At 63.9% G+C, this 57,196-nt stretch carries 52 protein-coding genes (2 of these 52 cut by a window edge); 9 read left to right on the forward strand and 43 right to left on the reverse strand.

The window, feature by feature from the left end:
* The 13 genes from OU800_RS17840 to bacA all read right to left on the reverse strand — a co-directional run.
* Positions 1–674, reverse strand: partial view of a GMC family oxidoreductase gene (locus OU800_RS17840; RefSeq protein WP_268178672.1) — the 5' end (the start) only. 943 nt of this gene lie to the left of the window's left edge; 674 of the gene's 1,617 nt are visible here — the first part of the coding sequence; its start codon is at positions 672–674; its stop codon lies beyond the left edge, outside the window.
* A 93-nt stretch (positions 675–767) separates the two neighbouring features.
* Positions 768–1,502 (reverse strand): tellurite resistance TerB family protein, encoded by a 735-nt coding sequence (locus tag OU800_RS17845; RefSeq protein WP_268178673.1) that lies wholly within the window; start codon positions 1,500–1,502, stop codon positions 768–770.
* A 100-nt stretch (positions 1,503–1,602) separates the two neighbouring features.
* Complete coding sequence (gene recJ, locus OU800_RS17850) at positions 1,603–3,312, reverse strand: single-stranded-DNA-specific exonuclease RecJ (RefSeq protein ID WP_268178674.1); 1,710 nt, start codon at positions 3,310–3,312, stop codon at positions 1,603–1,605.
* Between the two features lie 164 nt (positions 3,313–3,476).
* Complete coding sequence (locus tag OU800_RS17855; RefSeq protein ID WP_268178675.1) at positions 3,477–4,016, reverse strand: YaeQ family protein; 540 nt, start codon at positions 4,014–4,016, stop codon at positions 3,477–3,479.
* 63 nt (positions 4,017–4,079) lie between these two features.
* Positions 4,080–5,519, reverse strand: a complete 1,440-nt coding sequence (gtfA, locus tag OU800_RS17860; RefSeq protein ID WP_268178677.1) for a sucrose phosphorylase — start codon at positions 5,517–5,519, stop codon at positions 4,080–4,082.
* An 85-nt stretch (positions 5,520–5,604) separates the two neighbouring features.
* Entirely contained in the window at positions 5,605–6,771 is a 1,167-nt protein-coding gene (locus tag OU800_RS17865; RefSeq protein ID WP_268178678.1) for a GGDEF domain-containing protein, read from the reverse strand.
* 153 nt (positions 6,772–6,924) lie between these two features.
* On the reverse strand, positions 6,925–7,614 hold the full coding sequence (locus OU800_RS17870; RefSeq protein ID WP_268178680.1) for a phospholipase D-like domain-containing protein: 690 nt from the start codon (positions 7,612–7,614) through the stop codon (positions 6,925–6,927).
* Between the two features lie 12 nt (positions 7,615–7,626).
* Entirely contained in the window at positions 7,627–8,181 is a 555-nt protein-coding gene (locus OU800_RS17875; RefSeq protein ID WP_268178682.1) for a rhomboid family intramembrane serine protease, read from the reverse strand.
* Complete coding sequence (locus OU800_RS17880) at positions 8,178–13,418, reverse strand: DNA repair ATPase (RefSeq protein ID WP_268178683.1); 5,241 nt, start codon at positions 13,416–13,418, stop codon at positions 8,178–8,180. Before OU800_RS17880 ends, OU800_RS17875 begins: the two co-directional genes overlap by 4 nt.
* A 210-nt stretch (positions 13,419–13,628) precedes the next feature.
* Complete coding sequence (locus OU800_RS17885) at positions 13,629–15,674, reverse strand: flotillin family protein (RefSeq protein ID WP_268178685.1); 2,046 nt, start codon at positions 15,672–15,674, stop codon at positions 13,629–13,631.
* Positions 15,675–15,757: 83 nt separating this feature from the next.
* Complete coding sequence (locus OU800_RS17890) at positions 15,758–16,399, reverse strand: OB-fold-containig protein (RefSeq protein ID WP_268178687.1); 642 nt, start codon at positions 16,397–16,399, stop codon at positions 15,758–15,760.
* A gap of 60 nt (positions 16,400–16,459) precedes the next feature.
* Complete coding sequence (locus OU800_RS17895) at positions 16,460–17,155, reverse strand: PspA/IM30 family protein (protein ID WP_268178689.1); 696 nt, start codon at positions 17,153–17,155, stop codon at positions 16,460–16,462.
* A 13-nt stretch (positions 17,156–17,168) separates the two neighbouring features.
* Complete coding sequence (gene bacA, locus OU800_RS17900; RefSeq protein WP_268178690.1) at positions 17,169–17,789, reverse strand: biofilm formation regulator BacA; 621 nt, start codon at positions 17,787–17,789, stop codon at positions 17,169–17,171.
* 283 nt (positions 17,790–18,072) lie between these two features.
* Here bacA and OU800_RS17905 point away from each other — a divergent pair, with 283 nt between their 5' ends.
* A complete protein-coding gene (locus tag OU800_RS17905; RefSeq protein WP_268178691.1) occupies positions 18,073–18,324 on the forward strand; it encodes a hypothetical protein in 252 nt (83 codons plus the stop codon).
* 56 nt (positions 18,325–18,380) lie between these two features.
* Here OU800_RS17905 and thrC read toward each other — a convergent pair whose 3' ends face one another.
* The 4 genes from thrC to xerD all read right to left on the reverse strand — a co-directional run bounded on the left by thrC (position 18,381) and on the right by xerD (position 23,064).
* The gene (thrC, locus tag OU800_RS17910) at positions 18,381–19,790 is read right to left on the reverse strand and encodes a threonine synthase (RefSeq protein WP_268178692.1); all 1,410 of its coding nucleotides are present in this window, start codon (positions 19,788–19,790) and stop codon (positions 18,381–18,383) included.
* 100 nt (positions 19,791–19,890) lie between these two features.
* Positions 19,891–21,195, reverse strand: coding sequence for a homoserine dehydrogenase (locus OU800_RS17915; protein ID WP_268178693.1), 1,305 nt, complete (start codon positions 21,193–21,195; stop codon positions 19,891–19,893).
* A 101-nt stretch (positions 21,196–21,296) separates the two neighbouring features.
* Positions 21,297–22,025 carry a disulfide isomerase DsbC N-terminal domain-containing protein gene (locus tag OU800_RS17920; RefSeq protein WP_268178694.1) on the reverse strand — a complete coding sequence of 243 codons (729 nt, stop codon included), beginning with the start codon at positions 22,023–22,025 and terminating at the stop codon, positions 21,297–21,299.
* 142 nt (positions 22,026–22,167) lie between these two features.
* Positions 22,168–23,064: a site-specific tyrosine recombinase XerD gene (gene xerD, locus OU800_RS17925; RefSeq protein WP_268178695.1), complete on the reverse strand. Its 897-nt coding sequence runs from the start codon at positions 23,062–23,064 to the stop codon at positions 22,168–22,170.
* Between the two features lie 63 nt (positions 23,065–23,127).
* Between xerD and OU800_RS17930 the strand changes: the two genes are divergently transcribed.
* Both OU800_RS17930 and OU800_RS17935 read left to right on the forward strand, forming a co-directional pair.
* Positions 23,128–24,972 (forward strand): cation:proton antiporter, encoded by a 1,845-nt coding sequence (locus OU800_RS17930; RefSeq protein WP_268178696.1) that lies wholly within the window; start codon positions 23,128–23,130, stop codon positions 24,970–24,972.
* Between the two features lie 91 nt (positions 24,973–25,063).
* Positions 25,064–25,744, forward strand: coding sequence for a hypothetical protein (locus tag OU800_RS17935; RefSeq protein WP_268178697.1), 681 nt, complete (start codon positions 25,064–25,066; stop codon positions 25,742–25,744).
* A 66-nt stretch (positions 25,745–25,810) separates the two neighbouring features.
* On the opposite strand, the gene rplS is transcribed toward OU800_RS17935, so the two are convergent.
* From rplS to ffh, 5 genes are all read right to left on the reverse strand, one after another.
* Positions 25,811–26,161, reverse strand: coding sequence for a 50S ribosomal protein L19 (gene rplS, locus OU800_RS17940; protein ID WP_003246155.1), 351 nt, complete (start codon positions 26,159–26,161; stop codon positions 25,811–25,813).
* 42 nt (positions 26,162–26,203) lie between these two features.
* Complete coding sequence (gene trmD, locus OU800_RS17945; protein WP_268178699.1) at positions 26,204–26,947, reverse strand: tRNA (guanosine(37)-N1)-methyltransferase TrmD; 744 nt, start codon at positions 26,945–26,947, stop codon at positions 26,204–26,206.
* 5 nt (positions 26,948–26,952) lie between these two features.
* Positions 26,953–27,489 (reverse strand): ribosome maturation factor RimM, encoded by a 537-nt coding sequence (gene rimM, locus OU800_RS17950; RefSeq protein WP_268178700.1) that lies wholly within the window; start codon positions 27,487–27,489, stop codon positions 26,953–26,955.
* Positions 27,490–27,497: 8 nt separating this feature from the next.
* Positions 27,498–27,749, reverse strand: a complete 252-nt coding sequence (gene rpsP, locus OU800_RS17955) for a 30S ribosomal protein S16 (RefSeq protein ID WP_009403592.1) — start codon at positions 27,747–27,749, stop codon at positions 27,498–27,500.
* A gap of 451 nt (positions 27,750–28,200) precedes the next feature.
* Positions 28,201–29,580, reverse strand: coding sequence for a signal recognition particle protein (gene ffh, locus OU800_RS17960; protein ID WP_268178702.1), 1,380 nt, complete (start codon positions 29,578–29,580; stop codon positions 28,201–28,203).
* A 159-nt stretch (positions 29,581–29,739) separates the two neighbouring features.
* Between ffh and OU800_RS17965 the strand changes: the two genes are divergently transcribed.
* Together OU800_RS17965 and OU800_RS17970 are read left to right on the forward strand one after the other, a co-directional pair.
* Positions 29,740–30,540 carry a cytochrome C assembly family protein gene (locus OU800_RS17965; RefSeq protein WP_268178704.1) on the forward strand — a complete coding sequence of 267 codons (801 nt, stop codon included), beginning with the start codon at positions 29,740–29,742 and terminating at the stop codon, positions 30,538–30,540.
* Positions 30,541–30,550: 10 nt separating this feature from the next.
* A complete protein-coding gene (locus tag OU800_RS17970) occupies positions 30,551–31,837 on the forward strand; it encodes an HlyC/CorC family transporter (protein ID WP_268178705.1) in 1,287 nt (428 codons plus the stop codon).
* Here the strand turns inward: OU800_RS17970 and OU800_RS17975 are convergent.
* The 5 genes from OU800_RS17975 to OU800_RS17995 are packed head-to-tail and all read right to left on the reverse strand — an operon-like array spanning position 31,809 to position 35,072.
* The gene (locus OU800_RS17975; protein ID WP_268178706.1) at positions 31,809–32,543 is read right to left on the reverse strand and encodes an SGNH/GDSL hydrolase family protein; all 735 of its coding nucleotides are present in this window, start codon (positions 32,541–32,543) and stop codon (positions 31,809–31,811) included. The genes OU800_RS17970 and OU800_RS17975 overlap by 29 nt on opposite strands.
* Positions 32,540–33,721 carry a formate-dependent phosphoribosylglycinamide formyltransferase gene (purT, locus tag OU800_RS17980; protein WP_268178707.1) on the reverse strand — a complete coding sequence of 394 codons (1,182 nt, stop codon included), beginning with the start codon at positions 33,719–33,721 and terminating at the stop codon, positions 32,540–32,542. The genes OU800_RS17975 and purT overlap by 4 nt, the downstream gene beginning before the upstream one ends.
* Before the next feature lie 21 nt (positions 33,722–33,742).
* Positions 33,743–33,937 (reverse strand): DUF1289 domain-containing protein, encoded by a 195-nt coding sequence (locus OU800_RS17985; RefSeq protein ID WP_268178708.1) that lies wholly within the window; start codon positions 33,935–33,937, stop codon positions 33,743–33,745.
* Positions 33,930–34,454 (reverse strand): gamma carbonic anhydrase family protein, encoded by a 525-nt coding sequence (locus OU800_RS17990; RefSeq protein WP_268178709.1) that lies wholly within the window; start codon positions 34,452–34,454, stop codon positions 33,930–33,932. The genes OU800_RS17985 and OU800_RS17990 overlap by 8 nt, the downstream gene beginning before the upstream one ends.
* Before the next feature lie 12 nt (positions 34,455–34,466).
* Positions 34,467–35,072 (reverse strand): CoA pyrophosphatase, encoded by a 606-nt coding sequence (locus OU800_RS17995; protein WP_268184368.1) that lies wholly within the window; start codon positions 35,070–35,072, stop codon positions 34,467–34,469.
* 148 nt (positions 35,073–35,220) lie between these two features.
* Between OU800_RS17995 and OU800_RS18000 the strand changes: the two genes are divergently transcribed.
* Positions 35,221–35,775 carry an NUDIX hydrolase gene (locus tag OU800_RS18000; protein ID WP_268178710.1) on the forward strand — a complete coding sequence of 185 codons (555 nt, stop codon included), beginning with the start codon at positions 35,221–35,223 and terminating at the stop codon, positions 35,773–35,775.
* An 18-nt stretch (positions 35,776–35,793) separates the two neighbouring features.
* Positions 35,794–36,297 (forward strand): L,D-transpeptidase family protein, encoded by a 504-nt coding sequence (locus OU800_RS18005; protein ID WP_268178711.1) that lies wholly within the window; start codon positions 35,794–35,796, stop codon positions 36,295–36,297.
* A 60-nt stretch (positions 36,298–36,357) separates the two neighbouring features.
* Here OU800_RS18005 and OU800_RS18010 read toward each other — a convergent pair whose 3' ends face one another.
* The 3 genes from OU800_RS18010 to purL form a co-directional block, all read right to left on the reverse strand.
* Positions 36,358–36,675: a Nif3-like dinuclear metal center hexameric protein gene (locus tag OU800_RS18010; protein ID WP_268178712.1), complete on the reverse strand. Its 318-nt coding sequence runs from the start codon at positions 36,673–36,675 to the stop codon at positions 36,358–36,360.
* Between the two features lie 141 nt (positions 36,676–36,816).
* Positions 36,817–37,131, reverse strand: a complete 315-nt coding sequence (locus OU800_RS18015; RefSeq protein WP_330221393.1) for a CDGSH iron-sulfur domain-containing protein — start codon at positions 37,129–37,131, stop codon at positions 36,817–36,819.
* 151 nt (positions 37,132–37,282) lie between these two features.
* Positions 37,283–41,179 (reverse strand): phosphoribosylformylglycinamidine synthase, encoded by a 3,897-nt coding sequence (purL, locus tag OU800_RS18020; protein ID WP_268178714.1) that lies wholly within the window; start codon positions 41,177–41,179, stop codon positions 37,283–37,285.
* A 168-nt stretch (positions 41,180–41,347) separates the two neighbouring features.
* On the opposite strand from purL, the gene mltF reads away from it, so the two are divergent.
* Complete coding sequence (gene mltF, locus OU800_RS18025; protein ID WP_268178715.1) at positions 41,348–42,814, forward strand: membrane-bound lytic murein transglycosylase MltF; 1,467 nt, start codon at positions 41,348–41,350, stop codon at positions 42,812–42,814.
* A gap of 3 nt (positions 42,815–42,817) precedes the next feature.
* Here the strand turns inward: mltF and OU800_RS18030 are convergent, their stop codons facing one another.
* The 8 genes from OU800_RS18030 to zwf form a co-directional block, all read right to left on the reverse strand.
* Positions 42,818–43,285: a hypothetical protein gene (locus tag OU800_RS18030; RefSeq protein ID WP_268178716.1), complete on the reverse strand. Its 468-nt coding sequence runs from the start codon at positions 43,283–43,285 to the stop codon at positions 42,818–42,820.
* 23 nt (positions 43,286–43,308) lie between these two features.
* Positions 43,309–43,785, reverse strand: a complete 477-nt coding sequence (gene tadA, locus OU800_RS18035; RefSeq protein WP_268178717.1) for a tRNA adenosine(34) deaminase TadA — start codon at positions 43,783–43,785, stop codon at positions 43,309–43,311.
* Between the two features lie 87 nt (positions 43,786–43,872).
* A complete protein-coding gene (locus OU800_RS18040; RefSeq protein WP_268178718.1) occupies positions 43,873–45,129 on the reverse strand; it encodes an aromatic amino acid transport family protein in 1,257 nt (418 codons plus the stop codon).
* 224 nt (positions 45,130–45,353) lie between these two features.
* A complete protein-coding gene (locus OU800_RS18045) occupies positions 45,354–46,727 on the reverse strand; it encodes a multicopper oxidase family protein (RefSeq protein ID WP_268178719.1) in 1,374 nt (457 codons plus the stop codon).
* 124 nt (positions 46,728–46,851) lie between these two features.
* Positions 46,852–47,673: a shikimate 5-dehydrogenase gene (locus tag OU800_RS18050; protein ID WP_268178720.1), complete on the reverse strand. Its 822-nt coding sequence runs from the start codon at positions 47,671–47,673 to the stop codon at positions 46,852–46,854.
* A gap of 5 nt (positions 47,674–47,678) precedes the next feature.
* Entirely contained in the window at positions 47,679–48,341 is a 663-nt protein-coding gene (locus OU800_RS18055; RefSeq protein ID WP_268178721.1) for a bifunctional 4-hydroxy-2-oxoglutarate aldolase/2-dehydro-3-deoxy-phosphogluconate aldolase, read from the reverse strand.
* A 12-nt stretch (positions 48,342–48,353) separates the two neighbouring features.
* Complete coding sequence (pgl, locus tag OU800_RS18060) at positions 48,354–49,067, reverse strand: 6-phosphogluconolactonase (protein ID WP_268178722.1); 714 nt, start codon at positions 49,065–49,067, stop codon at positions 48,354–48,356.
* Positions 49,054–50,523: a glucose-6-phosphate dehydrogenase gene (gene zwf / locus OU800_RS18065; RefSeq protein ID WP_268178723.1), complete on the reverse strand. Its 1,470-nt coding sequence runs from the start codon at positions 50,521–50,523 to the stop codon at positions 49,054–49,056. The genes pgl and zwf overlap by 14 nt, the downstream gene beginning before the upstream one ends.
* 175 nt (positions 50,524–50,698) lie before the next feature.
* Between zwf and OU800_RS18070 the strand changes: the two genes are divergently transcribed.
* A complete protein-coding gene (locus tag OU800_RS18070) occupies positions 50,699–51,559 on the forward strand; it encodes a MurR/RpiR family transcriptional regulator (RefSeq protein WP_268178725.1) in 861 nt (286 codons plus the stop codon).
* An 81-nt stretch (positions 51,560–51,640) separates the two neighbouring features.
* Here OU800_RS18070 and OU800_RS18075 read toward each other — a convergent pair whose 3' ends face one another.
* The 5 genes from OU800_RS18075 to OU800_RS18095 all read right to left on the reverse strand — a co-directional run.
* Positions 51,641–52,873 (reverse strand): maltoporin, encoded by a 1,233-nt coding sequence (locus OU800_RS18075; RefSeq protein WP_268178726.1) that lies wholly within the window; start codon positions 52,871–52,873, stop codon positions 51,641–51,643.
* A 54-nt stretch (positions 52,874–52,927) separates the two neighbouring features.
* The gene (locus tag OU800_RS18080; RefSeq protein WP_268178727.1) at positions 52,928–54,085 is read right to left on the reverse strand and encodes an ABC transporter ATP-binding protein; all 1,158 of its coding nucleotides are present in this window, start codon (positions 54,083–54,085) and stop codon (positions 52,928–52,930) included.
* A 29-nt stretch (positions 54,086–54,114) separates the two neighbouring features.
* Positions 54,115–54,945, reverse strand: coding sequence for a carbohydrate ABC transporter permease (locus OU800_RS18085; RefSeq protein WP_268178728.1), 831 nt, complete (start codon positions 54,943–54,945; stop codon positions 54,115–54,117).
* Complete coding sequence (locus OU800_RS18090; protein WP_268178729.1) at positions 54,938–55,846, reverse strand: carbohydrate ABC transporter permease; 909 nt, start codon at positions 55,844–55,846, stop codon at positions 54,938–54,940. Before OU800_RS18090 ends, OU800_RS18085 begins: the two co-directional genes overlap by 8 nt.
* A 116-nt stretch (positions 55,847–55,962) precedes the next feature.
* Positions 55,963–57,196, reverse strand: the 3' portion of a protein-coding gene (locus tag OU800_RS18095; protein WP_268178730.1) for an ABC transporter substrate-binding protein. The gene runs 35 nt beyond the window's last position; the window shows 1,234 of its 1,269 coding nt (coding positions 36–1,269); its start codon lies beyond the right edge, outside the window; the stop codon is at positions 55,963–55,965.

A 57,196-nucleotide genomic window follows, 5' to 3' on the forward strand; every position in this document is an offset into this window, starting at 1 on the left:
CGCTCGGCCTCGGCATCCGTCAGCACGTGCAGGTTCGGGCGCTGGCGAATGCCACGCAGAAAGGCCTTGGAGGCATTCCAGCGCACACCGCCTTTCTGATTGACCTGGAAGTAGCTGCAGCCTTCGTTGTCGCCGCCGTTGAAGTCCTCGATGCTGGCGATACCGCTCTGCGCCGCAGCCTCGCGAAAGGCTTCGAGAATCTCCCAGGACAGGCGCTGACGCTCCACCCGCCACTCGCCATCGCCGCCGTGCAGCGCACTGTTGCCGGCGAAGTGATCCTCCGTGCGCTTGAACAGCGGCAGCACCTCGTTCCAGGCCCACCCCGGATTGCCCGCTGCGGCCCAGGCATCGTAGTCGGCAGCCTGGCCGCGCATGTAGATCATGCCGTTGATCGACGAGCAGCCGCCGAGCACGCGACCACGCGGGTACTTGAGGCTGCGCCCGTGCAGGCCGGGATCGGCCTCGGTGGCATAGCACCAGTCCGTGCGCGGGTTGCCGATGCAGTAGAGGTAACCGACGGGAATGTGAATCCAGGGGTAGTTGTCGCGCCCGCCTGCCTCGATCAGCAGCACGCTGACGCCCGGGTCGGCGGAAAGCCGGTTGGCCAGCAGGCAACCGGCGGGGCCGGCGCCGACGATCAGGTAGTCATAGGCATCCAGGGGTGCTTGCGACATGGGCATCCTCGCGTGTCGTTCTTGTCGTTGGCCCACAGCCTAAAACAAGCGCAGCGCGAGGATGAATGATCTTTTGGTCTGAGAGCACAGCTCTCAGACGTGCTGCAGCTCGGCTCGCACCTGCGCCTCCAGCTCACCCTTGAGCGCTGGCGGTAGCTGTAGCTGGCGCGCCAGCTCTTCCAGGTAGGCGCGCTCCATGAAGTGCTCCTCGTCCACCATCAGCACGCTGGCCAGGTACATTTCCGCGGCCATTTCCGGCGTGCTGGCGGCGCGCGCGACGTCGGCCGGATCCAGTGGCTTGTTCAGCTCGGCATGCAGCCAGGCCTGCAGCTCGGCATCCTGCGCCAGCTTGCCCAGCTCCTCCTCGATCAATTGCCGCTCACGCTCGTCGACATGGCCGTCGGCCTTGGCCGCAGCCACCAGCGCCTTGAGAATCGCATGGCTGTGTTGCTCGGCCTGCGGCGCCGGCAAACGATCCAGGGTCTGCGGTTCAACCGGCTGCGTGCCACCCTGCTGGGCCTGTTGCGCCTGCCAGTTGCCGTAGGCCTTGTAGGCCAGCACGCCCAGCGCGGCCAGGCCGCCATAGATCGCCACCTTGCCACCGACCTTGCGTACCCGCTTGTTGCCCAGCAGCATGGCCAGCGCCGCACCACCACCGGCGCCCTTGAGCATCGAGCCGAGATCGCTGCCACCGCCCTTGCCGGACTTGCCCCCAAGCAGACCGCCCAAGGCGCCACCCAGGCCGGACGAGGAAGCACCACCGCCCTGCTGCTGCAGCATGTCTTGGCCGGATTTCAATAATTGGTCGAGCAGGCCGCGCGTGTTCATGGAGGCTCTCCGAGAGTTGAAAGCCCTGAATCTACTGCGAAGCCACGCTGACGTCGGTTCGAGATTGCGTCAGGATATTGCGCGCGGATCGGCAGCGGACTCAGCGTGGAGCGATATGCGCCACCATCAACTGCACGCTCTCGTTGCCACGGAACTCGTTGAGGTCGAGCTTGTAGGCCAGTTCGGCCCAGCGCAGCGTGGGATTGGGCCAGACCTCGCGGTCGATGTTGAAGGCGATGCCATCGAGCTGCACGCTGCCGCATTCGGTCTTGAGTACCAGCTTCAGATGGCGTTCGCCGACGATGCGCTGATTGACGACCTGGAACACACCATGGAACAGCGGCTCGGGGAAATGCTGGCCCCAGGGCCCGGCATTGCGCAGGGCACGGGCCAGTTCCAGATGGAATTCGGTGGCGTCGAGCTGGCCATCGGAGAGCAGGCGCCCGGTCAGGTCGTCCTCGCTGAGCTGACGGCGCACTTCGGCGTCGAAGGCGGCGGCGAAGGCGCCGAAGTTGGCCTGCGGCAGCGACAGGCCTGCGGCCATGGCATGCCCGCCGAACTTGCTGATCAGCCCCGGATGCCTTGCGGCCACGGCGTCCAAAGCATCACGAATATGCAGCCCCGGCACCGAACGCGCAGAGCCCTTGAGCATGCCCTCACCGGCGTCGGCGAAAGCGATGGCCGGGCGGTGGTAACGCTCCTTCAGACGCGAGGCGAGAATGCCGATCACCCCCTGATGCCAGTCCGGCTCGAACAGGCACAGGCCGAACGGCATGTCGTCCAGGGACAGATCCTTGAGCTGGGCCAGCGCCTCGCGCTGCATGCCCTGCTCGATGGCCTTGCGATCCTGATTGAGCTGGTCGAGTTGCACCGCCATGTCGCGGGCCAGGGCCTCGTCGTCGCAGAGCAGGCATTCGATCCCCAGGCTCATGTCGTCCAGGCGCCCGGCCGCGTTCAGTCGTGGGCCGAGGATAAAGCCCAGGTCGGTGGAGGTGATGCGCCGATGATCGCGTCCGGCCACTTCGAGGATCGCCCGCAGGCCCGGCCGCGCCCGTCCGGCACGGATGCGCGCCAGGCCCTGGTGCACCAGGATGCGGTTGTTGGCGTCCAGCGGCACCACGTCGGCCACGCTGCCCAAGGCCACCAGATCGAGCAGCTCACCCAGATTCGGCTCCGCACGGCTGGCGAACCAGCCGCTTTCACGCAGGCGCGCACGCAATGCCAGCAGCACGTAGAACATCACCCCGACGCCTGCCATGGCCTTGCTGGGGAAGCTGCAGCCCGGCTGGTTGGGATTGACGATGGCATCGGCGGCCGGCAGTTCCGGCCCCGGCAGATGGTGATCGGTGACCAGCACCTTGAGCCCGGCGGCCTTGGCTGCGGCTACGCCATCGACGCTGGAGATGCCGTTGTCCACGGTCAGCAACAGATCGGGCTGGCGCTGCAGCGCCACGGCGACGATTTCCGGCGTCAGGCCATAGCCGTACTCGAAGCGATTCGGCACCAGATAGTCGACATGCGCCGCACCAAGCAGGCGCAGACCGAGCACACCGACCGTACTGGCCGTGGCGCCGTCAGCGTCGAAGTCACCGACGATCAGGATGCGCTGGCGCTGCGCCAGCGCCTCGACCAGCAGTTTGACCGCTGCATCTATACCCTTGAGCTGCTGGTACGGGATCAGCCGTGCCAGGCCCTTGTCCAGCTCCTCGGCGGACTGCACGCCACGGGCGGCGTAGAGACGGGTGAGCAGCGGCGGCAGGTTGCCCAGGTCAGGCAGTTGTGCAGGTAGGGGACGGGCTTCGATACGCATGGGCGAGGTGTCGCTTTTTCAAGATGGTACGGTTTTTTCTCCCCTCTCCCATTTATGGGAGAGGGGCTGGGGGAGAGGGCCAATCCAGCAACACCGAGCCGCCGAAATCCCCCTCTCCCTAGCCCTCTCCCCGAGGGGAGAGGGAACTGCATCCGGCTACGGTTTCAACGCTGGCCAGCCAACCACTCCAGCGGGATTTCATGCTGGCCACGCTCGTCGGTGACGAACAGCTCGCCATCGCTGATCATCACGCTCCAGGACAGCGAACGCGGCATGTCCAGCGCCAGGTCGGCCAGCGCCTCCTGGCCCAGAGCGACCACGTTGATGTTCTTCAGGCTGCGCACCGGGTCGAGGCACTTGCCCTGCCACACGCGCAGGTTGCCATAGGCCACCAGGCTGAACTTTTCGGTACGCCGCGAGCACCAGGTGATGCGCTCGCTATCGGGCTGACCGACTTCGATCCAGTGCAACACGCGATCGTCCAGGCTCTTTTCCCACAGCGCCGGTTCGTCGACGTCCGACAGGCCACGACCGAAGGCCAGTTGCTCGTGATAGAACAGTGCATAGGCGATCAACCGCGCGGCCAGGCGCTCTTCGGTTTCCGAGGGGTGGCGGGCGACGGTGAAGCGCAGGTTCTCGTAGACGCTGCGATCCATGTCGGTGAGGTTCAGTTCGATCTTGTAGGTGGTCGATGGCAGGGCCATGGCGGGCTTCTTGGCTGGTCGAAAGAACGCCAGTCTACCCCGAAAGCATGGCCCCGCCGACCATCAACAGGTCATGCGGGTGATCCGCAACTGCTCGTCGGTGTAATCGATGATCGCCTGTAGGCTGTTCAGATCGAGGTGCAGGCGGCAGTAATGCTCACCATGGCGCCAGGCCAGCTGCAGTTGATCATCCGTCGAATAGTTCAGCTCGAAGCGCCCCTCAAAGGCCGGGTGCTGGCAACGAAAGCGCATCAGCGCCAGCAGGCGCTGCACCAGCGGCTGCTGCAAGGCCTGCTCGGCCTCCTCCAGGCTATAGTAATGGCGATTGACGTCACGCGCCTCGCCGGTCTGCTCGAGCAGGTCGAAGTCGTTGCAGCCGCACAGCAGGCCGACGTAGTACACCTGGGGGATACCGGGCACGAAGAACTGGATGGCACGGGCAGCAATATAGGCCTCGTCATTGCGCATCAAGGCCTCGTAGAAGGTGCAGGTGAGTTGGTAGATGGCGCCGACGCTGTGCACGTTCACCGCCGAGCGACGCAGGATGGGGTCGGCGCTGCGGGTCGAGACTTCGTCGATCAGGTACTGAATCTGCGCCTCGGGTAGCATGCCTTCAACATCCGGGATGCAGATGCCGTCATGGGTATCGAGCACGGTGACCTGGTTGCGCGGGCACATGCGCAGCCAGTTCTTCAGGTAGCGGCTGCTGCCACTGAGCAAGGCATGCAGCACCAGCGGCGGTAGAGCGAAACCGTAGGGGCGCATCTGCCGCCGCGAGATGGCGTACTGGTAGCTGATGTGATCATGCACTTCCGGCATCATCTCGGCATCGTACTTGGCCCCGGTTTCGCGGAACCACTCGAGAATGCGGTAAACGTTCGGCTCCACCAGGAAGCAACTGGTACCGATACGCTTGGTGGTGTAACCGAAGGCATCCAGACGGAACAGCTTGACCCCGCGCGCGGCGAGAAAGGCCATGTACTGCTCCATTAGCTGGTAGGTCTGCGGCGAATCGTAATTGAGGTCGATCTGCCGCTCGGTGAAGGTGCACCAGACCCGACAGGTCTCGCCACTGGCCAGACGCACCTCGCGAAACGGTTCCTTTTCCTTGCGGATATGGATCTTGGCCAGGTCGTCGTGAGTGATCTCGCCAAGGCTGTCGACCTGCACGAAGAGATCCGCATAGCGCGAATTCTGGCCATGGGCGAGGAAGTCCAGGAACTCCGGCGACTCGTCGGCGATATGGCTGATCACCAGGTCGACGCACAGGTCGAAACGCGCGGAGATCCGCTCGACATCCGCCCAGTCGCCGTAGCGTGGATCCACCTCCATATGGGTGAGCGGCGAGAAGCCACCATCGGCGTTGGAGGGGTACAGCGGCAGGATATGCACGCCGCCCAAGGCATCGCCCAGGTGCCGATCGAGGAATTGGTAAAGTTCCCCCAGGTTACGCCCCAGGCGGTCGGGATAGGTGATCAGTTGAACGGCATTGCGCAGCGTCATGAGCCCCCCGGCGTCTTCGATGGTCTGACAAAGGCGTACGCCAAGATCACCAAGCCTGTCAAGGAAACAGCGCCATGCCGTGGGGCTAACGCGCCGGCTCTGCTACCAGCAGCCAATCGCCGGTCGGCAGGCACCGCACGCGGTTGCGCCCCTGATGCTTGGCGCTGTACAGGGCCTGATCGGCCTGCGCCAGCAGCCATTGCAGATCACACTCAGCATCCGCACAGAAAGAGACGCCAATGCTGACGCTGCGCGTCAGGCCGTTGCTTTCGAGGGTAAAGAAGTCAGCGCGAATGCGTTCCGCCATCGTCATGGCCTGCTGCCGATCAGCCACGATCAGGCAAGCGAACTCCTCACCGCCAATCCGCGCGAAGATGTCTTCCTTGCGCATCTGGCCCTGCACCAGCTTGGCAAAGTCGACCAGCACCTGATCCCCGGCGGCATGACCGAAGCCATCGTTGATCCGTTTGAAATGGTCGAGGTCGAACAGCAACAGCGCCAGCGGCCGTTGCTGGCGCCGGCACAGCGCCAACAGGCGCTCACCACTTTCGAGAAATCCACGCCGATTGGCGACACCGGTCAGCACGTCACGATAGGCCGCCAGGCGCAGCCCCTGCTCGGCACGCTCCTTGACCATCGACAGCATGACGAAGGCCATGCCCACCGCGTAGAGCAAGCTTTCGATCAACAGATAACCGAACAGTGGGCTGTTCTGTAGCGCACCTGCCGACTCATCGAAGCTCAACAGTGCCCGCATGGTCATGAAGGCGAGGTGAAAGGCGATCAGGATCATGGCGGGGAGTGGCGAAACATCCAGCTGCGAACGTGCTCGCCACAATTCCAGCAGCGCAGCCAGCAGGTACGCCCCCATCAGCAAGGTATTGAACAACACACGAGCCTGCAGGCTCTGGTAGAACGGCGGCCAGAAGCAAGCCGCCAACCACAGTAGAGCACCGGCAAGCACCCATGCATAACGGGGGCTGCGCCCACAGAACAGGCGCATGGCGGTCCAGTTCATCGCGCCACAGAGCAACAGCAGCATGTTGCCAACGATGACCGGCAGCCAGTCCATTCCCATGCCACGCAAGGCATTGAGGATCAGTCCCGCGCTGGCCAGCAGCAGCATGATGCCTGCCCACAGCAGCAAGCGCTGCTCGCGGCCTCGCAGCCAACTGAACAGCAGAAGCAGGCCACACAAGGTGATGACCGAGGTATTGGCGACCAGCAGCGAGGGCAGGTGAAACTGGAACATCAATGGAACTCGATCAAGGCATGATGCGATTCGAGATTATGGCAGATAGCCACAGCCGTCAGTTCAAAGCAGTGTGGCAATCAGCTTTCGCGCCCTCTGGCGACCGAACCATCTCGGTTGAGCAACGCCGCTAAGTCACAAGCCAGGTTTTACTCAGTTGCCTGCGTAACGCGCCCAGAGCGACTCGAACTCACGACTGTAGGCCGCCACCAGTTGCGGGTGGTCGATGACCAGGAGGTTTTCCTCGTTGCTGGTGCTGGCACTGCGCGTCCAGTTGAAGCTGCCGTTGAGCAGCAGACGGCCGTCGAACAGGGCGAACTTGTGGTGCATGTGAAAGGGGCCGGCGTCGATGCGCAGCGGCACGCCCTTGTCGCGCAACCACTGGATATCGCTGCCGACATCGAACTGTTTTTCGTTGTCGGTGATCACCCGCACGGCGATGCCGCGTTGATGGCAGGCGAGAACTTCCTCGCTGAGCTGATCATCGGAGATGGTGTAGACGCAGATCTCCACACTCTTGCGCGCCTGGCGGCACAGCTCGCGGATCTTGCGCCGGCAGCTCTCACCGGGGCTGAAGTGCGCCGTGGCATGCTCGACGCGTGGCGCGCTGCCAACGCTGTCGAGGGTCTTGATGACTTGCTCCAGCCATTTCAGCGCTGGCTCGACGTTCTCAGGCTCGCGCATCAGCTCGCGAGCAAGGCCAAACGCGCGGTTGCGCATGAAGCGCACCTGATCGCTGCTCAGTTCACTACCCAGTTGGCGCAGCTCGTCGCGCTCCTCGTTGCTCAGGCGCAGATCGGCGAGGCTGTCACGCAGTTGCTGGTCGAGGCGGTTGAAGTCCATGGAAAATCCCTTTTATCGATAATTGCGGCGACGGCGAGACAAGGCGGCATAGAGAACGCCACAGCAAGCCCCCGCCAGGTGGTATTCAAAAGAAACGCCGGCACGCGGCAGCAGGCCGAAGAACCAGCCGCCGTAGAGGAAGAACACCAGCACCGCCAGCAGCAGGTCGAGCAGGCTGCGCTCGAACCAGGCCCGCGCCAGCAGCAGCCCCCAGAAACCGAACAGCCAGCCACTGGCCCCGACGTGCAGGCCGGTGCGGCCGAACAGCCAGACCAGCGCCCCGCTACCAATGATGATGAAGACGCTGGCGAAGAAGAAATCACGACGCGAGCGCAGCAGCACCAGGCTGCCGAGCACCAGCAAGCCGCTGAGGTTGCTGAGCAGATGCGCCCAACTGCCATGCAGCCAGGGGGCGAGAAGAATGCCCGGCAGCGCCTCGATATGCCGGGGCACCAGCCCCCAGACGTTCAAGGCGCCGCCAAGGGCGCCATTGACCAGCTGCACCAGCAGCATCGCGCCGCTGATCAGCAGCAGCGGACGTAGCTCGATCAGCCAACCTCGCCTCACGGCGCCTCGTCGTCCGCGGCATCGCTGCGCTGCTCCTGGCCGAGCAGCGTGCCGAGATCACGCAATTGGGTGGAGATTTCCAGCATGCGGTTGTGGGTACGCAAATCGATGTCGATTTTCTTGTCCATCGCCTTGATCAGCGGCAGGAAGCTGTTCTCCAGGCTATCGGCCAGGCTTTCGAGCAATTTTTGCGTACCCGGCTGCGGCGGCGCAACCACCTCCACCTGTGGTCGCAGCTTGCCGAGGTTGTCCAATCCAGCCAGCAATTGCTCCCAGGGAATGCTCGGCGCCTCGCTGGCCGGCTTGCCGCCGGCACCCAGGCCACGCACGCTCTCGACCAGATCATTGAGCTGCGCCACCACGCGGCCGCCAACGTCCGTATCGCTGCCGCCCATGGCCTTGTTGCGCATGAAGTCGCGCTTGATCTGCGCCCAGCGTTCGGCCTGCTCGGGCGTCATGTTGCCGCGCAGCTCGGCGAGCTTGAGCAGGTTCTCCTCGGCGCCGGTGGTGAGCAGTTGCGACTCACCCTGGTAGTGGTCGGCGATCAGTTGCAGCAGCTCGGCGTCGTTCATCACCGAGCTGATCTTCTCGGCCATCTTGTTCATGTTGCGGTAGCTGCCCTGCAGCTTGAACGGCGGCTCGGTACGGTAGCTGTCGGCCTGCGCGGCGCTGACGATGTACTGCTGGTTGACCCGGCCGACCACATCGCGAATCTGCATCAGGCGCTGCAGGGTCGAGGTGATCTCGTTGACCTCGGCGGCGCTGTAGGTGTGGCTCAGCTCGTTGGCCGAGAACGGCTTGCCCTCGGCCTTGGCGACGAAGCGGTAGACGTCGGCCATATCGCGGGTGGCCAAGGGCGCCAGCACCGGATTGGAGGTCAGGCTGTTCTCGATGTAGCTCAGCGCGAAGGCTTCCTGCATGCCGCCCAGGGTGTCGCCGAGGTTGTAGATGTCGGCGCGGTTGGCGAGCATGTCGGGGATCTTGAACACGTCGCCGGACTCGGTGTACGGGTTACCGCTCATCACCACGCAGAACTTCTTGCCGCGCATGTCGTAGGTCTTGGTCTTGCCCTTCCACACGCCTTCGATGCGCCGCGTGCCGTCACAGAGCGAGATGAACTTCTGCAGGAACTCGGGGTGGGTGTGCTGGATGTCGTCGACATAGAGCATCACGTTGTTGCCCATCTCCAGCGCCAGGTTGAGCTTTTCCAGCTCCTGGCGCGAGGTGGCGTCCGGCGCCTGCGCCGGGTCGATGGAGCGCACTTCATGGCCGAGAGCGGGGCCGTTGATCTTCATGAAGATTAGGCCCAGGCGGTGCGCCACGTATTCCATCAGCGTGGTCTTGCCGTAGCCGGGCGGCGAAATCAGCATCAGCAGGCCCATCAGGTCGGTGCGTTTGTTCTCGCCGGCGGTGCCCATCTGCTTGGCCAGGTTGTCGCCGATAAAGCCCAGGTACACGTCGTTGATCAGCTTGTTACGCACGAAGGACGACAGCGGCCGCGGCTTGAATTCGGACAGGCGCAGGGCCTGGCGCTCACGGTTGATCACCTCCTGGCGCAGCGCCTGGTAGCGCTGCAACTGCGGTACGAAGTGATCCAGGTGCTGCTGCAGGCGCGCGAAGTAATCGTCGATGGCCAGCACCAGGCTGCCATTCTGCAGTCGCGGATGATCGCCGAGCAGGCCGCTGACGGTGAAACGCAGATCGACCTCGGTGAAACGCCGCGGGAATTCGTCATCCAGCAGGCTGACGGCGATCGCTTCGGGCACGTAGTCGGCCAGCTCGGCCATGGCGGCGTCCTGCGCGCACAGGCCGTCGAACCAGGTCTGCGCCAGCGACCAGCGCTGCACCGGGCGGCCACGCAGGTTGTCCAGCGCGGCGCGGTAGTCGTCCCAGACATGGCTGGCCTGCATGCGCTGCTGCAGGGTGTCGAGCAGTTGCCGGGCGTACTTGCTGAAGCTGAACTCGATGGGCTTGGCCGCCAGCTCCTCGACCAGATAGGCCGCAGCCGCCTGGCGCTGTGCGGCGTCCACCGGCAGCGGATGCTGGGCGAGGAAGCGCTGCATGGCCGCGTCGACCTCTTCGCGCAGGCGCTGCACGCCATCCTCGCTGCCGAACAACTGGCGCAGGTGCAGGCTGCTGCGCGCCCGCTCCGGCCACAGCTCGGCCTCGATGTCCTGCCCCCAGCGGTTCCAGAACAGCGCGGCGAAGCCCCTCGCCGCCGGCGCGTAACGCAGCAGCCCGGCGCTTTCGCGCAGCGGCAGCAACTGGCTGAGGATCAGCGCCGCATCATGATCGTGGATGCCCTTTTCAAAGGCATCCTTGTAGCGCGGTGCGGCGAAGTCGCGAATCAAGCGGGTCAGGGTTTCCGGCTGCGCCAGGTGGGTCTTGAGCAGATCCAGGCTCAGGCCTTCACGGCCGGCCACGGCGGCGTCGAGCACCAGGCCGGCGAGGTATTCGGCGCGGTACAGCGCAGGCGACTCGGACTCCAGCGACACCTGCCAGTAGTCGCGCAGGCCTTCCAGCGTCTCGTCGCGCAGCGGTTCGAGGAAATCGGTGCCGGTCAGGTGCAGATAGAGCTGATCACCGCGCGGCATCAGGGTCAGGTCGAGCTCCTGGGTGTTGACGCTGAAGCGATGGCGCGGGCCGAGCTTGATGACGTTACCGCCCTCCTCGAACAGCTCGCTCTTGTCGCGCAGGGCGCGCACCGCCTGGTCACGGGCGGCCTTGAGGCGCGCCTCGACGTCATCGGCCTTGACGCTGTCTTTCAGCTCGCGTAGGCGCTCGGCCATCTCGCGCAGCTTGAGAATCAGCGGGTCGGCGGCGAAGAAGGCGTTGAGCTCCTCCATCTGGGTCAGGCGCGCGGTGCGCCGGCCCAGGCTGTCGAGAATCCGCTGGGCAGCATCGAGCACACCCTGGGCGCGGCGCTGGCGGTCGTCGAGCAAGCTCTGCTTGTGCGACTCGAAGGTCTCCAGCAGCTCTTCGCGCTTGCCGAGGATGTCGCTGAGGAACTCCTCGTGATCGCCAAACTGACTTTCCAGCTCTTCGAGCTGCACCAGCAGGCGCGACAACTGCTCGTCGCACTTCTCCGGGTCTTGCGCCAGCGCCAGGGCGTTGGTGATGCCCTGGCTGAACAGTTTGAACTGGGCGCCGAACTGCGCCACGGTCTCGGCCGAGCCAAGGCCCTTGCGCCGCTGTTCGGCACGCGCCTTGGCCTGGTTGAGGTGGGCGTAAACCTCGGAAATCGACTCGACGATGGCGGTGCGCTGGGTGGCATCGTCGATCTTCAACGAGGCCATCAGGCTGGAGAGCATGTCCAGATTGCCGGCCATGGCCTGCATCTCGGCCAGCGGCTCGTTTAGCTGGGTGACGCTTTCGGCCTTCTGCGCCAGGCCGTCCAGCTCACCGAGGCGCTGCACGTAGGGTTGCAGCGCGGCGTCGCTGGCGAGGAAGGCGGAGGTGGCGGTGGCCACGCGCTCCTGAGCTTCCAGCAGTTCGGCTTCCATGGCGTCGATGCGCGCCACGTCGATGTAGCGGTAGTCACGGATGGTCAGCAACTGGCCGCGTTGGGCATTGATCGCGTTGAGCGCTTCGACGAAGTGCTGCACCTCGTCCCAACTGTCCACCAGCAGGCCGGAGAGCAGAGTCTTCTGCCGCGTTTCGGCCTCGGCCATGGCGCGGGCGGACTGCTGGCGAATGCTCTCGACCTTCTCGAACTCATCGAGCACCAACTCGCCGGTAGCGGCGATCTCGCGCAGCAGCGGCGCCAGCTCGGCGCACTGGGCGTCGCCCAGCCAGTGGTAGAGGTCGAACAGACGGCGAGTGTTCTGGCAGAGCTGGGTGTAGCGCGCCACCGACACTTCGCGGCTGTCGATCTCGCGGCTGAGGTTGAGCAGGTCGGACACGCCACGCACCAGCTCGGCATTGCCGATACGCCCGAAGAAGCCGCTGCGCGTCGGCTGGCGGGCGGCGTAGTCGTCGCTCTCGAACGGCGTCTGCCAGATCTGCATCGGGTGGATGCGGGTCGGCTCGCTGCCCTCGGCGGAGAAGATCACCATGCGCCCGTCTTCCAGGCGCGCGTAGCCGTGGCCGAAGATCGGGTTGTGCAACTGGCGGTTGATCATGTTGTAGGTGAACAGCGCCGCGCGGCCTTCTTCCGGGTGGTAGAAGATGTACTGCACGTCCTCGCCGTTGGGCGAACGCACCGAGCGCTTGAAGCGCATGCCGCCCATGGGCTGCTCGAATGTCTTGTACTCACCGCTCTGCAGGTAGTAGCCACCGGGGAAGATGATGCCGTGGTCTTCCGGTAGCTGCACGCAGGCCAGGCCGATGGCATCGATGCGCTCGACCTTGCTGGTCAGGCTGTTGAACACCAGGTAGCGCCACTGCTCCTCGCGGTACGGCAGGATCTTCAGCAGTATCAGGCTGCCCAGACGGGCATATTCGATCTGCGCGTCGTCCAGCGACTGGGTCTTGTCCACCACCGGCTCGCGGTAGATGCCCAGGCCATCCTGGGTGTTGTTCTCCACCTTGATGGTCAGATCGCCGCCAACGGTCTCGACGAAAACGGTATCGAGGATGTTCAGGTGCGGATGGCGGCCCATGACCACCATCTCGCGGGTGGTCTTCTGCCACTCGAAGTCGAACGGCGCCGGCAGCGCGATATCGCGCTCACCACGGTTGTCGATGTAGCGCACTTCGCGCCCATCGACCGAGATCAACCAGCGGAACACGCGGATGTCGCTGACCCGCTCGCCGATCTGGAAGCTCGCCAGCAGCTTGCCATCACGGATGGCCAGTTGCAGCAGACGGGTGTTCTTGTAGTAGGTGTACAGCTCGTTGAAGTCGGCGACGAAACTGGCCTGAGACAGGAACGAACCCTCCAGCGGCACCGGCTCGGCCTCATAGCCCTCGGCGCCCTCGACCAGGCGGTAGAGGGAGAACACGTCGGCGACGCTGGTTTCCTTCTTCAGGCCGATGAACACGTTGTAGCCGAACAGCAGGCAGTCACCGACCTGGACGATATCGCGAGCAATGCAGTTGTTCTCGGTGCGGATGCGCACTCGGCCAATGGCCTCCATGGCGCTGCTGCCGAACTCGGCCAGGCGCTGGCCGTTGAGTGCTTCGGTCAGCGCACGCAGGCGCTGGCCCTGCTCCTGCAGGCGCTTGTGCAACACCTCATAGGCGCCGCCCTCGGCGACGGCCTTGTCCAATACATCCTGTGCTTGTGCGTCCGACATCGTGTTCTTCCTGGATATTCGGCATCGAGCCCCCTCGCCCGGTCAGCCAGGCAAGGGGGCTGGAAAATGCGTGGGAGGTTCGCGGCTAAAGCCCCTCCCACAAGGCTCGGCATGCTCTGGCCGGTAGGGTGGACAACGCTCTTTTTGTCCACCATTGGCGACGCAGAGCGGTGGACAAGCTACGCGTTGTCCACCCTACAGGCAGGTCGCTCAGGCCTGCTCCGAACCGGCGCTCGGCGCGACCACCGGCGCGGCGGGCGCTGCCTTGCCAGCCAGCAGGCGGGAGATCACGTCCTGCACCACTGGGCTCTTGCCGACCACGCCTTCGATGGCCTTGCCCACCGACAGCGACTTGGCGAAGGAGTTGAAGAAGTCGCCCTCGCCGCCGACGATCTCGATCTTCGCCTTGGCCATGGCGGCGGCCAGCACCTCGGCCTGGTCCTTGGCGATGTCCTTGTTGGCGGCGATGGCGGCCATGGCCTCCTCGAAGCTCTTCTCCAGTTGCATGCGGAACTCTTCGTGGGCGCGGGCAGTGTCGCTGAGCGAGTCCAGCGCGCCGAACTTCTTGCCCAGACCTTCGGCTTCGGCGCTCAGGCGCTCCAGCAGGATCGAGGCTTCTGCCGAACCCTGTTCCTTGGTCGCCTTGGCCTTGGCCAGGCCCAGTTGTTCTTCGCCGCGCGCCTGGGCGCTGAGTTTTTCTTCCAGCACCTTGGCTTCGGCCAGGCCATCCTTTTCCTTGGCAGCCGCCTGGGCTTCCAGCACACGGGCTTCGGCCAGCCCCTTTTCCTGCTCGCCTTTGGCTTCGGCAATCAGGCGCTCGGCTTCCACGCGAGCTTCGGCCAGGCCTTCCTTCTCCTTCGCCGCGGCGGTGACTTCACGTACCTTGGCGTCGGCCAGACCGGGCGCAGCGCGCTCAGCTTCGATGCCTTCGGCCAGTTTCTTCTTGGCCTCGGCGCTTTTGGCTGCAGCCTCCAGCTCGGCCTGGGCCAGGTTGTTGATTTCCACGGCCTTGTGCTTGGAGCGAGTCTCATCGGCCTCGGCCTGCTTGACCTGGCGCACCAGCTCCTGCTCGGCTTCGGCCTGGGCGTTGAGCACGGCGACCTGCTTGAGGCGCTCGGCCTCGGAAACCTCGCGCACTTCCTTGATGCGTTCTTCTTCCTGCGCCACGGTCTTTTCCACCGCCACCCGCTCGCGGATCACCCCAGCGATATTCTTGCGCTCTTCTTCCAGCGCCTTTTCCTTCTCGATGCGCTGCAGCTCGACCTCGCGCTCGCGGGCGACCACTTCCAGATCCTTGGCGCGGGTGACCTTCTCCACCTCGATGACCACGGCACGCTGGCGGTTCTGCTGCGCCACTTCCACTTCGCGCTGGTGGTTCTCGGCGCGGATGTCCAGCTCCTGCTGGGTCTGGATACGCGCCTGTTCGGCCTTCAGGCGCTCTTCTTCGCGCACCTTGAGGGTTTCCGCTTCCTCGCGGGCGCGGATGGTCTCGATCTCGCGCTTCTGCCGCGCCTCGGCGTCGGCCTGCTGGCGCTCCAGGGCCAGGGTGGCCTCGCGGGTCTCGACGTTCTTCTTCTTGATCGCCAGCTCTTCGTTGCGCTCCAGTTCGTTGGTGATGACGTTCTGCGCAGCGGTCAGCTCGGTGATCTTGCGGATACCCTCGGCGTCGAGGATGTTGCTCGGATCCAGCGAAGCCTTGGAGGTCTGCTCCAGGTAGTCGATGGCCACGTCTTCCAGCACGTAACCGTTGAGGTCGTTACCGATGACCTCGACGATGCGGTCGCGGAAGTCCTGGCGATTCTCGAATAGCTGGACGAAGTCGAACTGCTTGCCGACGGTCTTCAGGGCCTCGGAGAACTTGGCGTTGAACAGCTCGTTCACCGCACCACGGTCGGAGGCTCGATCCACACCGATGGCCTTGGCCACCTTGAGCACATCCTCCTGGGTCTCGTTGACGCGCAGGTAGAAGGCCACGGTGATGTCGGCACGCAGGTTGTCGCGGCAGATCAGACCATCCTTGCCACGACGGTCCACTTCCAGGGTGATCAGGGAGATCTTCATGAACTCCTTGAGGTGGATCACCGGATACACCAGGGAACCGGTGAAGTGCACCTTGGGCGTCGAGCTCATGTCATTGACGATCAGCGCGGTGCCCTGCGGAACCTTGATGTAGAAGGCCTTGAACAGGGCGATCAGGGCGACCAGGAAGAGGACGACCAGCCCGGCCCCGATGATGAAGGGGATGAGGTTTTCCATTACAGCTTCACTCCTTTGCGAATTGTGCAGGCAGATTCGGCCACGCCTAGGCTGCCAGCCCTCTGTTACGTGGGGATTGTCGGCTAGACGCCGCGAAACTCTTCTTCGGTAATGATGCGATAGGCGTGCTCGGCCGCCAGGTACTCCAGCAGTACCACGCGGTCGCCACGCTTGAAGCCCAATGCCTCGTCGGCGCGCACGCGCAGGATCAACCCGGCGCCGCCATCCTCCAGCACGGCCTCGCCATGGCTGGCGGTGACGCGACCACTGCGCACCACTGCCACCTGGCCCAGCACCGACTTGCTGCTGATCGCCTCCACCTTGTGGAACAACGGCCGTAGCGGCCGGCAGATCGCCGCGCACAGCGGCGCAGCAACGACCAGGGCGCCGGCGATGACCACCAGCCCCAGCGGGTAGCGCAGAATGCCCAGCGGCAGATGGCGCAGTAGCCACAGCTCGATGAAGTAACAGATGAACCAGGCGAAGAAGAACAACAGCGTCAGCACCAGGGTGACCGGCACGCCGTCGAGCTTGAACTTGTACAGCAGGCCGGCGAGGCCTTCGGTCTGGCCGCTGCCTTCCATCACCGAATCGGCCTCTATGTCGAGCAGATCGACCTCGAGCAGGCCGGCGGCGACCACCAGCCAGTAGATGACCGCCACGCACAGCAGGAAGCTGTAGATGACGGTAGGGAATGACAGCGAAGTCTGCAGGAAGAGTTCCATTTTTTCCTTTCCCGAACCAGGGAAACGGGGCGCGAACGCCCCGTGTCTTTCACACCAGGATCAAGCCTTGGACTTGTCCTTCAGGCGTGCCAGCACGCTGTCGGCGCTGGCGTTGTCGGCCTTGATGCCGGCGGCACGCAGCTTGGCTTCCAGCGAATCGTCCGGCGCGCTGGTAGCGGCCAGTTCGGCCGAAGCCTCCATCTTCGCCGCACGCTCGGCCTGCTGCTGCTTGATGCGCTCAAGCGACTCCACCGCGGTCTGCAGTTTGGCCTGGGAGCCACCGTAGCGCTGCGCCACGGCCATCTGCGCCTTCTGCACGCTTTCGGTGGCCTTGACCGTATCCACCTGCTGCTTGAGGCGTTTGATATTGCCCTCGGCCTGGCTCACGGCCTTGCGCAGTTGCGCCACGCTGGCGGCGAAACCTTCGGCCTGCTCGCGCTCGCTGGCCTGCTCGACTTCCAGATTGGCGATCTTCTCGGCCACCTCCTTGGCCAGGGTCTCGTTGCCGGCTTCCAGGGCCTTGAGGGCGTACTGTTCGTACTCGGCGATGCTCGCCGCGCTCTTGGCCACCTTGTCGCTGGCCAACTTGTGCTTGGCCATGATCTCGGCCAGCGCTTCCTTGGACTTGCGCAGCTCGACATCGGCGTCGCGGATTTCCTGGTCGAGGATGCGCAGGGCCTGGCTATCGACCACAGCCTCCCCCATCTCGTTGGCGCCGCCACGCAGCGCGGTCAGCAATTTGCTCCAGACATTCATCGCGTTTCTCCTCTCAGGCGCCAGACTTGAGGAAGCCTTCGTAGGCTTCGGTGGCCTTGATCACGTTGTCCGCCAGCAGTTCGATCTCGAACACCACGTCGGACAGGCTCGAGGACGAACTCAGCGCGCCAAACATGGTGTAGCAGTCGCGCCCATCGGCCATTTTTTCCAGGCCGATGGACGACAGCGGGAACAGCTTGTGGGTGCGCAGCACTTCTTCGTTGAACGCAGCGGCATCGCGCACGTCGCTGGCCGGCCAGAGCAGCGCCTCGACGATGATCTGCTCGCCGAACACGGCGACGAACAGCGGCAGATCGCCGTATTCGCGCATGCTGATATGCAGGCTGGCGTCGGCGCCGTCGATCAGCTCGATGCCAGCCTGGCCGCTCTGGAACAGTTCCGTTGCCGCCAGGGCTTCGTGCAGCGCCTTGGCAGTCCAAACCTGAGGCATGTTCATACCCTCCTCCTTTTCCATCGAAGCCAGCAGCGACTGTGGCTGGCGCAGTTTGCGCTCGAGCGCGAGCAACAGCGGCGCATGCTCGGGCAAGATCCAGACTTCCTTCTTGACCAACCCCTGCTCACGCAGACGCTGACGGTAAAGACGCTGGTAATGAGCGGATGATTTGCTGTCCATGAAACGCAGCCTAGACCCTCACATGTAAAACGTAAAGTCATTACATGTGATAAATGTGACATCGTTCGTCAGGCGCGCGCGCAGGCATCCGCCGCCGCCCCGAGCAGGCGACACGAAGGTGGACAGGCAAGAAAAAAGAGAATCGCGATAGGATCATCCATGTCCAACACCAGTGCTTCCCTACAGAGGAGTTCGCATTAAAGCGCAAAGCTGCCGACCGCGCACAGGCAAAAGCGCCAACCAGGTCGCAGAACCGGCCCATCACCCGAACAGGCTTCATGCCATGCAGGAACTACCAGAAGACGTGCGTCAGCTATTGCACGTCGACCGACGCCAAGCCGCCATCACCTTGCTACGCGATGCTTATGGACTCTCAGCGGACGAAGCCGAACGGCGAGTCGACCAGTACCTGGAAGACAATCCTCCACTGCGCCCGCGCGGCGCAGCCATCGTTCGCGCCAGTCGAGCCAACGCCCTGATCTGGCTGACACTGATCATCCTGATGGCGCTGCTGGGTCTGCTATTCGCACACTGAGCAGTGCACAAACGAAACCGGCGCCACAAGGGCGCCGGCTCGGTTACGCAAAACCCTTAAAGAGGCTTGCCACGATTACCATGAGCGGCAACGAACTGCTGCACGGCCTTGAGGTCATTGGCCAGCACCGTGCAACGCTCTTCGCGCTGGAACAGATCGGTCAGGTGCACAGGCAACGTCGGCACCGCATCGATACCGGCCTTCTCCACCGCTTCGGGGAACTTGACCGGGTGCGCGGTACCCAGCACCACCATGGGTGTGGCCAGACTGCGACGGCACTCACGCGCTGCGCGCACACCGATGGCAGTGTGCGGATCGAGCAGCTCGCCGCACTCCTGATACACCTCGGTGATGGTCTCGCAGGTCTGCTCGTCATTTACCGCCAGCGAATCGAACAGCTTGCGCGCCTCGGTCCAGCGATCTTCCTCGACGCTGAAACCGCCGCCCTGCTTGAAGCTGTCCATCAGGCCAGCGATGGCCGCCCCGTTACGCCCGTGCAGGTCGAACAGCAGGCGCTCGAAGTTGGACGAGACCATGATGTCCATCGACGGCGACAGGGTCGGGTGCAGGGTTTCCTTGACGTACTGATTGCCGCTCATGAAGCGGTGCAGGATGTCGTTGCGATTGGTGGCAACGATTAGCTGGCTGACGGGCAGGCCCATGTTGCGCGCCAGGTAGCCGGCGAAGATGTCGCCGAAGTTGCCGGTGGGCACCGAGAAGGCGATGGAACGCGCCGGGCCGCCGAGCTGCAGCGCAGCGTGGAAGTAGTAGACGATCTGGGCCATGATTCGCGCCCAGTTGATCGAGTTGACTGCCACCAGGCGGGTGCCCTTGAGGAAACCCTGGTCGGCGAAGCTGGCCTTGACCATCTCCTGGCAGTCGTCGAAGTTGCCTTCGATGGCGATGTTGTGGATGTTGTCGCCGAGGATGGTGGTCATCTGCCGGCGCTGCACCTCGGACACACGGTTGTGCGGGTGCATGATGAAGATGTCGACGTTATCGCAGGCCTTGCAGCCTTCGATGGCCGCCGAGCCGGTGTCGCCGGAGGTAGCCCCCATGATCACCACGCGCTCACCGCGCTTGGCCAGCACATGGTCGAGCAGACGGCCGAGCAGTTGCAGGGCGAAGTCCTTGAACGCCAGGGTCGGGCCATGGAACAGCTCCAGCACCCACTCGTTGCCGTTGAGCTGACGCAGCGGCGCGACAGCATTGTGCTCGAACACGCCGTAGGTTTCTTCGAGGATCTTCTTGAAGTCGGCATCGGCGATGGAGCCGGCAACGAACGGGCGCATCACCCGGAAGGCCAGCTCGTGATACGGCAGCCCCGCCCAGGAAGCGATTTCCTCGACGGTGAACCGCGGCAGGTTCTCCGGCACGTAGAGGCCGCCATCGCTGGCAAGGCCTGCCAGCAGCACGTCTTCAAAATTCAGGGCCGGCGCCTGGCCGCGGGTACTGATATAGCGCATGACTTTCAAACCTTCGGTTCGAGCCGCAAGCTACAGGCTACAAGCTACAAGTGAAGCAGCGCTCCGCTTGCAGCTTGGGGCTTGAGGCTTGCAGCTACTGTTAATTGAGCTGCTCGACGCGCAGGCGCATGACCGGCGAGGTCACGCCATCCAGCGCTTCCATGGCGGCGATGGCTTCGATGATACGCGCCTCGACCACGCGATGGGTCACCAGGATCATCGGCACCAGGCCGTCCTGCTCCTCGGCTTCCTTCTGCATGATCGACTCGATGTTGATGCCACGCTCGGAGAGGATGCTCGCCACCTGGGCCAGCACGCCCGGGTGATCCTTGGCCTGGATGCGCAGGTAGTAGGCGCTCTCGCACTCCTCGATGGGCAGGATCGGGTGATCGGACAGCGAATCCGGCTGGAAGGCCAGGTGCGGCACGCGGTTGGTCGGATCGGTGGTCAGCGCACGCACCACGTCCACCAGGTCGGCCACCACCGCCGAAGCGGTCGGCTCCATGCCAGCACCGGCACCGTAATAGAGGGTGCTGCCAACGGCATCGCCGTTGACCATCACCGCGTTCATCACACCGTTGACGTTGGCGATCAGACGGTCAGCCGGAATCAGCGTCGGGTGTACGCGCAGCTCGATACCGGCATCGGTGCGACGCGCGACACCCAGGTGCTTGATGCGATAGCCCAGCGCCTCGGCGTAGTTCACGTCGGCCGTGGTCAGCTTGGTGATGCCTTCGGTGTAGGCCTTGTCGAACTGCAGCGGGATGCCGAATGCGATGGACGCCAGGATGGTCAGCTTGTGCGCGGCATCGATGCCTTCGACGTCGAAGGTCGGATCGGCTTCGGCATAACCCAGCGCCTGCGCTTCCTTGAGCACGTCGTCGAAGGCACGACCCTTCTCGCGCATCTCGGTAAGAATGAAGTTGCCGGTGCCGTTGATGATGCCGGCCAACCAGTTGATGCGGTTGGCCGCCAGGCCTTCGCGGATCGCCTTGATCACTGGGATACCACCGGCCACGGCGGCCTCGAAGGCAACGATCACGCCCTTCTCGCGCGCCTTGGCGAAGATCTCGTTACCGTGCACGGCGATCAGCGCCTTGTTGGCGGTGACCACATGCTTGCCGTTGTCGATGGCCTTGAGCACCAGCTCCTTGGCCAAGGTATAACCACCGATCAGCTCGATGACGATATCGATCTCGGGGTTGTTGACCAGCTCGAACACATCGCGGGTCATGGCAATGCCGGTGGTGTCGTACTGCGGCTTGGGCGAACGAATGGCGATCTGGGCAATCTCGATGCCGCGACCGGCACGCCGAGTAATCTCCTCGGCGTTGCGCTTGAGTACATTCAAAGTACCGCCACCGACGGTGCCCAACCCACAGATGCCCACTTTGACCGGCTTCACACTCAATTCCCCATCAGCACTGCACGAAACGGCCGGAGCATGCTCCGGCCGCAGATAAAGAGCCGCACCTTACGAAGCGGCTGTTTGTTAGTCAATCCAACTCAGTCGTTCGACTCCAGGGCAATCTTGGCCAACTGCGGCGCCGGCTGATAGCCCGGAATCATCTTGCCGTTGGCCAGCACGATGGCCGGCGTACCGTTCACACCTATCATTTGCCCGAGGTGGTATTGCTTGGCCACCGGATTGTCACAATCGGCCTCCGGCACGCTCTGGCGGGTCTTGGCGAGATTCATCGCCGCCTGGCGATCCTTGGCACACCAGACGCTGGCCAACTCCTTGGCCGCCGGGCTGTTCAGGCCCTGACGCGGGAAAGCCACGTAACGCACTTCGACGCCCAGACGGTTGAGCTCCGGCACTTCGCTGTGCAGCTTCTGGCAGTAGCCGCAGTCGGTATCGGTGAACACGGTGATATGGGTTTTCGGCGCCTTGGGCGCGAAGACCACCATTTCCTTGGCGGGAATGGCGTTGATCTCCTTGGCGACCGAGCGGCTTTCCTCGATTTCGGTGAGGTTGACTGCCTTGCCGTCCTTGACCTGGAACAGATAGCCCTGAATCAGGAACTGACCGTCGGCGCTGGTATAGAGCTGGCGACCGCCCTTGAGCTGCACCTGGTAGATACCCGACACCGGGCTCTCGGCGATGGCTTCGATCGGCAGGTCGGCGTCCAACGACTTCAGGCTCTGACGAATGGCCTGATCCGGATCGGCGGCCAGGCTGATGCTGCTACCCAGTGCCAGAGCCAGGGCGACGGAAAGACGAATCGGGGACATGAAAACTCCTGTCGAACGACGAGCGGCGAAATCGGCACAGCCTACCACATAAGCACCCTCCGGCAGCGAGACGCTGCGCCAGCGGTGTGAACGGGCAGACGGATCGTTCTCTTCGAGTCCGCCGCGCGTGGGATGTTCCCGCTCACCCCCTGGGATGGTGCTGGGCATGCAACTCCTGCAAGCGGGCGCGGGCGATATGGGTATAGATCTGCGTGGTGGACAGGTCGCTATGACCCAGCAGCATCTGCACCACGCGCAGATCGGCGCCATGGTTGAGCAGATGCGTGGCAAAGGCATGACGCAGGGTATGCGGCGACAGGGCCTTGGCGATTCCGGCCACGCGCGCCTGGTGCTTGATGCGGTGCCAGAAGGTCTGCCGGGTCATCTGCTCGCCACGCAGGCTGGGAAACAGCACATCGCTGGGCTTGCCGCCGAGCAGCAAGGGTCGCGCCTCACGACTGTAGCGTTCGATCCAGGCGATGGCTTCCTCGCCCAATGGCACCAGGCGCTCCTTGCTGCCCTTGCCGAATACCCGCAGCACGCCCTGGCGCAGGTTGACCTGCTCGAGAGTCAACCCCACCAGCTCGCTGACGCGCAAACCACAGGCATAGAGCACCTCGAGCATGGCGCGGTCACGCAGGCCGATGGGATCGTCCAGATCCGGCGCCTGCAGCAGCGCCTCGACATCCGCTTCGGATAGCGACTTGGGCAGCGGTTTGCCGATCTGCGGCAACTCCACCTGCAAGGTGGGATCCTCGGCGATCAGCGCCTCGCGCAGAAGAAAGCGGTAGAAGCCGCGCACCCCGGAGAGGAAGCGCGCCGTGGAACGGGCCTGATAGCCCTGCTCCAGACGCCAGGCCAAGTGATCGAGAATGGCATCGCGCCCCGCATGCTGCAGGGCCAGGCCGCGCCCATCGAGCCAGGCATGGAAATGCTCCAGATCACTGCGATAGGCCGCCTGGGTATGGGCAGACAGACCCTTTTCCAGCCACAACGCTTCGAGAAAGCGTTCGATCAGAGGATCGGGTAATGTTGACATCGCAGACTCATGAACCAGTGAGTCATCTAGTTTTCCACAGCCCGAGCGCGATAGGGAGATCCGATGAGTGAAACACAGATCCTGCTGAGCCTGGGCGGTATCGGCCTGCTGGCATTGGCCAGCCAGTGGCTGGCCTGGCGCATCCGCCTGCCGGCGATTCTCTTCCTGCTGTTCGGTGGCATCCTGGCCGGCCCATTGCTCGGCCTGCTCGACCCGCAGGAGCTGTTCGGGCCCCTGCTGTTTCCCTTCATTTCCCTGGCCGTGGCGCTGATCCTGTTCGAGGGCAGCCTGACCCTGCACCTGTCGGAATGGCGCGAGATCGGCAAGGTGGTGCACCGCCTGGTCACGTTGGGCGCCTTGTTGACCTGGGCGGTGATCAGTGTGACCAGTCACTATCTGCTGGGTTTCTCCTGGGATCTGGCGCTGCTGTTCGGCACCCTCACCCTGGTTACCGGACCGACCGTGATCGCACCGATGCTGCGCGTGGTAAGCCCCACCTCCGCCGTGGCCAACATCCTGCGCTGGGAAGGCATCGTCATCGACCCCATCGGCGCCCTGCTGGCGGTGGTCACCTTCGCCTTCATCGTCAGCTATGCAGAAGGCAATGCCTGGAGCGAGAGCCTGAGCACCTTCGCCGCGGTGATCGCCTGTGGCAGCCTGCTCGGCGCAGCCGCCGGCTGGGCCTTCGGCATCGTCCTGCGGCGCCGCTGGCTGCCCGAATACCTGCACACTTTCACCGCCCTGACCGTCGTGATCGGCGTATTCATCGCCGCCAACCTGATCGAACACGAGTCGGGGCTGCTGGCCGTCACGGTGATGGGTATGTGGCTGGCCAACATGCGCGGCGTGGATATCCGCCCGATCCTGCATTTCAAGGAAAACCTCAGCGTCCTGCTGATCTCCGGCCTGTTCATCATCCTCGCCGCACGCCTGGATCTGCACGCCCTGCTGGCGCTCGGCCCGGTGACCCTGATCCTGCTGGCGGTGATCCAGTTCGTCGCCCGCCCCCTGAACATCCTGGCCTGCACCCTCGGCTCTGCCCTGAACTGGCGCGAACGCGCCCTGTTGGCCTGGATCGCCCCGCGCGGCATAGTCGCTGCCGCCGTCTCGGCCATCTTCGCCCTGCGCCTGGAGCAGCAGGGCAACCCCCAAGCCCAGTTGCTGGTGCCACTGACCTTCATGGTGATCATCGGTACCGTGGTCATCCAGAGCGCCACCGCGCGTCCGTTGGCGCGCCTGCTGAAAGCGACCGAACCTTCACCGAGCGGCTTTCTGATCATCGGCGCCAACCCGGTGGCGCGCGCCCTGGGCAAGGCCATCCAGAGCCTCGGCAACCAGGTGCTGCTGACCGATTCGAGCTGGGAGAACATCCGCGCCGCACGCATGGCCGGGCTGCCCACCTACTTCGGCAATCCGACCTCGCAGCACGCCGAAGCCCACCTGGATCTGGTGGGACTTGGCCACCTGCTGGCGCTGTCCCCTTCAGCGGAACTCAACGCTCTGGCCTGCATGCACTTTCGCCATGATTTTCCCGGCAACCGCCGCTTCACCCTACCCGCGGGCGCGGACGGCAAGCGCAGCGACAAGCATCGCAGCAGCGACGAGGTACGCGGCCTACCGCTGGGCAGCCAGGCCTCGAGCTATCCACGCTTCGCCAGCCAACTGGCGCGTGGCGACGAAGTACGCAGCACCACCCTGACACAGACCTTCGACTGGGACGCCTATCAGGCGCTGCACGGCAAACGTGCCACACTGATCCTGGCCCGCGATCCGAGCGGCTGGCTGCATGTGGCCACGAACCCTCTGGACTTCACTCCGGGTATTGGCTGGACACTGACGGCACTGATCGAAACAGAGGAAACGCCCACCCGCTCATCCGAGCAGGAAGAACCTGAAGTCACAGCATGAAACATAGGGCAGCCTATCTTTGGTTGGGTGACGGATAGGCACACCAAGCGCATGATTTCAACACGCCATCACCTCGCCCGGTAGCCTAGCCATGTCCAATCACACCCAATCTCGTCTGGGTCAGATCCTGATCAACAAGGGTCTGATCACCTCCAAACAGCTGGATGCGGCCATCCAGATACAACTGGTCAGCCGTAAACGCCTGGGTGAAGTCCTGGTCGAGCAAGGCCTGCTGACCGAGAAACAACTGGCCAAAGCGCTGAAGAAGCAGACCAACCTGCGCCTCACCGCCACCCTGGTCGCTGCCCTGCTCAGCCCCTTCCAGATGGCCAGCGCGGACATCCAACGCATGCAACCGAGCAGCAGCATCAGTCGCCAGGAACTGCCGCGCGGCATGCAGAGCCTCAGCGACAGCGAAATGAGCGACGTCAGCGCCCAGGGCCTGGACAACGCCCTGCAAGGCCTGCTGCTGCAAGCCGAGAGCGGCGATGGCATCGGCACCGTCAAGCAACTGGCCAAGCTGGTCATGCCGGCGCTGGAAAGCCTGGAAGCGGAAAACAGCATGAGCGACGTGCATTACGACACCAGCAAGCTGCGCTCGACCATGAATGCCGACGGCTCGATCAACGTCAACCTGCCCAGCTCCATCGGCGAGATGCGCTTCGACAACATCCGCGTCAAGGGCGCCCCGCAGAGCCAGAGCCTCGGCAGCCTGCAACTGAACGACATCGACCTGTCGCAGGCCAGCCTGAAGATCAGCCTGCGCCCCTGAAAACAGCCGCGCAATAACGAAAAAAGCAGCCCGAAGGCTGCTTTTTTTTGCGAGAAGCGTCCGAACTTAGGACAGCTTTTCCTTGATGCGTGCGGCCTTGCCGGACAGGTCGCGCAGGTAGTACAGCTTGGCCTTGCGCACGTCACCGCGGCGCTTGACGCTCAGGCTGTCGACCAGCGGCGAGTAGGTCTGGAAGGTACGCTCGACGCCCACACCGCTGGAGATCTTGCGCACGGTGAAGGCACTGTTCAGGCCACGGTTACGCTTGGCGATCACCACGCCCTCGAAGGCCTGCAGACGCTGACGGTCACCTTCCTTCACCTTCACCTGAACCACTACGGTGTCACCCGGGGCGAAGGTCGGGATTTCTTTGTTCATCTGCTCGGCTTCGAGCATCTGGATAATCTTGTTGGTCATGCTGCGCTCCTAAGACAAGCCTCCCGGCCTGCCATCGATACGTTAACTATCGTCCCGCTGGCGGATGTATTCCTCCAGCAGCTTCTTCTCTTCTCCAGAAAGCGAGCGGCTATCCAGAAGATCGGCGCGGCGTTCCCAGGTCCGACCAAGGGACTGCTGCAAACGCCAGCGCCGGATGTGTTCGTGGTTGCCACTAAGCAACACTTCAGGAACACGTTTATCCGCATACACCTCCGGGCGGGTGTAGTGCGGGCAGTCGAGCAGGCCATCCGTAAAGGAGTCCTCCTCGGCCGAATCGGCATGACCCAATGCACCAGGCAAAAGGCGCGTTACCGCGTCGATCAGCACCATGGCCGGCAGCTCACCGCCGGACAGGACGTAGTCGCCAATCGACCATTCCTCATCCACATGCGCTTCGATGAAGCGCTCGTCGATTCCTTCGTAGCGACCGGCAATCAGGATCAGAGCCTGCTCCTGCGCCAGTTCGCGCACCGCAGCCTGGTTGAGCTGGCGGCCTTGCGGCGAGAGGTAGATCACCTTCGCCGTCTCCCCTGCAGCCTGCCTGGCACTGGCCAGAGCGTCTTCCAGAGGCTTGATCTTCATCACCATGCCAGGGCCACCGCCGAAGGGGCGATCATCCACCGTATGATGTCGATCCGTCGTGTAGTCTCGCGGGTTCCAGCAATTGAGCTGGAGCAGTTCCTGCTTCACCGCGCGACTGGTGATACCGTACTCGCCAATAGCGGCAAACATTTCCGGGAACAGGGTGATGACTTCTACGCGCATGAGCCTTAGAAATCCGCATCCCAGTCGACCCGCATCTCGCCGGCTGCCAGATCCACCACCAGCACGCATTGCTCCGTATAGGGCAACAGGCGCTCGCGATCATCCAGGCTGCCCGCGCAGGGCTTGACCACCATCACATCATTGGCACCAGTCTCGAACAGATGGTCGACCACACCGAGCAACTGCCCTGCCTGATCGATGACCTTCAATCCTTGCAACTGGTACCAGTAGAACTCGCCATCATCCAGGTCTGGCAGCTCGCTGCGCGGCACGCAGATCTCGAAGTCGGCGTAGGTACGCGCGATTTCGCGATCATCCAGACCCTTCAACTTGGCCACCAGCACCTTGCCTTGCAGGCGGCCGCTGGCCAGTTCCACGTGTTTCACCTCGCCTGTACGCCTGAGCGTCCAGCGCGGGTAATCGAGCACGTTATCGATGGGATCGGTAAAGGAATAGACCTTCACTTCACCCCTGACGCCGTGCACCGAAACAATCTTGCCGAGAACCACCAGATCCTCGGCTACGGCCGGCGTCGTACTCATGAGCGTGCTTAGGCAGCAGCCTTGGCAGCTTCCTTGAGCAGCTGAGCAACGCGCTCAGACGGCTGGGCACCCTGGCTCAGCCAGTAGGTAGCGCGCTCTTGATTGACGGACAGCTTGACTTCGGCACCCGAGGCGATCGGGTTGAAGAAACCGATACGCTCCACGAAGCGACCGTCGCGCGCATTGCGGCTGTTGGTCACGGTCAGGTGGTAGAAGGGGCGCTTTTTGGAGCCGCCACGAGCGAGACGAATAGTTACCATGAGAACATCGTTCCTGTTGTCGGTGCTAACTTGAGGCACACATCAAAAATGGGCCTAGGCCCGAAAGGCCGCATATTCTATGAGCAAAAGCGGCAAGCTTCAAGCCACAAGCTACAAGTAAAAGCAGATTTCCAGACTGTGGCCCTTTCTTGCGGCTTGCAGCTCGTCGCTTGCGGCTGCTTTCCTAGGGCCTGTTGACGTTTCGCTCGTGGCCGCGACGGAGCCAGTTTTTGCGTGGAGCTAGGCGCGAGACGCGAAGTTTGGTCGCCCAAATGAGCCGTCGAGCAACAACGCACCACGCAAAAACTGGCCCGTCCCTTCGGGTTGCGCGGCAAATTGCGCCATGCGTCGTTGCGGGATTAGGCAAGGGAACGACCATTACCTGCATCCCGCGCCTAGCCTGGCGCAATTTGGCGCAGCAACGCGGCTCACGTCGAAACGTCAACAGGCCCTAGAACTTCGGCATCCCACCGCCGCCGGGCAGCATGCCGCCCATGCCGCGCATCATCTTGGCCATGCCACCTTTGGCGGTGAATTTCTTCATCATCTTCTGCATCTGCTTGTGCTGCTTGATCAAGCGCCCGATGTCCTGCACCTGGGTGCCGGAGCCCATCGCGATACGACGCTTGCGCGAGCCACTGATGATGTCCGGGTCGCGACGCTCGGCCGGAGTCATGGAGTTGATGATCGCCTCCATCTGCTTGAACTGCTTCTCGGCCGCGCCCTGGGCGTTGCCCATCTGCGAGAGGTTGACGCCACCGATGGACGGCAGCTTGTCCATCAGGCCGCCGAGGCCACCCATATTCTTCATCTGTTGCAGTTGGTCGCGGAAGTCTTCGAGGTCGAAGCCCTTGCCCTTCTTCAGCTTTTTGGTGAGCTTCTCCGCCTTTTCGCGATCGAGGGTCTGCTCGGCCTGCTCGATCAGACTGAGCACGTCGCCCATGCCGAGGATGCGCGACGCGATGCGATCCGGGTGGAAGGGCTCGAGCGCATCGCTCTTCTCGCCCATACCGATAAACTTGATCGGCTTGCCGGTGATATGCCGTACCGACAGCGCCGCACCGCCACGGGCGTCGCCGTCGACCTTGGTCAGCACCACGCCGGTCAGCGGCAGCGCCTCGCCGAAGGCCTTGGCCGTGTTGGCGGCATCCTGGCCAGTCATGGCGTCGACCACGAACAGGGTCTCGACCGGCTTGACCGCCGCGTGCAACGCCTGAATCTCGGCCATCATCTCGGCATCCACGGCCAGACGACCGGCGGTATCGAGGATGACCACATCGATGAACTTCAGCTTGGCTTCGCGGATCGCCGCATTGGCGATGTCCACCGGCTTCTGGCTGGCATCGGAGGGGAAGAAGGTAACACCCAGGTCGCCGGCCAGGGTTTCCAGTTGCTTGATCGCCGCCGGGCGATAGACGTCGGCAGAGACCAGCAGCACCGACTTCTTCTTGCGCTCCTTGAGGAACTTGGCCAGCTTGCCAGCGGTGGTAGTCTTGCCCGCACCCTGCAGGCCAGCCATCAGCACCACGGCAGGCGGCGCGGCGTTGAGTGCCAGATCCTCGTTGGCCGCGCCCATCAGCTCTTCCAGCTCGGCGCGCACGATCTTCACGAAGGCCTGGCCCGGGGTCAGGCTCTTGGACACCTCGGTGCCAACGGCGCGCTCCTTGACCTTGCCGACGAAGTCCTTGACCACTGGCAAGGCCACGTCGGCCTCGAGCAAGGCCATGCGCACTTCGCGCAGGGTGTCCTTGATGTTGTCTTCGGTCAGCTTGGCCTTGCCGGTGACGCTACGCAGCGTCTGGGAAAGGCGGTCGGTGAGATTCTCGAACATGCACGTTCCTTACGAATGGGGTGCGACCCGGCAACCCGGGGTGCGACAGGCGGCCGATTATAGCCAAGTCGCCGCCTCATCGACACCGCCGGCGGTCTTTCGTGCAGGCAGGCATCTGTGCCACACTCAGCGCCTTTCGGGCTCGCCCTACACGGATTTATGCACCCTCTGTTGCCCAGCCTCGCCGCCGCCCTCCTCTATGCCGGCGCCACCGCCTATCAAGGTCTGCGCCTGACCCAGCGCAGCGTCGCCGACAAACGCCTGCTGGCGCTGCTCGGCGTGCTCGCCCTGTGCTTCCACGGGGTCAGCCTGTTCTACCAGTTATTTGACGTGCACGGCCTGAACCTGGACTTCTTCAACGCCGCTAGCCTCATCGCCTGGGCGGTGATCGCCCTGATTCTCTTGGCCTGTCTGCGCATTCCGGTGGAAAACCTGCTGCTGTTGCTCTTCCCCCTGGGCACCCTGACGGTGCTGGCGGCAGAGTTCATGCCCAGCGGCACGATCGATCCGATCGACGAGCACCCCGGCATCCTTGCCCATATCCTGCTGTCGATCCTGGCCTACGGCATGCTCACCATCGCCGTTTTCCAGTCAATCCTGTTGCTGCTGCAAGACCATCAGCTCAAGCACAAGCACCCCTCCGGGCTGATCAAGAACTTCCCACCGCTGCAGACCATGGAGAGCCTGCTATTCGGCTTCCTTTTCGCCGGCTGGCTGCTGCTGTCGCTGTCGCTGCTCTCCGGGGCCCTGTACATCGATGATCTGTTCGCCCAGCACCTGGCGCACAAGACCATCCTTTCCTGTTTCGCCTGGGTGGTATTCGCCGTGCTCCTGTGGGGGCGTCATCAACTGGGTTGGCGTGGGCACAAGGCCATCCGCTGGACGCTGGCCGGCTTCTGCCTGCTGATGCTGGCCTATTTCGGCAGCAAGCTGGTGCGCGAATTCATCCTGCACATCTGAGAAAGCCGTCATGGACGCCCCCCATTCGAGCCACCTGATCGGCCTGCTGATCTTCCTGATCCTCTGCTCGGCCTTCTTCTCCAGCTCCGAGACCGGCATGCTCAGCATCAACCGTTATCGGCTCAAGCACCTGAGCAAGGAAGGGCATAAGGGCGCCAAGCGCGTTGCGCGCCTGCTAGAACACCCCGATCGCATGCTCGGCACCATTCTGGTGGGCAACAACGTGGTCAACATCCTCGCCGCCTCCATCGCCACGGTACTGGCAGTGGAAATCTGGGGCGAAGCGGGTATCGCCATCGCCACGGCCGGCCTCACCATCATCGTGCTGATCTTCGGTGAAATCACCCCCAAGACCCTGGCCGCGCTGCGCCCGGAAATGGTGGCCTTCCCCGCCAGCCGCGTGCTCAGCCTGCTGCAGAGCCTGCTCTATCCGGTGGTGTGGCTGACCAGCGCCATCAGCAACCTGCTGCTGCGCCTGGTTGGGGTCGATCCGTCGCAGCGCGCCAGCGATAGCCTGTCCACCGAGGAGCTGCGCAGCGTGGTGCGCGAGTCCGGCCCGCAGATGTCAGCCAATCGCCAGAGCATGCTGCTGAGCATTCTCGACCTGGAACGGGTCACCGTGGATGACATCATGATCCCGCGCAACGAGGTGGCCGGCATCGACCTCGAGGACGATCTGGAAAGCATCATCGAGCAGCTACGCACCACCCATCACACCCGTCTTCCGGTGTATCGCAGCGACATCAACCAGATCGAGGGCGTGGTGCACATGCGCCAGATCGCCCGCCTGCTCAGCCATGACCAGTTGAGCAAAGAATCCCTGCTGGCAGCCTGCAACGAGCCTTACTTCATCCCCGAAAACACCCCGCTGGCGACCCAACTGATCAACTTCCAGAAGGAAAAACGCCGCATCGGCATCGTCGTCGACGAATATGGCGAAGTCATCGGCATCGTCACCCTGGAAGACATCCTCGAAGAAATCGTTGGCGACTTCAGCAATCAGGACAGCCTGCGCAGCCCCGACATTCACCCGCAGGACGACGGCACCCAGGTCATCGATGGCGCCGCCTACATCCGCGAGGTGAACAAGGCGCTCGGCTGGCACCTGCCCAGCGACGGCCCCAAGACCCTCAACGGCCTGATCACCGAGGCCCTGGAGAGCATTCCCGACAGCGCCGTGTGCCTGAAGATCGGCCCCTACCGCCTGGAAATCCTCCAGGCAGCGGAAAATCGGGTGAAGAGCGTGCGCGTCTGGCAGGCGGAAAAGCTCAGGCCGCAGACGCCAGCAGCGGACTGACACGCAGCGCCAGCCCCTCGCCCCAGCACTGATAGCCCAGCGCCGAAGGATGGCAGCCATCCTCGGCCAGGTAGCGCGCCTCGAACGGCAGATCCAGGGCGCAATGCAGCGCTCCCAGATCCCGCGCCACCCGCTGCAGCTCCTGATCGAGCATGCGCGCCCGCCAGCCCATCAGTTGCCGCAACAACCAGGGCAAGGCGCTGAAGTGCTGCAGCGGCGGCACTGCACTGAACGCCACGCGGCAGCCCTGCCCGCCCAACGCACGGGCCATCCCGGCCAGCGCTTGCATCCAGACTTTGCTCGGCGTGAGGCGAGTGGTGTCGTTGACGCCGAATACCAGCAGCGCCAGATCGGCCGGCTCGCTCAGCGCCTGCGGCAACAGACGCTCATGAGCCTGAGCTGCGGTGATGCCGTTCTCGCCGCAGGCGCGCCAGCGCACGGGGCGCCTCAGGTGCTCGGCGAGGGCTGCCGCCAGGCAGGCGGCCAGGGACTGCTCGAAGTGTGTGACGCCGACACCCGCCACGGTCGATTCACCGACCAGCAGCAGGCGCAAGGGCTCACCCGGCAGATGCGCGGCAGCGACGCCATTCGGCTCGCCCTGCGCAACCGGCAGGCGCAACGCCGTGCGCCGGGTGTGCAAGGCCAGAGGCAGCGCCAAGGGCAGCAGCGGCACCGCCGCCAGCCACCACAGCGCCTGCCGACTCACAACTGGACGCGAACCGCCTGAGCGCTGCGCAGCGCTTTCGCGCGCGCGGCTTCGATGGACTCGTCACGCGCCAGCGCCACGCCCATGCGCCGCTGGCCCTTAACCTCAGGCTTGCCGAACAGACGCAAGGCAGTATCCGGCTCACACAGGGCCTCGCCGAGATTGGCGAAGCTGGCCTGCTGCGAGTTGCCTTCGACCAGAATCACCGCCGAAGCCGACGGGCCCATCTGGCGGATCGCCGGAATCGGCAGGCCGAGAATGGCGCGGGCATGCAGGGCGAATTCGGACAGATCCTGGGAGATCAGCGTCACCAGGCCGGTATCGTGCGGGCGCGGCGATACCTCGCTGAACCACACCTGATCGCCCTTGACGAACAGCTCGACGCCGAACAGGCCACGGCCGCCAAGCGCTTCGGTCACCGCCAGGGCAACGCGCTCGGATTCGGCCAGCGCCTTCGCGCTCATCGGCTGCGGCTGCCAGGACTCCTGATAGTCGCCATTCTCCTGGCGGTGGCCGATCGGTGCGCAGAAGCTGGTGCCACCGGCGTGACGCACGGTGAGCAGGGTGATTTCATAGTCGAAGTCGATGAAACCCTCGACTATCACCCGGCCCTTGCCGGCACGCCCACCTTCCTGAGCATAGTCCCAGGACTTCTGCAGGTCGGCGTCGCTTTTCAGCACGCTCTGGCCCTTGCCGGAGGAGCTCATGATCGGTTTGACCACGCAGGGATAGCCGACGGACTTCACTGCCGCCACGTAGTCCTCGAAGTTGTCGGAAAAGTGGTAGGGCGAAGTGGGCAGGCCTAGCTCCTCGGCTGCCAAACGGCGGATGCCCTCACGATTCATGGTCAACTGCGCAGCACGCGCGGTCGGCACCACGTTGAAACCTTCGGCCTCCAGCTCGACGAGGGTGGCAGTGGCGATGGCCTCGATCTCCGGAACGATGTAGTGCGGTTGCTCCTGCTCGATCACCGCACGCAGAGCCGCACCGTCGAGCATGTCGATGACGTGACTGCGATGAGCCACCTGCATGGCCGGCGCATTGGCGTAGCGATCCACGCCGATGACTTCGCAGCCCAGACGCTGCAGCTCGATCACCACTTCCTTGCCAAGCTCACCGCAGCCACACAGCAGTACACGGGTTGCGGAAGAAGACAGGGGGGTTCCAATACGGGGCATGAGTGTTCCTCGAACAGTGAATCAGGAAGTCATTAAGAGGCCGGAAGCACGCGCGCGCTCCAGGCAGTGTTGCAGCACCACGCGGCGCTCGACGTTGTCCATGCGGCCCCAGCGAGTGATTTCATCCGCCGTGCGCTGGCAGCCGATGCAGATATCCTGCTCGTCCAGGGCACAGACCTGCACGCAGGGCGAACGCACGGGTTTCTCGTCACTCATCGTCCAGTACCAGGTCGCGGGCAAAGCGCTGCGCATTATGAACGTAATGGGCGGCGCTGGCCTCCAGCATCTTCTTCTGCTGCTCGGTCAGCTCGCGCACCACCTTGCCGGGGCTGCCCATCACCAGACTGCCATCGGGAATCACCTTGCCCTCGGGAATCAGGCTGTTGGCGCCGATGATGCAGTACTTGCCGATCTTCACGCCGTTGAGAATCACCGCATTGATGCCGATGAGGCTGTAATCGTCCACCGTACAGCCATGCATCATGACGTTGTGGCCGACGGTGACGCCCTTGCCCAGGGTCAGCGGAAAACCCATGTCGGTATGCATGACGCTGCCGTCCTGCACATTGCTGTTCTCGCCAATGTGGATCAACTCGTTGTCACCACGCAGCACGGCGCCGAACCAGACGCTGGCACCGGCCTCCAGACGCACCTTGCCGATAAGGTCGGCGCTCGGTGCTATCCAGCTCTCGGGGTGAGCCTCGACACGAGAGTTTCCCAGGCGATATTTCATGAGCGTCAGTCCTCAGCGCAGATGGATGAAATGTTCAGGCGGCTGGTGCAGGGAAATCTGTGCGTCGTCGAAAAGCAGGTTGACCAGCTCCACCACCATGATCGCGGTCAGGCCCCAGATGCGGTACTCGTCGTAGGTATAGGACGGCACGTACCAACTCTGCCCGAGATAATCGATGCGATGGGTGACCTCGCGCGGGTCGCTGCGGAAGAACTCCAGTGGCACGGAAAACACCGCGGCGATCTCGGCGTCGTTGGCCTTGTACTCGACGTAGTCGGGCACCAGCCCGACATAGGGCGTGACCCGTATACCATGGCGCGAAACCAGTGGGCTGAGCGGCCCGAGCACTTCCACCAGGCCGGGTGGCAGACCGATCTCCTCCTCGCTTTCGCGCAGCGCGGTATGGATCAGGTCGACGTCCTCGGGATCTCGCCGGCCACCGGGGAACGCCACTTCGCCACCGTGGGTAGACAGGCCACTGGCGCGTAGCGTCAGCACCAGCTCGGGTTCATCACTGCGAGTGATCGGAACCAGCACCGCCGCCTCGGGGAAGCTGCGCTCGGTCTCCAGAAGGCGCGGGCTGTAGCCGCGCAGGCGATGGAGCAACTCGTCCAGCATGGGCATACTCGGAATCTTGTTTTGCCAGGCATCATGGCATGAAAGCAGCCAACCACCCAACCCCGACGACAGGACGATTCAGCCCCGATGGCGGCCTTGCCGGCCACCACGCAGGCCGCCAAGATAGCGCCAGGAAAGAGGACAGCGCATGAAATTCTGCAGCCAGTGCGGCAACCCCGTCACCCATATGATCCCGCCCGGCGATAACCGTCTGCGCCATGTCTGCGGCCACTGCAGCACCGTGCACTACGAGAACCCACGCATCGTCGCCGGCTGCCTGCCGGTATGGGGCGAGCAGGTGCTGCTGTGCCGCCGCGCCATCGAACCCCGTCGCGGCTACTGGACGCTGCCGGCCGGCTTCATGGAAAACGGCGAGACCATCGAGCAGGCCGCCGCCCGCGAAACCCTGGAAGAAGCCTGCGCACGGGTGCGCGCCCTCAACCTCTACACCCTGTTCGACCTGCCACATATCAGCCAGGTGTACATGCTGTTCCGCGCCGAACTGGTGGATCTGGACTTCGCCGCCGGCGAAGAAAGCCTGGAAGTGCGCCTGTTCGACGAAAACGAGATCCCCTGGTCAGAGCTGGCTTTCCCCACCATAGGCCGTACCTTAGAATGCTTCTTCGCCGACCGGCGACAGAACGTCTTTCCGGTGCGCAACGAGCCGCTGGCGCCGCTGCGTGCCCACTCCACACCCCGTTGACCTTTGCGGATACCTTCGATGCGTTGGCTGCTCACCCTGTTTTGCCTGACCCTCAGCCTCAACACCCTGGCCAGCAGCCCCGTCGTCGACGGCAGCCGCACGGTGGACAAGGTGCTGGTGATGAAATCCGAGCGCAAGCTCTACCTGCAGCAACGCGGCGAGACCATCAAGAGCTATCGCATCTCCCTGGGCAAGCAGCCCAGTGGCGCCAAGCAACGCGAAGGCGACCTGCGCACCCCGGAAGGCTTCTACTGGATCGACTGGCGCAAGCCCAGCGACAAGTACCAACTATCGCTGCACATCTCCTACCCCAACGCCCGCGACCTGGCCAAAGCCAAGCAAGCCGGCGTGCCTCCAGGCAGCATGATCATGATTCACGGCACGCCACTGGACGAGGAATATCCGGAATGGTTCTTCCACACCCTGGACTGGACCGAAGGCTGCATCGCCATGAAGAACGACGACATACGCGAGGTGTGGAGCCTGGTCAGGGATGGCACGCTGATCGAGATAAGGCCCTGAGATCAAAGGCCGGTAGGAGCAGAGACGGCATCGCGCTGCTGCCGCCTCTTGGGGATCGACTCAGAACTGCAGGTCGGACAGGCGCCAGACATCGAAGGCAGGCGTCTCGTACGGGTGACTCTTCTTCAGGGCCTTGACCGCATCGTGGATCAGCTCGTCGGCGACGACCATTTCCACCTTCCACTCCGCGACCTCCTCGATTCTGCCAACCTGGCCGATGAATGGCTGACTGCCCTCCAGCGCACGGAACTGACCTCGCCCCAGAACCTGCCAGCAGCAGTGGTCATAATCACCGACACGCCCACCACCGGCGGCAAATACCGCTTTTTTCACCGGATCCAGATGGGCTTCCGGTACGTAGAAACACAGTTTGTACATCAGGCTCTCCGCAAACCACAGGCACTCTTTGACGCCAAGATGATGGCATTTTGCCTCACCCTAATACAGAGACCGCCTTCTAAAAATGACTGACGCGTTGCCGCATTCTGTTTTTTTCGACCGCAACCTGGCCTGGCCTGTTCACTCGCCGCGGAGAAATCGCCGCCACTTGCCACGCCAACCAGGCGCCGAAGGGCTATGGCTGCCGTCGCAATAAGGCAGCTCGGCGGAACGGCCGCAGCGACACAGGAGCAGGTGCTGCTCACGCTCAGGTCGCAGGATCAGGGACTGGCAGCAATGGGGTGTGCAGTCCGGCAGCTCGGGAGAATGACCGCAGCGGCACAGGCGATGAGTTTCACCGGGTTTGACCAGGCGAACTTCGGGGAGGATGGGGCGAGCGTCTTCGGCCATGGCAGCGTAGCCCGGATGAAATCCGGGGAGTGTGGCAGGGATCATTCCCGGATTGCATCCGGGCTACGCGCCCTGCTCCCCTTTCCCGCTTGCGGGAGGAGAGGGTTTGCGCGGGGCACAACACCCTCTCCCGCCCTTCGGGCACCCTCTCCCATGAATGGGAGAGGGTCATCAGAAGGCCGCTACGCGGCCGCTATTAATCCACCCAGACGCGGGCGTTGCGGAACATGCGCATCCAGCCGCCGTCTTCCTGCCACTCGTCCGGGCGCCAGGAGTTCTGCACGGCGCGGAACACACGCTCGGGGTGCGGCATCATGATGGTGACGCGACCGTCGCGGCTGGTCAGGCCGGTGATCCCACGGGGCGAACCATTGGGGTTGGCCGGGTAGGTCTCGGTGACCTTGCCGTGGTTGTCGACGAAGCGCAGCGCCACGGTGCCCGACAGATCGGCCTCGAGCAGAGCTTCCTCGCTCTCGAACTCGGCATGGCCTTCGCCATGGGCGATAGCGATGGGCATGCGCGAACCAGCCATGCCCTGCAGGAAGATCGACGCCGACTCCTGCACCTGCACCATGGCCACACGCGCCTCGAACTGTTCGGAGCGGTTGCGCACGAAGTGCGGCCAGAACTCGGTGCCAGGGATCAGCTCGTGCAGGTTGCTCATCATCTGGCAGCCGTTGCACACACCGAGGGCGAAGCTGTCCTTGCGCTCGAAGAAGGCCTGGAAGCCTTCGCGGGCACGGGCGTTGAACAGGATGGACTTGGCCCAGCCCTCACCAGCGCCGAGCACGTCACCGTAGGAGAAGCCACCACAGGCCACCAGGCCTTTGAACTGCTCCAGGCTGACACGGCCGGCGAGGATATCGCTCATGTGTACGTCGATGGCGGAGAAGCCGGCGCGGTCGAAGGCTGCCGCCATTTCCACCTGACCGTTGACGCCCTGCTCACGCAGGATCGCCACCTGCGGACGCACACCCTTCTTGATGTAGGGCGCAGCGATGTCATGGTTGACGTCATAGCCAAGCTTGACCGACAGACCGGGATTGTCCTCTTCCAGCAGCAGATCGAATTCCTGATCGGCGCACTGGGCGTTGTCGCGCAGGCGCTGGATGCGATAGCTGGTTTCCGCCCACTGACGCTGCAGCAGGCGACGCTCGCCGGTGAACACCGCTTCACCCTGGAAGCTGATGACGATTTCGCCGTTGTTGACCGGCTGGCCGATCACCGCCACGCAGTCATCGAGACCAGCAGCGCTGAACTGCGCCAGCACTTCGGCGGTAGCATCCTGGCGCACCTGGATCACCGCGCCGAGCTCTTCGTTGAACAGCACAGCCGGCAGCTCCGTCACGGCATCGGCCAGAGCATCGAGGCTCAGGGCCAGACCACAGTGACCGGCAAAGGCCATTTCCAGCACGGTGGTCAGCAGGCCACCGTCGGAACGGTCATGGTAGGAAAGGATGTGGCCATCGGCATTCAGGCCCTGCACCACGGCGAAGAAGGCCTTGAGGTCTTCGGCATCGTCGACGTCCGGCACGCTCTGGCCGATCTGCGCATGGGTCTGCGCCAGGATCGAGCCACCCAGACGATTCTGCCCACGGCCGAGGTCGATCAGGATCAGGTCGGTCTCGCCTTTGTCCATGCGCAGTTCCGGGGTCAGGGTCTGACGCACGTCCTGTACCGGGGCGAAACCGGAAATCACCAGCGACAGCGGCGAGGTCACGCTCTTCTCGCCGTCTTCGTCCTGCCAGCGGGTCTTCATCGACATGGAGTCCTTGCCCACCGGGATGGTGATACCCAGCGCCGGACACAGTTCCATACCCACGGCCTTGACGGTGTCGTACAGACGCGCGTCTTCACCTGGATGACCAGCGGCGGCCATCCAGTTGGCCGACAGTTTGATGTCGGAGAGTTTTTCGATGCGCGCGGCGGCCAGGTTGGTGATGGTTTCACCCACTGCCATGCGCCCGGAAGCCGGGGCATCGAGCAGCGCCAGCGGGGTGCGCTCGCCCATGGCCATGGCTTCGCCGGTGTAGACATCGAAGCTGGTGGCAGTCACGGCGCAATCGGCAACCGGCACCTGCCAGGGGCCGACCATCTGGTCGCGCGCTACCAGGCCAGTGATGGTGCGGTCGCCAATGGTGATCAAAAAGCTCTTGCTGGCCACGGCTGGGTGACGCAGCACGCGCGATACCGCGTCCTGCAGATCCACACCAGCAGCGTCGAAGTCATCGCCCTGCTCCGCTTCGCGGCTGACGCTGCGGTGCATGCGCGGTGGCTTACCCAGCAGCACGTTGAGCGGCATGTCCACCGGGGTGTTGCTGAAATGGCTGTCGGTGACGGTCAGGTGGGGCTCGGCAGTCGCCTCGCCCACAACAGCGAAGGGGCAGCGCTCACGCTCGCAGATGGCCTGGAAGCGCTCGAAGTCGGCGGCGTCCACGCTCAGTACGTAACGTTCCTGCGACTCGTTGCACCAGATTTCGTGCGGGGCCATGCCCGGCTCGTCGTTGGGCACGTTGCGCAGCTCGAAGCGACCGCCACGGCCACCGTCGTTGATCAGCTCCGGCAGGGCATTGGAGATACCACCAGCACCGACGTCGTGGATGAACTTGATCGGGTTGGCTTCGCCCAACTGCCAGCAGCGGTCGATGACCTCCTGGCAGCGGCGCTCCATTTCCGGGTTCTCGCGCTGTACCGAGGCGAAGTCCAGATCAGCCGAGCTGGCACCGGTGGCCATCGACGACGCGGCGCCGCCGCCCAGGCCGATGAGCATGGCCGGGCCGCCGAGCACGATCAGCTTGGCGCCGACCGAGATCTCGCCCTTCTGCACGTGGTTCTCACGGATGTTGCCGAGGCCGCCGGCGAGCATGATCGGCTTGTGATAACCGCGCACTTCCTCGCCACGCGGGCTGCTGACCGCCTGCTCGAAAGTACGGAAGTAGCCGTTGAGGGCCGGGCGACCGAACTCGTTGTTGAACGCGGCGCCGCCCAGCGGGCCTTCGATCATGATGTCCAGCGCGCTGACGATGCGCTCGGGCTTGCCGTAGGGCTTTTCCCAGGGCTGGAGGAAGTCGGGGATATTCAGGTTGGAGACCGAGAAGCCGGTCAGGCCGGCCTTCGGCTTGGCGCCACGGCCGGTGGCGCCCTCGTCGCGGATCTCGCCGCCGGAGCCGGTGGAAGCGCCGGGGAACGGGGCAATGGCGGTCGGGTGGTTGTGGGTTTCCACCTTCATCAGGATATGCACGGGCTCGACGCTAGCGCCGTACTCGCGGGTATCCGGATTGGGGAAGAAACGCCCAGCGGTGTGGCCGACAATGACCGAGGCGTTGTCCTTGTAGGCGCTCAGCACGCCTTCGCTGTGCATCTGGTAGGTGTTCTTGATCATGCCGAACAGCGACTTGTCCTGGCTCTCGCCGTCGATGTCCCAGCTGGCATTGAAGATCTTGTGGCGGCAGTGCTCAGAGTTGGCCTGGGCGAACATCATCAGTTCGATGTCGTGCGGGTTGCGCCCCAGGTCATTGAAGCTCTTCACCAGGTAGTCGATTTCGTCCTCGGCCAGGGCCAGGCCGAGGTCCTGGTTGGCCTGCTCCAGCGCGGCGCGGCCACCGCCGAGCACGTCGACGGCGGTCAGCGGCTTGGGCTCGGCGTGGCTGAACAGCGCACCAGCGTCCTCCATCGCGCCCAGCACGAGCTGGGTCATGCGGTCGTGCAGCAGGCTGGCGACGGCGGCGCTGTCGGCCTCGCTCAACTCACCACTGACGTAGTAGGCGATACCACGCTCCAGGCGCTGGATCTTGCTCAGGCCACAGTTGCGGGCGATGTCGCTGGCCTTGCTCGACCAGGGCGAGATGGTGCCGAAACGCGGAATGGTCAGAAACAGCTTGCCGCTGGGCTCCTGTACCGGCACGCTCGGGCCGTACTTGAGCAGGCGGGCCAGCACCTGCTCTTCATCGGCAGTCAGAACGCCGGTGACATCGGCGAAGTGTGCGAACTCGGCGTACAGCCCGGTCACGGCCGGCACCTTGCTGGTCAGTTGCTCGAGCAATTTGCCATGGCGGAAAGCGGAAAGAGCGGGAGCGCCGCGCAGAATCAACATCGTCGGGACAGCCTCTGGAGAAGGGGGTGTGCTTAGAGGCCGTGCATTCTAGCCTAAAGCCGCGCGTACAGCACCCGTGCCAGGAGCTTTGAAGACAAGCGAGCACTAGCAGAGAAGCGCCTCGCTGTCGAGATATGGCACGACCTGCGCTTTGCGTATACTGCGCGGATGTTTGCACGACCTGCGATACGCATGCGTTGCGCCACAAGGCTGTTGGCGATTGGAACCCTCCTGATGCTTGCTGGCTGTGGCGAAGATCACAAGCCCAGCGTACTCGAGCAGGTAAAGGCGGCGGGTGAGCTGCGCGTGGTCACCCGAAACAGCCCATCGACCTACTTCCAGGATCGCAACGGCGCCACCGGCTTCGAGTACGAACTGGCCAAACGCTTCGCCAAGGATCTCGGCGTGGAGCTGAAGGTGGAAACCGCCGACAACCTCGACAGCCTGTTTGCCAGCCTCGGCAGCAAGGACGGCCCGGTGTTGGCCGCCGCCGGATTGATCGACACGCCGCAACGCAAGCGCCAGGTGCGTTTCTCCATCCCCTATCTGGAAGTCACCCCGCAGGTCGTCTATCGCCAAGGCGATACTCGCCCGACCAAGGCCGAAGACCTGGTCGGCAAGCGCATCATGGTCATGGCCGGCAGCAGCCACGCCGAACAACTGGCCGCGCTCAAGCAGCAACTACCGGAGTTGCAGTTCGAGGTGTCCGACGCGGTTGAGGTGGTCGACCTGTTGCGCATGGTGGATGAAGGGCAGATCGACCTGACCCTGGTGGACTCCAACGAACTGGCGATGAACCAGGTGTACTTCCCCAACGTGCGCGTCGCCTTCGACCTCGGCGATACCAACCGCATGCGCTGGGCCGTGGCCGCCGGGGACGACGACAGCCTGCTGCAGGAAATCGACGCCTTCCTCAAACGCGCCGAGAGCAACGGCACCCTGCAGCGCCTCAAGGAACGCTACTACGGCCATGTCGACGTGCTGGGTTATGTCGGTGCCTATACCTTCGCCCAACATCTGCAGCAGCGTCTGCCACGCTACGAACAAATGTTCCGCCATGCCTCGCGCAGCCATCAGGTGGATTGGCGCCTGCTGGCCGCCATCGGCTACCAGGAATCGCTGTGGCAACCCAACGCCACCTCCAAGACCGGCGTGCGCGGCCTGATGATGTTGACCCAGCGCACCGCGCAATCGGTCGGTGTGTCCAACCGCCTCGACCCCAAGCAGAGCATCGACGGCGGCGCCCGCTACTTCCTGAAGATGCACGAACAACTGCCGGAGAGCATCGCCGAACCGGATCGCACCTGGTTCGCCCTGGCCGCCTACAACGTCGGCGGTGGTCACCTGGAAGACGCCCGCCGCCTGACCGAAGCCGAAGGGCTGGATCCGGACAAGTGGGCCGACGTCCAGAAGATCCTGCCGCGCCTGGCGCAGAAGCAGTGGTACAGCAAGACCCGTTACGGCTATGCCCGTGGCGGTGAGCCGGTGCACTTCGTGCGCAACATCCGTCGCTACTACGACATCCTCACCTGGGTGACCCAGCCGCAACTGGAAGGCACGGAAATCGCCGAGAGTGGCATCCACATGCCCGGCATCGACAAGCGCAAGCCGGACGAAGACGCCCCGCCGCTATAACCGTTACAGCAAAGCCTGATTAGCCGCCGAACAACGACTCTGCGCGCGCCGCGCCTGTGGCAAGGCCGCCAGTTTCGATGCGCATTGCGCCTGGCTCGGCACCCGCTCGACCTGAAGATTGGACTTTTCGTCGACGCTGATCAGGTAAGGATGGCTGTAGCGTGCCCGGTCGTTCCAGTCACTGAAGCGCTGCGTAGCGAACACACAGCGATAATCCAGTTGCCCGGTGAAGCCCTTGAAGCGGTCACGCATGAAGATATGGTGATAGCGCTGCCAGTCGCGGTCACGCTGGCCGTCGCGCACGGCCACCTGGCACTCCTCCAGCGTGGTGATCTCCGGCTCGTACAAGAAGACGCTTTGCGCCAGGTTGGAACCGCCCAACTGCACGGTGGCCAGCAGGCATACCTGCCGCTCCTCGGCCAACGCCGGTGCAGCCATGAATGCCAACAGTGCCATCAATCGCTTCATCATCACCTCTCCCTGTAAAAACCGACTCAGCCGCGCCGCGCCTTGAAGAACGCCTTGAGCAGCGCACCACTCTCCTCGGCCAGCAGCCCGCCCTCCACCATCACCCGGTGATTGAGAAAGCCCTGCTCGAAGAAACGCCCCTGACTGACCGCCATGCCCGCGCGCGGCTCGCTGGCGGCGTACACCACCCGCGCGATACGTGCATGCACGATAAGCCCGGCGCACATGCTGCAAGGCTCCAGGGTGACGTACAGGGTGCTGCCCGGCAGGCGGTAGTTCTGCACGCTTTCAGCCGCTGCGCGGATCGCCACCATCTCGGCATGGGCGCTGGGGTCATGGCGTGAGATCGGGCAATTGAAGCCGCGCCCGATGATTTCACCGTCCTGTACCAACACCGCCCCCACCGGCACCTCGCCCAGCTCGGCGCCCTGGCGTGCCAGCGCCAGCGCCGCCTGCATGAAAGGCTCGTCGAGGGATCGGTCGATGATGTGCGGTCTGTTCATGGCTCAGTCAGGTGGCTTCGAGAACGCTGGCGGGTGCCGTTGCCTGTGCGCAATGTACAGACAACGGCGTGGAAAGAAAGCCCCGCCTCACCAACCGGACGGCAATAGCTGCAGAGCACTGAGCACGGCGTACACAGCGCTGGCCAGGTAGATCAGCACGATCATCACCTGCAGCGCCGGATGAGCGATCCAGCCGCATTGCCAGGCCGGCTGCAGATCACCACTGCGGCGCGCCTGGCGCAGCATCAGGATCGGCATGATCGAGAGGATCACGCCACTGAAGGCGCCGGCGAAGTACAGCGCGTTGACGAAGCCGACCATGCCGCTGTACGCCAGCACGAACGGTGGCACGCACACTAGGCCGAGCACCATCAGGCGGGTCTTGGGCTGCGACTCGGCGCCGAGCGACTGGAACTTGTCGAAGATGTTGGTCAGGAAGCTACCGCCGAGGCCCCAGTACGAGGTCATCATCGCGCACAGGGCGAAGGTGTTGGCGGTGTAGAACGCCCATTGCCCCAGCGCCTCGCCCCAGGCCAGGGTGGCCACCTCGGACTGATTCTCCAGGCCGGTCAGGGCGATCACCGAAGCCGGCACGATTGCCAGCAGGACGAAGGTGCTGATCATCCCGGTGATCACCGCACGCGGCAGCAGTTGCGGGCGGTCGGCGAAGCCACGGGCCATTTCCGGCACGATGTACTGCGCCGAGAAGCAGAACACGGCGATGTTGAACACCGGCACCATGTAGACCCAGTCGCCGTCGAGCAGGCGCGCCGCATCGGTGTTCTCGTTGATCAGCGTCGCGACCACCAGGATCAGGATCATGCTGACCATGCCGATGCTGATGAACTTCTCGCCCTTGCCGATGGCACTCAGGCCCAGATACAGCACCAGTGCCGCCGGAGCGAAGAACAGCAGGCTGCCCAGCGCCGGACTGATACCGAGGAACGCCGAGAGAATCTTGCCGCTGCCGCTCATGTAGGCGATCAGCGCACCGATGCTGTTGACCGCTACCGAGAGGAAGATCGCCCAGGAACCGAACGAGCCGACGTAGCGCTTGGCCAGGCCACTGAGCTGGCTGTGCGCACGGGTGCGCAGCGCGGTTTCGGAGACGTAGAGCATGGTGATGGTGGTGAAGATGCCGGCCACTGCCAACCAGAGCAGCAGGGGCGCGAAACCAGCCTTGCGACTGGCATAGGCCATCGACAGCACACCGGCACCGATATTGGTGCCCACGATCATCGCCACGGCCTCGAGGAAGCTCAGGCGCTTGACCTCCAGCCCAGATGCGGCGACCGGCTCGGCACCGGCTTGCCCCGCCACGGAGCGGATCTGCGTTTCACTCATCACAACACCTCTACAACGAAATCAACGTATCAGGAGGGCCTGAACCGAACTGCCACGGCCTTTGTTCTGAACGGTGAACGGGCATTGCGCAAACGAAACGGACATCCAGGCCCCGCCCGGCGACTGCCCGGAGGACGTCCCGCACGCCACCGACCTGAGGCCGGCCGCGAACGGGGCGCGCACCTTACCACAAGGTTCGCGGTGCGCGGGCCAGCAACACGGCCTCAGGCCACCTCGATGGCGGCCATCAGCCCCGTTTCCATATGGTCGATCACGTGGCAATGGAACATCCACACCCCTGGGTTATCGGCGACCAAGGCGATGCGCGCCGTCTCGTTCTTGCCCAGCAGGTAGGTGTCGGTGAAGTAAGGGATGATCCGTTTGCGGTCGGAGTCGAGCACCTTGAACGACATGCCGTGCAGATGGATCGGATGCTGGTACTGAGCCATGTTGCGCAGCACGAAGATGTAGTGCCCACCGCGCTTGAGCGTGGCGATGGGGCGGTCGGCGCAGGTCTTGTCGTTGATGTCCCAGGCCTGGCCGTTGATCTGCCAGTACTTGTAACGCCCAGCCGCCTCATCGGCCGGTGAGGCCAGCGCCGCCGCCCACTCGAAGTTGAAGCGCAGGGTCTCGGCCTTGGCCAGGTCCGGCTCGGCCACCGGGTTGGCCGGCAGCGCTGGCGGCCAGTCACCCGGCACCTGGCTACTGGCCACGCTCTTGATGGTCGCCAGGCGCAGCGGCCCGTTGCGCAGGGACAGTTCCTGGCCGGCAGCCGGCACCTTCAAGGCCAGATCCAGGCGCATGCCCGGCCCCAGCCAGTACTCCTTGCCCAGCGGCCTGGGCTGCACCGGGTTGCCATCCAACGCATAGATGCGCGCCTCGCCGTCCGGCAGGTTGAGGCGGTAGGTGACGGTATTGTCGAGGTTGATCAGGCGCAGGCGCACCACCTGTCCGGCCGGCAGTTCCAGGGTCGGTTTAGGCACGCCGTTGATGGTATCCAGCCGCCCGCGCGTGCCTTCGCGCGCCGCCTGGCGTGGCACCGTGAAGGGCGTGAAGGCGCCTTGCTGGTCGATATGCCAGGTCTTCAGGCTCAGCGTGCGCTCGTGCAGGAAGCCCGTGGGCTCGCGTTCTTCGACTATCAGTGGGCCGACCAGGCCACGGCCGAGCTGCTCGGCGCTGCTGGTATGGGGGTGATACCAGTAGCTGCCGGCATCCGGGCAGATGAAATCGTAGTCGAAGTATTCGCCTGGCAGCACCGGCGCCTGCGACACGTAGGGCACACCGTCCATTGCCAATGGCAGACGAATGCCATGCCAGTGGATGGTGCTCTGCTGCTCCAGCTTGTTGATGAAGCGCACCCGCAAACGCTCACCCTGGCGGCAGCGCAGCTCGACACCCGGCGCCTGCCCGCCATAGCCCCAGGCCGGCGTCAGGTGCCCGGGCACCAGTTCCAGATCCAGCGGTGCAGCGATCAGCTCGTAATCATGGCTGGCGACATGTTCCGGCCGCCCCAGCCAGTACCGCACCCCACCGGCGCCCAGGCCGACCACACCCAGGCCAGCCAGCCCCGCCAGCACCTGTCTACGGGTAAATGCCATCTACGACCTCGACGATTCGTGCGCTTCACTCAGTTGCAATATCTTCTCATTATCGCAAGGGTGTTGCCCAGAATCGCCCCTGTCAGGCAGTGACATATCGCCACATCAGCCGACGCAGAGGGTTTCAGTTATCGCTCAGCGCGAAACGCGCGGCGCGCTCGATCAGCTCGGCATCGGGGCGCACGCCGGTATAGAGGACGAACTGCTCCACCGCCTGCAGCACGATGACTTCGCCGCCGGTGATGACCGGCTTGCCCAGCGCCCAGGCCAAACGGATCAAGGGCGTTTCCACGGGGACGGCCACCACGTCGAAGATCCATTGCGCAGCGGCGACGGCGGCCTCGTCGAAAGCCAGTTGCTCAGCCTGCTCGCCACGCATGCCCAGCGGAGTGACATTGACCAGCAGCCCGGCCGGCTGCCCGCCCAGGCTCTCGTACCAGGGCACGCCACACTCGGCGGCCAGCGCTCTACCCGTGCGTTCGTTGCGGGCGAGGATGCAGCCGCGGACAAAACCGCTGTCGCGCAAGGCGCAGCCCACGGCCTTGGCCATGCCGCCGCTGCCGCGCAATGCATAGGGGATATCACGCGGCACACCATGCTGCGCCAGCAACTTCACCACGGCACTGTAATCGGTGTTGTAACCGGTCAGCCGGTCGTCGTCAGCGACTATGGTATTGACCGACTGCAAGGTGGCCGCCGAGTCGTGCAGGTCATCGAGATAGGGGATGCAGGCTTCCTTGAATGGCATCGATACCGCACAACCACGCACGCCCAGAGCCCGGATGCCACCGATCGCAGCCGGCAGATCCCTAGTGGTGAAGGCCTTGTACAGGTAGTCCAGCTCCAGGGCCTGATACAGGTAGTTGTGAAAGCGCGTGCCGAAATTGCCCGGCCGCCCGGACAACGACATGCACAGACGGGTGTCCTTGCTGATGCGCAGGCTCATCAGCGCTATCGATCCAGCAGCGCCAGCGCCTCGGCACTGGCCTGGCGCACGGCGTCCCAGCCCTGTGTGTTGCCCAGCATCCAGCTACCGCCTACGCACATCACGTTGGTCAAGGCCATGTAGTGCTGCAGATTGGCCGGGCCGACGCCGCCGGTCGGGCAGAAACGCACGTCACCGAAGGGGCCGGCGAAGGCCTTGAGCGCGGCCACACCGCCACAGACCTCGGCCGGGAACAGCTTGAAGCGACGATAACCCAGGGCATAGCCAAGCATGATTTCCGAAGCGCTGGCCACGCCAGGCAGAAGCGGCAGCGGGCTTTCCAAGGCAGCGCGCAGCAGCTCGTCGGTGCTGCCGGGGCTGACCACGAACTGCGCGCCGGCCTCTTCCACCGCCGCCAGCATCTGCCGATCCAGCACCGTGCCGGCGCCGACGCACAGGTGCGGACGTTCCTGGCGCAGGCGGCGGATGGCACTCAGGCCGTGAGGCGAGCGCAGGGTGATTTCCAGCACCTGCAGGCCACCGGCATCCAGAGCGTCGGCCAGCGGCAGGATGTCCTCCTCGCGGGCAATGGTGATCACCGGCATGATCCGTGCGCGGGCGCAGAGCGCGTCGATGCTGGCGATCTTCTCGGCCATGCGGGGAACCGTGCGGCTGATGGCATCTGTCATGAAATTCGTTCCTTACGGGCACCAATAGATGTTCAGGGGCGCGTCGATGAAGGCGCTGATCGGCATGTTGTGCAGATCGCGCTGTTGCAAGGCCTGCTCCAGTACCGCCAGCTTTTCCTGGCCTTCTATCGCCAGGATTTGCAGTCGCGCGGCCTTGAGCACAGGCAGGGTCAGGGTCAGGCGCTGATGCGGCACGCTCGGCGCCAGCATCGGCAGGCAGCGGCGCGGGCAATCAGCCTGCAACGCCTGCGGCAGATTGGGGCTGCCAGGGAACAGCGAAGCGGTATGGCCGTCGGTACCCATACCCAATACCAGTACGTCGATCGGCGGCAGCTCGCGCAGGGCCTGCTCGGCTAGCTCGGCGGCCTGCTCCAGACTGCCGGCACTGCGGTAGAGGCCGAGCAGTTGCGCCTCGGCAGCCGAGCCTTGCAACAGATGGCGGCGCACCAGCGCCTCGTTGCTGTCTGCATGGCTGACCGGCACCCAGCGCTCGTCGGCCAGGCTCACCAGCACCTTGCTCCAGGGCAGGGCCTGCGCCGACAGCGCCTGGAAGAAAGCCACCGGGCTGCGCCCGCCGGACACCACCAACATGGCATGCCCGCGTTCGGCGACTGCCTCGCGCAGGGCCGCAGCCACCTGTTCGGCCTGCGCCTTGGCCAGTTGCTGCGGGCGCTCGAAGCCCTGTGCCACGACGCCGGCAGGGAGTTTCAGGTCAGAGATCGCCATACCAGGCCCATCCATCACGAGTGGTCAGGGCAATGGAACTCATTGGCCCCCAGGTGCCGGCGACGTAAGGCTTGGGTGAGTCGCCGAGTTTCTGCCAGCCGGCGATCAGTTGATCGCACCAGTGCCAGGCATGTTCGATTTCATCCTTGCGCACGAACAGGTTCTGATTACCCCGCATGACTTCCAGCAACAGCCGCTCGTAGGCATCGGGAATCCGCGCGCTCTTGTAGGTGGCGGAGAAATTCAGTTGCAGCGGGCCGCTGCGCAGTTGCATGCCCTTGTCCAGGCCCTGATCCTTGGTCATCACCTGCAGGGAGATGCTCTCGTCCGGCTGCAGGCGGATGATCAGCTTGTTGCCGATCAACTGGCGCTGCTCGGGGGCGAAGATGTAGTGCGGCGGCTGCTTGAAGTGAATGACGATCTGCGACAGCTTCTGCGCCATGCGCTTGCCGGTGCGCAGGTAGAAGGGCACGCCCGCCCAGCGCCAGTTGCGGATGTCGGCACGTAGCGCGACGAAGGTCTCCGTGTTGCTCTGGGCGTTGGCATTTTCCTCCTCCAGATAACCCGGCACCGGCTTGCCATCGCTGATGCCGGCCACGTACTGGCCACGCACCACGCGCTGCGACAACTGCTCGGCGCTAATCGGCTCCAGTGCGCGCAGCACCTTGACCTTCTCGTCGCGGATGGCGTCGGCCGAGAGATCGCCCGGCGGGTCCATGGCGATCAGGCAAAGCAGTTGCAGCAGGTGGTTCTGGATCATGTCGCGCAGTTGCCCGGCCTTGTCGAAATAGCCCCAGCGCCCCTCGATGCCGACCTTCTCCGCCACGGTGATTTCCACGTGGCTGATGTGGTTCTGGTTCCACTGGGTCTCGAACAGGCTGTTGGCGAAGCGCAGGGCGATCAGGTTCTGCACCGTCTCCTTGCCCAGGTAATGGTCGATGCGATAGACCTGGCTCTCCGGGAAGTAGGCGGCCACCGCATCGTTGACCGCGCGCGAGGATGGCAGGTCATGGCCGATGGGTTTTTCCAGCACCACCCGGGTGTTCGCGGCGAGACCGACGGCGGCCAGGTTGGCGCAGATGCCGCCATACACCGAGGCAGGCGTGGCGAAGTAGGCAATCAACGGGCGATCGCGCGCCACCATCTCGGCAAGCTGCGGGTAAGCATCCGCCGGCAGAAATTCCATGCTCAGGTAGCGCAGGCGTGCCTGAAAACGCTGCAGCACCGCTTCATCCAGCTCGTTGGCCGGCAGGTAACGGCGCAGGTGACGCTCGATCACACCCAGGTGCACGGCGGCATCGCCCGTCTCACGGGCCAGGGCCAGGAGCTGGGTATCATCATGCAGCAGGCCGGCACGGTCGAGCTGATACAGGGCCGGGAACAGCTTGCGCAGCGCCAGGTCGCCCAGGGCGCCGAACAGGGCAAAGGTACAGGGTTCAACGGGCATCACAGGCATGATCTTTGTTCTTCTATCAAGTTGCGTTATTGATAGCGGCTAAATCCGGGCCTTGCAACCGCAATGTAGTAATAAAAACAACATTTACCAGAAAATCGCGTAGCGGTAGCCAGCCAGCGATCCCCGGCTTAGGATTGACTCCGCATTTCATCTGACAAGGACAACAATGGATCGCGTGCGCAATCTTCTCGAGCAGATTCAGGGCCGCCTGGAAAGCCTGAACAAGGCCGAACGCAAGGTCGCCGAAGTGATACTGCACAACCCGCAGCAGGCCACCCGCCTGAGCATCGCCGCCCTGGCCCAGACCGCTCAGGTCAGCGAACCCACGGTGAACCGCTTCTGCCGTTCCTTCGGCGTCAACGGTTACCCCGAGTTGAAGATGCAATTGGCACAGAGCCTGGCCAGTGGCGCGGCCTACGTCAGCCAGGCGGTGGAGGCCGACGACGGCCCCGAGGCTTACACGCGCAAGATCTTCGGCAGCGCCATTGCCTCGCTGGACAGCGCCTGCCAGAGCCTCGATCCGAACCTGATCAGCCGCGCCGTGGACATGTTGATCCAGGCCCGGCAGATCCACTTCTTCGGCCTCGGCGCCTCGGCCCCGGTGGCGCTCGACGCGCAGCACAAGTTCTTCCGTTTCAACCTGGCGGTATCGGCTCATGCCGACGTGCTGATGCAGCGCATGCTGGCCTCGGTGGCGCACACCGGCGACCTCTTCGTGATCATCTCTTACACCGGGCGCACCCGTGAGCTAGTGGAGGTGGCACGCCTGGCGCGGGAAAACGGCGCCTCGGTGCTCGGCCTCACCGCCGCCGGCTCGCCGCTGGCCCAGGCCAGCAGCCTGAGCCTGGACATCCCGCTGCCCGAGGACACCGACATCTACATGCCGATGACCTCGCGCATCATCCAGCTCACCGTGCTCGACGTACTGGCCACCGGCATGACCCTGCGCCGTGGCGTGGACTTCCAGCCGCACCTGCGCAAGATCAAGGAAAGCCTCAACGCCAGCCGTTATCCGGCTGACGAGGAACCGATGTAGCAGCCGCAAGCTGCAAGCTGCAAGCCGCAAGAGGAGCCGCTCCTTGCTCTTGCTTGCAGCTTGAGGCTTGAGGCTTGCCGCTCACTTCCACCAATATTCCACCTGCACCCCGAAGTTGGAGCCGTTGCGCGAGCTGCCGAAGGCGCCGGTGTCGGACAGGGCCGAGCCCTCGGCCAGCAGGTTGGCCGCCTGCTGCGCGGCCTTGTTCCAACTGGCATAGGTGTAGTACAGGCGGAACTCCGGGCGCGCCCAGAAGCCAGGGCCGGCGGGCGACCAGGTCGGCGCGATGGTGAACTTGGTCAGCTTGCGCGTGCCACCGGGCGCATCGACCTGGTCGCGGCCGATCTCACCCACCAGCTTGAACTGCTCGGTGAAGGCGTAGCTGGTGCGGCCACCCACCGACAACCAGTTCTGATCCGCGCCGTCGGAGCGCTTGTCCTTCTGATAGACCAACTGCACCTGGCCGCCGAGACGCGGGGTCATCTGAAAGTCGAAGAACTCGACCATGCGCCAGCTCTTGGCGCTGCGATCCAGGGTCGGGTCGCCGGTGTAGCCCAGGCCCGTGCCCGGGCCCTCGCCGTATTGCAGGGCGAACTTGTTGTCGCCGCCCAGGCCAAGGAAGTTCTTCTGCACGTGCTGGCCGGTCACTGCCCAGCCGCTGTGCGAGTCATCCACCGATGATGGCTTGTCGATGTAGCTGACGCCCACTTCGACCTCGCCGCCCGGGTTGGTGACGAAACCGCCGACGTTGAAGTCGTGGCGGTTGATGTATTCCTTCTGGTCATAGCTGTCCTTGCGCGAGAACACATAGCTGTACTTGTAATCACCGATCTTCATCTCGTCGATACCGAAGCCGGTGGCGCTCTGGTTCCAGTAGTAGAAGTCGCTGATGTGGATGTCGTTACGCTTGTAGAAACGCCGCCCGGCCCACAGCGAACCGCCACCCAGCGCCGGCATCTTGCTCCACTCGGCGTACATCTGGTTCATCCGCGCGGTGCCGTAGTCGCCGGTGAATTTCGGCGTATGGCCGTATTGGTTGTAGAGCTGCGCCATGCCCTCAATGCTCAGCACCGAGCCATCATCGAGGGTAAACAGATCCTGGCGCAGATCCAGCTCGGCGTACTGCTCGCACTCGTTGCCCAGGCGATACTTGGACTGTGCCCCTGGCAACTGGAAGCATGATTGTCGGCCATTGCCATCGGCCGTGCCGGCACCACTGCGCACGTAGCCGGTGAACTCCAACGCCATGCCGGTCATCGGCAGTGCCAAGGAACCCAGCGCCATAGCCAGGCCCAAACCCGTTGCTCGCTTCATATCCTCTCCTGCTGTTTTTATTGTTGTTACCGCTTTGCAAAACCGGCATCAGGACTACGCGGCCGGCTCCTTGTGACGATCATTCGCTGCACTGGCTGCGCCGGCCTGTGCTTGCAGCGGGCGCACGCGCTCACCAGTCTCGGCATCGAAGAGCAAGGCCCGCGCGGCATCGATCTGCAGTTCCAGGCGCTGGCCAACCGGCGGCGCCTGGTCGGGGGCCAGGCGGCAGCACAACTTGCTGTCGTTGACGCTGACGAATACCAGGGTGTCCGGGCCGGTGGGTTCGAGTACTTCCACCTCTGCCGCCAGCACGCCTTGCGCTTCACTGGCGCTGAGCTGCACCTGCTCCGGGCGGATGCCGAGTAGCAACTGGCGCTGCTCACTGCCCGCCGGCAACTGCCCGAGCGGCAGCTCGCAATGCCCGACCGACGACGCCAGGCGGGCCCAGAACTGGCCGTCACGCTGCTGCAGTTGCACCGGCACGAAGTTCATCGGCGGCGAGCCCATGAAACTGGCAACGAACAGGTTGGCCGGCTCGTTGTAGATCTGCTGCGGCGTGCCGAACTGCTGGATCACCCCCTCCTTCATCACCGCCACCTTGTCACCCAGGGTCATGGCCTCGATCTGGTCATGGGTGACGTACACCGTGGTGGTCTTCAGGCGCTGGTGCATCAGCTTGATTTCGGTGCGCATCTCCACGCGCAACTTGGCGTCGAGGTTCGACAGCGGCTCGTCGAACAGGTAGATCTTCGGCCGCCGCGCCAGCGCCCGGCCCATGGCCACGCGCTGCTGCTGGCCACCGGAAAGCTGGCCGGGCTTGCGGCTGAGCAGGTGCTCGATCTGCAGCATCCTGGCCACCCGTGTCACTTCTTCGTCTATGGCCGCTGGCGCCATCTTGCGCATCTTCAGGCCGAAGGCGATGTTGTCGCGCACGCTCATGGTCGGGTACAGCGCGTAGGACTGGAACACCATGGCGATGTCGCGATCCTTGGGGCTCATGCCACTGATGTCCACGCCATCGACCAGGATCTCCCCCTGGCTGATGTTCTCCAACCCGGCGATGCAGTTCATCAAGGTGGATTTGCCGCAGCCCGAGGGGCCGACCAGGATCAGGAACTCGCCATCATCGATCTGCAGGTCGATGCACTTGAGGGTGTCCGCCAGGCCGCTGCCGTAGGACTTGTTGACGTTACGCAGTTCGAGCGTTGCCATTCACTTCTCCACTACTGCCAGCGCAGCTTTCAACCTTTGACTGCGCCGGCCGTGAGGCCACGCAGGAAATACTTGCCCGCCAGGATGTACACCAGCAGGGTCGGCAGCCCGGCGATCATCGCCGCGGCCATGTCCACGTTGTATTCCTTGGCTCCGGTGCTGGTGTTGACCAGGTTGTTCAGGGCCACGGTGATCGGCTGCGCGTCGCCACTGGCGAACACCACGCCGAAGAGGAAGTCGTTCCAGATCTGGGTGAACTGCCAGATCAGGCAGACCATGATGATCGGCACCGACATCGGCAGCAGGATGCGCCCGAAGATGGTGAAGAAACCGGCGCCATCCAGGCGCGCCGCCTTGACCAGGGCCTCCGGCACGCTGACGTAGTAGTTGCGGAAGAACAGCGTGGTGAAGGCGATGCCGTAGACCACGTGCACCAGCACCAGGCCGGTAGTGGTGTTGGCCAGGCCCAGCTTGCCGAGGGTGAACGAGGCCGGCAGCAACACCGTCTGAAACGGCAGGAAGCAGCCGAACAGCAGCAGGCCGAAGAACAGTTGCGAGCCGCGGAAGCGCCACATCGACAGCACGTAGCCATTGAGCGCACCGATGGCAGTGGAGATCAGCACCCCCGGCACGGCGATCTTCACCGAGTTCCAGAAGTAACCGCCGACCACGTCCCAGGCCTTGACCCAGCCGATCAGGGTGAAGGCATCGGGCAGCGACAGCAGGTTGCCAGTACGCACGTCCTCGGGGGTCTTGAAGCTGGTCAGGAGCATCACCACCAGGGGCACCAGGTACAGTGCGGCGGCGAACAACAGGGTGGCGTAGATCGCCACGCGGCTGAAGCTGAAGGCTCTAGTCATGGCGCTTGCCTCGCAATTCCGAGTAGAGATAGGGCACCAGAATCGCCAGGATCGCGCCGAGCATCAGCATCGCGCTGGCCGAGCCAATGCCCATCTGGCCGCGGCTGAAGGTGAAGTTGTACATGAACATCGCCGGCAGGTCGGAGGCGTAGCCGGGGCCACCGGCGGTCATCGCCGCCACCAGGTCGAAGCTCTTGATGGCGATATGAGCGAGGATCATCACCGCGCTGAAGAACACCGGGCGCAGGCTCGGCAGCACGATGCGCAGGTAGATGGTCGGCAGGCTCGCGCCGTCCACCTGGGCGGCGCGGATGATCGACTGATCGACGCTGCGCAGCCCGGCCAGGAACAACGCCATGACGAAGCCCGAGGCCTGCCACACGGCGGCGATCACCAGGCAGTAGATGACCCGATCCTGATCCACCAGCCAGTCCAGGCGAAAGCCTTCCCAGCCCCAGTCGCGGAGCATCTTGTCCAGGCCGAGGCCCGGGTTGAGCAGCCACTTCCAGGCGGTGCCGGTGACGATCATCGACAGCGCCATGGGGTACAGGTAGATGGTGCGGATGAAGCCTTCACGACGGATGCGCTGATCCAGCAGCACCGCCAGCAGCACGCCGACTACCAGGCTGATGCCGATGAACAGGCCGCCGAAAACCATCAGGTTCTTGCTCGCCACCCACCAGCGGTCGTTGTCCAGCAGCCGTGCGTACTGCTGCAGGCCCACCCACTTGTAGCTGGGCATGAAGCTGGAATTGGTGAACGACAGCAGCGCCGTCCACAGGATGTAGCCATAGAAACCGACCAGCACCACCAGCATGCTCGGCGCCAGCACCAGCTTGGGCAGCCAGCGTTGCAGCGCGTCGAAGGGTGAAGCCTTGGCGGTTAGCGTCGTGACACTCATCGGGCATTACCAGTGTATGGATGAATTCGGGCCGAGCGCTGCCCGCGACAGCGCCAGGGCCTGTCGTGCTCGTGATGGGATAGGGAAGCGGGCCTGCAGCGCAGGCCCGCAGCGCCTTACTGCGCGGCCTTGATCGCCGCGTAGATCTGCGCGCCCGCCTTGCTCGGGTCGGCGTTCTTGTCGGTCATGAAGTTGCTGACCACATCGAAGATCGCCCCCTGCACCGCCAGGTTGGTGGCCATGCTGTGAGCCATGCTCGGCTCCAGCGTGCCGGCCTTGTCGGCCTCCTGGAAATCCTTCATGGAGGCCTGGGCACAACTGTCGAACTTGCTCATGTCCAGATCGGGGCGCACCGGGATCGAGCCCTTGTTCTCGTTGAACACGTACTGGAACTCGGGCTCCAGGGCGATGCGCGCCAGGGCACGCTGGGCGGCGATGTCGCCTTCGTCCTTGAGCTTGAACATGGCCAGGGAGTCGATGTTGTAGGTGTAGCTGCCAGCGGTGCCTGGCATCGGCACGCACTGGTAGTCCTTGCCAGCCACCTTGCCGGCGGCCGTCCACTCGCTCTTGGCCCAGTCCCCCATGATCTGCATGCCGGCCTTGCCCTCGATCACCTGCGCAGTGGCCAGGTTCCAGTCGCGTCCGGCACGGTTGTCGTCCATGTAGGTGGAGAGCTTCTTCAGCGCGGTGAACACTTCGGTCATCTGCGGGCTGGTTAGGGTCGCCTCGTCATGCTCGACGAAGGCCTTGTGGTAGCCGTCGGCACCCATGATGCCGAGCACCAGGCCCTCGAACACGGTGCTGTCCTGCCACGGTTGGCCACCATGGGCCAGGGGCACGAAGCCAGCGGCCTTGAGTTTGTCACCAGCGGCGTAGAGCTCGTCGAGGGTGGTCGGCGCCTTGTCGATGCCGGCCTTCTTGAACACTTCCGGGTTGATCCACAGCCAGTTGACGCGGTGGATGTTCACCGGCACGGCGACGTAATGGCCGTCGTATTTCATGGTGTTGGCCACGGTCTTGGAGAGCAGGCCATCCCAGTTGTTGGCCTTGGCCACGTCATCCAGCGGCGCGAGCAGATCCAGCGCGCCCCACTCCTGCAGATCCGGGCCCTTGATCTGCGCCGCACCGGGCGGGTTGCCGGAGATCACCCGGGTCTTGAGTACGGTCATGGCGGCAGCGCCGGCACCACCGGCCACGGCGCTGTCCTTCCAGGTGTAGCCGTCCTTCTCCACCAGCTCACGCAGCACCTTGACGGCGGCGGCCTCGCCACCGGAGGTCCACCAATGCACGACCTCGACCGTACCTTCGGTGTTGGCAGCCAGGGCGGAGAACGGGATCAGGGAAACGAGA

Origin of the sequence: Pseudomonas sp. GOM7 (assembly GCF_026723825.1) — a bacterium.
Taxonomy (GTDB): domain Bacteria; phylum Pseudomonadota; class Gammaproteobacteria; order Pseudomonadales; family Pseudomonadaceae; genus Aquipseudomonas.

Bases quoted from the DNA above. Each gene is read 5' to 3' on its own strand.
- OU800_RS17845 (WP_268178673.1), bottom strand. From the start codon at position 1,502: ATGAACACGCGCGGCCTGCTCGACCAATTATTGAAATCCGGCCAAGAC.
- recJ (WP_268178674.1), bottom strand. From the start codon at position 3,312: ATGCGTATCGAAGCCCGTCCCCTACCTGCACAACTGCCTGACCTGGGC.
- OU800_RS17855 (WP_268178675.1), bottom strand. From the start codon at position 4,016: ATGGCCCTGCCATCGACCACCTACAAGATCGAACTGAACCTCACCGAC.
- gtfA (WP_268178677.1), bottom strand. From the start codon at position 5,519: ATGACGCTGCGCAATGCCGTTCAACTGATCACCTATCCCGACCGCCTG.
- OU800_RS17865 (WP_268178678.1), bottom strand. From the start codon at position 6,771: ATGTTCCAGTTTCACCTGCCCTCGCTGCTGGTCGCCAATACCTCGGTC.
- OU800_RS17870 (WP_268178680.1), bottom strand. From the start codon at position 7,614: ATGGACTTCAACCGCCTCGACCAGCAACTGCGTGACAGCCTCGCCGAT.
- OU800_RS17880 (WP_268178683.1), bottom strand. From the start codon at position 13,418: ATGTCGGACGCACAAGCACAGGATGTATTGGACAAGGCCGTCGCCGAG.
- OU800_RS17885 (WP_268178685.1), bottom strand. From the start codon at position 15,674: ATGGAAAACCTCATCCCCTTCATCATCGGGGCCGGGCTGGTCGTCCTC.
- OU800_RS17890 (WP_268178687.1), bottom strand. From the start codon at position 16,399: ATGGAACTCTTCCTGCAGACTTCGCTGTCATTCCCTACCGTCATCTAC.
- OU800_RS17895 (WP_268178689.1), bottom strand. From the start codon at position 17,155: ATGAATGTCTGGAGCAAATTGCTGACCGCGCTGCGTGGCGGCGCCAAC.
- bacA (WP_268178690.1), bottom strand. From the start codon at position 17,789: ATGGACAGCAAATCATCCGCTCATTACCAGCGTCTTTACCGTCAGCGT.
- OU800_RS17905 (WP_268178691.1), top strand. From the start codon at position 18,073: ATGCAGGAACTACCAGAAGACGTGCGTCAGCTATTGCACGTCGACCGA.
- thrC (WP_268178692.1), bottom strand. From the start codon at position 19,790: ATGCGCTATATCAGTACCCGCGGCCAGGCGCCGGCCCTGAATTTTGAA.
- OU800_RS17920 (WP_268178694.1), bottom strand. From the start codon at position 22,025: ATGTCCCCGATTCGTCTTTCCGTCGCCCTGGCTCTGGCACTGGGTAGC.
- xerD (WP_268178695.1), bottom strand. From the start codon at position 23,064: ATGTCAACATTACCCGATCCTCTGATCGAACGCTTTCTCGAAGCGTTG.
- OU800_RS17930 (WP_268178696.1), top strand. From the start codon at position 23,128: ATGAGTGAAACACAGATCCTGCTGAGCCTGGGCGGTATCGGCCTGCTG.
- OU800_RS17935 (WP_268178697.1), top strand. From the start codon at position 25,064: ATGTCCAATCACACCCAATCTCGTCTGGGTCAGATCCTGATCAACAAG.
- rplS (WP_003246155.1), bottom strand. From the start codon at position 26,161: ATGACCAACAAGATTATCCAGATGCTCGAAGCCGAGCAGATGAACAAA.
- trmD (WP_268178699.1), bottom strand. From the start codon at position 26,947: ATGCGCGTAGAAGTCATCACCCTGTTCCCGGAAATGTTTGCCGCTATT.
- rimM (WP_268178700.1), bottom strand. From the start codon at position 27,489: ATGAGTACGACGCCGGCCGTAGCCGAGGATCTGGTGGTTCTCGGCAAG.
- rpsP (WP_009403592.1), bottom strand. From the start codon at position 27,749: ATGGTAACTATTCGTCTCGCTCGTGGCGGCTCCAAAAAGCGCCCCTTC.
- ffh (WP_268178702.1), bottom strand. From the start codon at position 29,580: ATGTTCGAGAATCTCACCGACCGCCTTTCCCAGACGCTGCGTAGCGTC.
- OU800_RS17965 (WP_268178704.1), top strand. From the start codon at position 29,740: ATGCACCCTCTGTTGCCCAGCCTCGCCGCCGCCCTCCTCTATGCCGGC.
- OU800_RS17970 (WP_268178705.1), top strand. From the start codon at position 30,551: ATGGACGCCCCCCATTCGAGCCACCTGATCGGCCTGCTGATCTTCCTG.
- purT (WP_268178707.1), bottom strand. From the start codon at position 33,721: ATGCCCCGTATTGGAACCCCCCTGTCTTCTTCCGCAACCCGTGTACTG.
- OU800_RS17985 (WP_268178708.1), bottom strand. From the start codon at position 33,937: ATGAGTGACGAGAAACCCGTGCGTTCGCCCTGCGTGCAGGTCTGTGCC.
- OU800_RS17990 (WP_268178709.1), bottom strand. From the start codon at position 34,454: ATGAAATATCGCCTGGGAAACTCTCGTGTCGAGGCTCACCCCGAGAGC.
- OU800_RS17995 (WP_268184368.1), bottom strand. From the start codon at position 35,072: ATGCTGGACGAGTTGCTCCATCGCCTGCGCGGCTACAGCCCGCGCCTT.
- OU800_RS18000 (WP_268178710.1), top strand. From the start codon at position 35,221: ATGAAATTCTGCAGCCAGTGCGGCAACCCCGTCACCCATATGATCCCG.
- OU800_RS18005 (WP_268178711.1), top strand. From the start codon at position 35,794: ATGCGTTGGCTGCTCACCCTGTTTTGCCTGACCCTCAGCCTCAACACC.
- OU800_RS18010 (WP_268178712.1), bottom strand. From the start codon at position 36,675: ATGTACAAACTGTGTTTCTACGTACCGGAAGCCCATCTGGATCCGGTG.
- OU800_RS18015 (WP_330221393.1), bottom strand. From the start codon at position 37,131: ATGATCCCTGCCACACTCCCCGGATTTCATCCGGGCTACGCTGCCATG.
- purL (WP_268178714.1), bottom strand. From the start codon at position 41,179: ATGTTGATTCTGCGCGGCGCTCCCGCTCTTTCCGCTTTCCGCCATGGC.
- mltF (WP_268178715.1), top strand. From the start codon at position 41,348: ATGTTTGCACGACCTGCGATACGCATGCGTTGCGCCACAAGGCTGTTG.
- OU800_RS18030 (WP_268178716.1), bottom strand. From the start codon at position 43,285: ATGATGAAGCGATTGATGGCACTGTTGGCATTCATGGCTGCACCGGCG.
- tadA (WP_268178717.1), bottom strand. From the start codon at position 43,785: ATGAACAGACCGCACATCATCGACCGATCCCTCGACGAGCCTTTCATG.
- OU800_RS18040 (WP_268178718.1), bottom strand. From the start codon at position 45,129: ATGAGTGAAACGCAGATCCGCTCCGTGGCGGGGCAAGCCGGTGCCGAG.
- OU800_RS18045 (WP_268178719.1), bottom strand. From the start codon at position 46,727: ATGGCATTTACCCGTAGACAGGTGCTGGCGGGGCTGGCTGGCCTGGGT.
- OU800_RS18050 (WP_268178720.1), bottom strand. From the start codon at position 47,673: ATGAGCCTGCGCATCAGCAAGGACACCCGTCTGTGCATGTCGTTGTCC.
- OU800_RS18055 (WP_268178721.1), bottom strand. From the start codon at position 48,341: ATGACAGATGCCATCAGCCGCACGGTTCCCCGCATGGCCGAGAAGATC.
- pgl (WP_268178722.1), bottom strand. From the start codon at position 49,067: ATGGCGATCTCTGACCTGAAACTCCCTGCCGGCGTCGTGGCACAGGGC.
- zwf (WP_268178723.1), bottom strand. From the start codon at position 50,523: ATGCCTGTGATGCCCGTTGAACCCTGTACCTTTGCCCTGTTCGGCGCC.
- OU800_RS18075 (WP_268178726.1), bottom strand. From the start codon at position 52,873: ATGAAGCGAGCAACGGGTTTGGGCCTGGCTATGGCGCTGGGTTCCTTG.
- OU800_RS18080 (WP_268178727.1), bottom strand. From the start codon at position 54,085: ATGGCAACGCTCGAACTGCGTAACGTCAACAAGTCCTACGGCAGCGGC.
- OU800_RS18085 (WP_268178728.1), bottom strand. From the start codon at position 54,945: ATGACTAGAGCCTTCAGCTTCAGCCGCGTGGCGATCTACGCCACCCTG.
- OU800_RS18090 (WP_268178729.1), bottom strand. From the start codon at position 55,846: ATGAGTGTCACGACGCTAACCGCCAAGGCTTCACCCTTCGACGCGCTG.